Below are 56,519 nucleotides of genomic sequence, written 5' to 3' on the forward strand. Positions count from 1 at the left end.
GCCGAGTTCGGCGGCGACCTTGGCGAGCTCCAGCTGGTTCCCGGCGTCGACGTCGAAGCCGGTCGCCTCCCAGGAGTTGTAGAGCACCTTGTGGGGCCGGTCGATGCGCTCGCCGGTCAGGTGCCGCTCGTAGCGGTGCCAGACGCGGGCCAGACCGTCGAGCCCGTCCGGGCTGAACGCGCAGGCCAGCCGGGGCGTGACGAGGGTGGCGCCGGGGGCGAGGCGGACGGCTCCCTCGTGGGGCACCCGGCCGGCGCGCACCCGCACCGCGCCCCCGGGCTCGGCGTCGGCGGTGATCCGCCAGTTGCCGGACCACTCCAGGGCGATGCCGTAGGTGGGCGTGGCGCCCTCGGCGGGCGCGGCGGCGTCCTGCACGGCGAGCCAGGGGTGGTAGGCGTGGCCCGCCGAACCCTGGGTGCTCTCCATCTCGAACCGGCCGCGCTCCAGCGTGACGTCGTGGAGCTGGAACTCCTGCGACCACTGCCCCGCCAGGTACGTCAGCCGCGCGCCGCCCTGGACGGGGACGTTGACCGCGGCGGAGTCGAAGCGCTCCAGCCGGACCTCGGCGTCTCCGGTGCAGGTCAGCTCCGTCCAGCGCAGGACGACATCGGTGCCCGGAACCGTCTCGTAGCACAGCGTCGTGCGCAGGCCCAGGAGGTCGTCGGCGAAGGCCAGGCGCAGCGCGCGGTCGCCGTCCGGGGCCGCGCCCTCGAAGCGCCACCAGCTGCCGCGGTCGCCGCCGGGGCGGGAGGCGATCAGGTCCGCGCCGGTGAACGGCCGCAGCCCGTACGGGATGTACTCGGCCGGCGCCGCGTCCGCGGGGGTGATGAAGTGGGTGCGGCGCGACCAGTCCATGGCCGACGGGCCGTCCTCCGCGCCGTGCGGGCCCCAGGCGGCGAGCTCGGCCCAGCGGCCCTCGCCGCCGAGGGTGACGGCGTAGGTGGTGGTGTCGGTGCGCAACAGCCACCGGTCGTGCGCGGTCACTTGACGGCTCCGAGGTTGAGTCCGGCCACGAAGTGGCGCTGGAAGCGGAGGAAGACGGCCACCGTGGGGGCAGCGGCGATCACCGAGCCGGCGGCGATGACGTTCCACATCGACACGTACTGTCCCTGGAGTCCGATGAGGGACGCCGTGATGGGCATCTGCGTGTCGGTGCGCAGCACCGTGATGGCCCACAGCAGGTCGTTGAAGATCCAGGTGAACGACAGCGCGCAGAGCGCGGCGAGCGCCGGGCGGGCCAGCGGCAGGATGACCCGCCAGTAGATCTGCCAGGGGTTCGCGCCGTCGATGACGGCGGCCTGCTGGATCTCGCCCGGGATCGACCGCATGAAGCCGTGCAGCACGAAGACGTAGAAGCCGACGCCGAAGCCGACCTGCACACCGATCAGGGCGTACAACTGGTCGTAGATGCCGAGCACTTCGCTCAGCTTGGAGACCGGGATCAGCAGGATCTGCGGGGGCAGCAGGTTGCCGCCGAGCATCAGCAGCAGCAGGACGCGCCGGAAGGGCAGGTCGTAGCGGCTGAGCGCGAAGGCGGCCATGGAGGCGAGGCCGAGCGAGAGCGCCACGGTGGGAAGGGTGACCAGCATGCTGTTGATGAGGGCGCGCTGCTGGCCGCCGTCCACCCACGCCTGACGGAAGCTGTCGAAGGTGAACGAGTGCGGCCAGCTGCCGACGCCGTGCGCGGCGATGTCGTCGAACGTCCGCGTGCTGGTGACCAGGACGAGGGCGATCGGCAGCAGCCAGAGCGCGGACAGCAGTCCCGCGGAGAAGTGGAAGCCGGCGGTGCGCAGGGCGCGGCCGCGCCGCGGGGACCGGCGGGGCTTCGCGGCCGGCATCCCACCGGTCCGGTCCGCCGGGCCGTCGGGGTCCTCGACCCGTGCGGCGGCGTGGGTGGCGGTCATCAGTCGGCCTCCCTGAAGGCGCGCACGAGGTAGCTCGCGATGACTCCGAAGGCCAGCACGAAGATGACGACGGCGAGCGCGGAGCCGTATCCCAGCCGCAGCGACTGGAACGCGGTGGAGTACATGTAGGTGCTCAGCAGTTCGGAGGAGTGGTACGGGCCGCCGCGGGTGAGCGCCCATACGACGTCGAACGAGCGCAGCGAGTCGATGACGATGACCGATAGCACGACCGCGTTGACACTGCGCAACTGCGGCAGGGTGATGTGCCGGAACTGCTGCCAGCGGCCGGCGCCGTCGACCTTCGCGGCCTCGTACAGCGCCGGGTCGACGCCCTTGAGGCCGGCCAGGTACAGCACCATGACGTAGCCGACCTGGCGCCACAGCGCCGGCACGATCACCGCGTAGAAGGCGGTGTCCTGGTCGGCGAGCCAGGCGTGCTTCCAGCGGCCGAGGCCGACGGCCTCGAGGACGTTGTTGATCAGGCCGTCCGGCTGGTACATCGCCTGCCACACCAGGGCGGTGGCGACCAGCGAGAAGACCACCGGCAGGAAGAGGGCCGCCCGGTAGAACCCGATGCCGCGCCGCTCCTGCTGGAGCAGCAGCGCGGCACCGAGTCCGAGACCGGCCGACAGCCCGCCGAAGAGGAGCAGCCACAGCACCGTGTTGATCGCGGCGGTGCGGAAGACCTCGTCGTGCACCATCTCGCTGAAGTTGCCGAGGCCGACGAACGTCGGGGTGGACAGGCCGTCCCAGGAGGTCAGGGAGAGGTAGAACCCCTGGAGGGCCGGCCAGAAGACCCAGAACGCCTCGACGAGCAGCGGGACGAGGACGAAGGCCAGGACCACCGGGGGCACCCGAGTGGCCCTGGACCGTCGTGCGGAGCCGATCAGAGCCATGCTCACTGGCTCCAGATCTTCTGTGCCCCGCGCTGCCACGTCGTCAGGATGGAGCCGATCTCCTTGGGCTTGGCCAGGTAGTGCACCAGCGCCGTGTCGGCGGTCGGCTGGAGCGCGTCGCTGGAGTCCCGGTTGAAGAACTGGGTGATCTCCGCGGCGCTCTCGACGAGCTTGCGGCCCTTGGCCACCAGCGCGGTGCCGGCGTCCTTGGCGTCGGGGTGGGTGGGCAGCACGGTGCCCGAGGAGCTCTTGATGTACAGCTCCTGCGCCTCGGCGGTGGCGAGGTAGCGCAGCAGCTCCTTGACGCCGTCGGCGCGCTGGCTGCGGGCGCTGGCGAAGTAGCCGTCGGTGGGCGCCTCCTCGGCGACCGGCACCTTCGGGTCGATGATCGGGAACTGGAAGAAGTCCAGGTCCCCGATGGCGTCCTTGGGCGCGGCGTCGGCGAAGAAGGTGCCGATCAGCATCATGCCGGTGCGGCCCTGGAGGAGCGCGGTGGTGGCGTCCTGGAAGGGGATCGCCGTGCCGTTGGGGTCGAAGAACGGGCGCGCCTGGTCCCACGTGTCGAAGACCTTGCGGACCTCGGGGTCGTCGAAGCGGTGCTTGCCGGCGAGGAGTTCGCGGTGGTAGCCGGCACCGTTGACCCGGATGTTGAGGTAGTCGAACCAGGCGGAGGCGACCCACGGGGTGTCGCCGCCGGCGCCGAGGCCGATGGGGGCGACGCCCTTGCTCTTGAGCTTGTCGCACAGGTCCAGGAACTCGTCCCAGGTCTTGGGCTCCTGCACGCCCCACTTCTCGAAGTTGGACTTCCGGTAGAACATGCCCCACCAGTAGTAGCTGGTGGGCACGAAGACCTTCTTGCCGCTGGAGGACGACGTGCAGAGCTTCTTCAGGGCGTCGGAGTAGCCGGCGAGCTCGGGCTTCTCCCAGACGTCGCTGATGTCGAGGAGCAGGTCCTTCTTGGCGTACGACTCGGCGACGGAACCGGGGTACCAGGTGTAGGCGTCCGGCGGGTTGGCCGAGGTGAGGTAGGTCGGCAGCTGGGTACGGAAGGTCTCGGACGCGACCGTGTTGAGCTGCGCCTTCGTCTCCCCGCGCTTGTCGAACGCGGCGACGATCTCCTGCATCGCGGTCTTGGCCTGCGGGGAGGAGAGATTGGACTGCAGGGTCACCGGGCCGCCGGACTTTCCTCCGGATGCGGCCGGGCTCTGGGTGACGCAGCTGCTGAGCAGCGCGCCGGCGCCGACTGCGCCGGCTCCCACGAGGAACCGGCGGCGGCTGGCGTTGATGGCGGTCATCTGTGTACTCCTAATGTGCCCACGGAACGGAGCTGAGGCCCCCTGACGGCCCGGCTCTGGGTGCGGCAGGAGAAGCCTGTCGCAGGCGTCTGCGCCCCGTCAAGATTAATTACTAATTTATTTCTGGCAGGACGTGCCCGGGTCCGAACGGGCCCCGAGGGCACACCTGATGGAGCGAACGAGCTGGTGGAACGGGTCGAGCGGCTCGGGAGGAATGCGGAGCGCGGCGCTCGGGGAGCGGCACGACGAGAAGCCACCGAGCCTTCCCGGGAGTTGGACGGCACGCGGCACCCCGCCCCGGTCGTGCCCGGCGCCGGTGCCACGGCGGAAACTGTGGCCGGACGCCCGAAGCCTGTCAATATTAATTGCTAATTAACTTAAAAACGGGGGCGGTTGGACCGCGTCCGCACCCGGTCAGGACGTGCGAACGCCCCCGTCCGCGGCACGCGGACGGGGGCGTCGGAGAAGGAAGAGCGGGTGGTCAGGAGCCCGACTGGCCGGCCTTCACCTGCGCGCTGAGGTCGCCGGTGTCCGACGCCGGAGGTGCCTTCACCGTCTTGGCCCGACTGTAGAACTTCAGGAAGTCCGCGGTCACCTTGACCTTCCCCATCACCTGGATGAACCGGACCGGCAGGTCCTTGCCGTCGACCCAGATGTCCATGTCGATGCTGCCGCCGGAACCGACCATGGAGTCCAGGAGGTTCTTCTTGTCCTCCGCGGACACCCCGGCGCCCAGGTTGTCCTTGTCGATGCTGACCCGGTAGTGATGCGCCTTGACGCCGCGCACCGACTCCTCACCCAGGTCCTCGGCGTCCTTGGACATGCCGATGTAGCGCAGCCCCGCCGTCGGGTCACCGTTCTTCTCGACCGCCGCGGCGCCCTTCTCGCCCAGCACCGCCGACACGTCGACGCGCATCCAGTGCTTGCCCTTGAGCGGACCGGCCGACTGCGGGTCCACGTTGTAGTAGTAGGCGCCGTCCACCAGCAGGGTCCGCAGCGTCGGGGCGTCCTGAAGGGCCTGCATCTGGGCGGCCTTGGTGTCCATCATGACGTCGTAGGCGAGTCCCTTGCCCCACGAGTACGTGCCCGTCATCGTGATCGGGCTGCCCTGCCCGGCATCGGTGACGAACGTGACCTGCGCCGCCCCGACGTTCTCCGTGCGGTCGCTGACCCGGGCGAGGATCTTCGCGATCGTGTCCGACCCACCCACGGCCTTGGCCGTGTCCTGCGCCGCCCCGCAACCGGCCGTCGCGGTCAGTACGACGGCCGCGGCCCCCACCGTGGCGGCAAGGCGCATACGCCTCGACGTGCTCATCCGGTCCCACCCCTGTTGTCTGTCGATGTTGTGCGTTCGCTGTGCGGACTGTAGTGCGCACGACCGACAGGCCCGTAACCATTTCCCGCCCGCACCACCGCCCGCGGGTGACCTGCCGGGGGACGGGGGCGGCGGTAGCGTGGAAAATCGCCGCACATCGGACGACCGCAGGGCGCTGATGCCATGTCCCGACGCCGTACCGAACCGTCCGCCGGGGCCCGCGGGCCACGGCGCTGGGCCGTCCTCGTCCTGCGGATCGCCGTCGTCGCCGCGGTCTACTACGGCTCCGCGCGTCTGGGCCTGATGCAGCAGCTCGTCCGCGGGCAGGTCACCCCGCTGTGGCCGCCGACCGGGATCGCGGTGGTCGGCCTGCTGCTGTGGGGAGTGCGGATGTGGCCCGGGGTCGCCGTCGGCGCCTTCCTGGTGAACCTCGCCATCGGTCCCTCGATCCTCCCGGTCGTCGCCATCGCGGCGGGCAACACGATCGCCCCGGTGTGCGCCTGCCTGCTGCTGCGGCACGTCGGCTTCCGCCCCGAACTGGACCGGCTGCGGGACGCGCTGGCGCTGGTCTTCCTCGGCGCCCTGGGCGGGATGCTCGTCAGCGCGACAGTCGGCAGCGCGGTGCTCGTGGCCGCCGGGGCCGTGCCCGCCGGCGACTTCTGGCGGACGTGGTCGGTGTGGTGGACCGGGGACGCGATGGGCGTCCTGGTCATCGCACCCCTGCTGCTGGCCGCCCGCGCGTACCGGTGGCCGCGCGGGGTCCCGCCGCTGCGCCGGGCCGAGGCGGCGGCGCTGCTGGTGTGCACGCTGCTCGTCGCGGGAGTGGCCACCCGGAGCGGTCTCGGGCTGCTCTTCCTCGTCTTCCCCGTCCTGATCTGGGCCGCCTTCCGCTTCCGGCTCGCGGGCGCGGCGCCCTGCGCGGCGGTCGTCTCCCTGATCGCCGTCGTCGCGGGCGCCGACGCGGTGGGTCCGTTCGCCGGTCACACCCTCCTCGCCACGATGGTCACCCTCCAGGCGTTCAACGGGTCGGTGGCGCTGACCGCCCTCCTGCTGGCCGCGACCATCACCGAGCGGGACCGTTCACGCCAGGAGACCGAGCAGGTGTGCCGCCGCCTCAGCGCCGCGCTCGACCGGCTCGCCGCCGGCGGCATCGCCCCGTGGGCGCCGGCGCCGCCGCGCGGCCGGGACCCCTCGTAGGTCACGGGGGTGCCCACCGTGCCCGATTGCCCGGTACGCTCCGGGCATGGCCGAGGAGGAGAGCGCCGGAACGCCCCCGGTGCCGTACGGGGCCCGGGACCTCGCCACCGCGACAGCGCTGCACATGCTCATCCTTCTCGTCCCTCTGGGACTCCTCGAAGTCATCGCCTGGGCGCTGGGCCTGCTGCCGGGCGCCGCCCTCCCGAGCCTCGCGATCTGCGTCCTCGCCGGCGGCGTGCCGGTGGCCGAGCTCTACCGGACCCGGCCGCCGGGCCGGCGATCCGCCGCGGCCGCCGGACTGGCCACCCTGCTGGCTTTGGTCCTCCTGGGAGACGCCACCGAGGCGTGGATCTCCCCGGACACCCATGACGTCGGTTCCGCCCTGGGCGGGATCGTCGGCCTCCCCCTCGGCGCGGCGGTGTTCGCGTGGCGGATCAAGCGTGCGGGCAGGTCAGTGGGCGCGTGAGCCCGCCGGACCGGCGGGACCGGCAGAAAACTCCGTGTCCGATTTCCGCCGGTGTTCGCGGGCGCGATGCCGCACAGTGGAGGGGTGACCATGGACGACCGCAGGTACGAGGCGGTGCGCAGCCGGGACGCCCGGTTCGACGGGGAGTTCTTCTTCGCGGTGACGACGACGGGCATCTACTGCCGCCCCAGTTGCCCCGCCGTGACGCCCCGGCAGCGCAATGTGCGTTTCTTCCCGACCGCGGCCGCCGCGCAGGGCGCCGGTTTCCGGGCCTGCCGGCGGTGCCGCCCGGACGCCGTGCCCGGCTCCGCCGCGTGGAACGTGCGGGCGGACGTCGTCGGCCGGGCGATGCGGCTGATCGGCGACGGCATCGTGGACCGCGAGGGCGTGGCGGGCCTCGCCGCGCGGCTGGGTTACAGCGCCCGCCAGGTGCAGCGACAGCTCAACGCGGAACTCGGCGCGGGCCCGATCGCCCTGGCGCGGGCCCAGCGGGCGCACACCGCGCGCGTCCTGCTGCAGACCACCGGTATGCAGGCGGCCGGGATCGCGTTCGCCGCCGGTTTCGCGAGCGTCCGGCAGTTCAACGACACGGTCCGTGAGATCTACGCCATGACCCCCACCGAACTGCGGGCGGCCCGGCCCGGCGGCGCGCGTTCCGCGGCCGCCGTCGCCGAGGGCGCCGCGTCCCCCGCCTCCGGAATACCGCTGCGGCTCGCCTATCGGGGCGCCTACGACACCCGGCAGGTCTTCGACCGCCTGGAACGCCGCGCCCTCCACGGCATCGAGGAGGTCACCGGGCCCGCCGGCAGCCGTACGTACCGCCGTACCCTGCGCCTGCCGGGCGGCCACGCGGTCGCCGAGGTGTCCGAGGCCGTCGGCAAGGGCGGCGGCTGGCTGGAGTGCCGCCTGCACCTGAGCGAGCTGCGGGACCTGACGACCGCCACCCAGCGCGTCCGGCGCCTGTTCGACCTGGACGCGGACCCGTACGCGGTGGCCGAACGGCTCGGCGCCGACCCGGCGATGGGGGCGCTGGCCGCGCTCCGTCCCGGTCTGCGCGCCCCCGGCACGGTCGATCCGCACGAGACGGCGGTCCGCGCCGTGCTGGGCCAGCAGGTCACCCTCGCCGCGGGGCGGCGCCTGGGCGCCGCGCTCGTGGCGGCGTACGGGACGCCGCTGCCCGTGCCGAGCGGCGGCCTCACCCATCTGTTCCCCACGGTGGACACCCTCGCGGGGGCGTCGCTGTCGGAACTCGGCATGCCCGGTGCCCGCCGGGACACGGTGCGCGGGCTCGCCGCCGCGCTGGCCGACGGCACCGTCGCCCTCGACCCGGGAGTCGACCGGGACGCCACGGAGAAGGCGCTGCTCGCGCTGCGCGGCATCGGCCCCTGGACTGCCGGCTACCTGCGGATGCGCGCCCTGGGCGACCCCGACGTCCTGCTGGAGGACGACGTGGCGGCGCGCGCGGGCGCCGCCCGGGCGGGCGTCTCGCTCCAGGAGGCCGAGGCCTGGCGGCCCTGGCGCACCTACGCCGTGCACCACCTCTGGAGCGCCGAACAGACCGTGTCCTGAGGGGACCGCCCGGTCTTCCGGGCAGCGGGAATGCGACGTCCGAATCCCGCCAGCACCGTCCCCGCCCAGGGACCAGACTCGTAGTCGTACCGCACGAACGACGGAAGGACCGGACCGATGACGGTCTACACCACGACGCACAGCCCGCTCGGCGAACTCCTGCTCGTCGGCGAGGAGTCGGCGACCGCCAAGGGCGGCACGGCACTCACCTCGCTGTCCGTTCCCGGGCAGAAGGGCGGCGTCACGGCCCCCGGGGCCGGCTGGCGCGAGGACCGGGCGGCCTTCGCCGAGATCCTGGGCCAGCTCACGGCCTATTTCACGGGCGAACTGACCTGCTTCGACATCGAGTTCACCACGGCCGGGACCCCTTTCCAGCAGCAGGTGTGGAAGACCGTGGAGACCATCGACTACGGCACGACCCTCTCGTACGCCGACGTCGCCGAGCGGTGCGGCATCCCGCGCAGCTCGTCGCGCGCGGTGGGTGCCGCGATCGGCCGCAACCCCCTGCTGGTCGTCCGCCCCTGCCACCGCGTGGTCGCCTCCAGCGGCGCCCTGACCGGCTACGCCGGGGGGATGTCCCGCAAGGAACACCTGCTGGCGCTGGAGTCCGGCCGCCGCACCGCCTGACCGGGAGGACCCCCATGACCACGACCACCAGCACCCCGGCGGCGGCCCGCGAGCGGGTCGCCGCCGCCGACTGGCCCGCGCTCGCGGGCGAGCTCGACGCGTACGGCAGTGCCCTGACCGCGCATCGCGTCCTCACCCCCGCCGAGTGCCGCGCGATGGCCGGACTCTACGACGAGCCGGCGCGCTTCCGCTCGACCGTCGACATGGCCCGGCACCGCTTCGGCTCCGGCCAGTACCGCTACTTCGCCCATCCGCTGCCGGACCTCGTACGGGAGCTGCGCGAGGCGTTCTACCCCCGTCTGCTGCCCGTCGCGCGCGACTGGGCAGCCCGTCTCGGCCGCCCCGCGCCCTGGCCGGACACCCTGGAGCAGTGGCTGGGGATGTGCCACGCCGCGGGCCAACGGCGGCCGACCCCGATCCTGCTGCGCTACGGCGCGGGCGACTGGAACGCGCTGCACCAGGACCTGTACGGGGAACTGGTCTTCCCGCTCCAGGTCGTGATCGGCCTGGACGAGCCCGGCGGCGACTACACCGGCGGCGAGTTCCTGATGACCGAGCAGCGGGCGCGGGCCCAGTCCCGTGGTTCGGCCACCGCGCTCCCCCAGGGCCACGCGCTGGTGTTCACCACCCGCGACCGCCCCGTCCGCTCCACGCGCGGCTGGTCCGCCGCCCCCATGCGGCACGGCGTGAGCACCGTCCGCTCCGGCCGCCGGCACACGCTGGGACTGGTCCTCCACGACGCGACGTGACCGGCTCCCGCCCCGTCCGGACCTACACCCGGACCGGGCCGGACGGGGAGCCGTACCCGAGTACCGTGCCCGGCACCCTCGGCGGGCACCGGCGCGGCCGCCTGTACGGCAGGCTGGACTGCCCGAGCGCGCTGCGGGCGCTGGCCCGCGGCGGCTACGTCCGCGAGCGGGTGTTCTTCGCCGACGAGACGACGGCGGTGGCGGCCGGCCACCGCCCGTGCGCGCGGTGCCTGCCCCGCCAGTACGCACAATGGAAAGCGAGCCGAGCGAACCGGGACCCGGAGACCATGGAAATGCCGCACACACCCGCCGACGAGGCGCCCGCGCCCTCGCCCCTCCTCACGGCCGGCGATCTGGCCGCGCTGGAGGAACTGCCCGCACCCGCCGCGCACACCGCCGCGGAGCTCGCCGCTCTCCTCGGCCTGCTGGACGGCGCCCGGGTCGTGACGGTCGGGCACAGCCGCGACGCGGCCTCCCGTGACGCGGCGGCGGCCTTCGCGGCCGCCTGGCGCGCGGCGGGCCGCGAGATCGCCGCCGTCGTGGACTGGCCCGAGGAGGCGGCCTCCTGGCTGCGGCAGGCCCAGCGGCTGACCGCGGACGCGCCCGACGCCTGGGCGGTCGCGGCGGCGCCCCGGGGGTGGGCCCAGCTCGTCCGCCGGCTGCGGCACGGCACCGGCTGGGACCCCGCCCGTACGGTCGGCTTCGCCGCGCTCGGCGACCCCCGCATCGCGGCCGCGACCGGCCCGGCCGCGCTCCAGGGACTGCGCGGGGCGGCGCCCGACGGCGGCGTCTGGCGCTTCGACCGCGGCTGGGTGGTCCGTACCGCCGCGGGGGGCGGGCGATGAGCGGCCTGTTCCCCCGCCCCCGGCTGGAGGTCGCGCCCGGCGCGGTGCACGTGCCCGGCTGGCTGGGCCCGGACGAGCAGCGCCGGCTCGTGACCGCGTGCCGCGGCTGGGCCGCCGGGCCGGTTCCGATGCGTCGCACGAGGCTGCCGCGCGGCGGTGTGATGTCGGTGCGGACCGTCTGCCTCGGCTGGCACTGGCAGCCGTACCGCTACACCCGGACGGCGGGCGACGTGAACGGCGCCCGGGTGGCGGAATTCCCGGACTGGCTGGCCGAGTTGGGCCGCCGGGCACTGGTGGACGCGTATCAGGACCCGGCGGCGGGCGACGGCTGGGCACCGGACACCGCCCTGATCAACTTCTATGACGCCGGCGCCCGGATGGGCATGCACCAGGACAAGGACGAACGGTCCGGCGCCCCGGTGGTGTCGCTGACCGTCGGCGACGCTTGCGTCTTCCGCTTCGGCAACACCGAGAACCGCAACCGCCCCTACACCGATCTGGAACTGGCCTCCGGCGACCTGTTCGTGTTCGGCGGGCCGTCGCGCTTCGCGTACCACGGGGTCCCGAGGATCCTGCCCGGGACCGGTGACCCGGCCACCGGCCTCGCGTCCGGACGGCTGAACCTCACCCTGCGGGTCACCGGTCTGACGGACGTCCCGGTCAGTGACCGGGCAGGTCGCGGTTGAACAGCCGTACCTGCCCGCGGGCGATGGGCCTGCCGGACTCGTCGCCGATCTCCACGAGCCACAACTGCAGGCTGCGGCCCTGCTGGATGGGCGTGCCGACCACGTCGAGGCGCCCGGTGACGTGCGACCGCAGGAAGTCGGTCTGGTTGCCGACCCCGACCGCGAACTGTCCCCGGGACTCCACCGCGACCGACGCGCCCACGCTGGCCACGCTCTCGATGACGGTCGCGTAGACCCCGCCGTGGGTGATGCCCCACGGGGTGTGGTGCTCCGCGGTCACCTCGAGGTGGCCGCGGACCTCGGTCGGGGTGACGGAGTCGAAGTGCAGCCCGACGGCGCGGAGGAAGGCTCCCGCGCGCTCCAGGGCGAGGAACGCGTCGGGCGTGGAGTCGGGCTGGGCTGCTTCGGGCACGGCGGGGCTCCCTCAGTGCTGTTGCGGAGTGGGACGGTTGCGGATCAGTGTGACGGCCGCGACGGCCGCCGCGGCGATGGCCACGCCCGGGATGAGCACGGCGAGGTGCAGTGCCCCCGAGAACGCGTCGCCCACCGCGGCGTCGACGGTGGCGCGCAGCCCCGCGGGCAGGCCCGCACCTGACGCGCCGCTGCCGACGGCCTGGACCACCTGGCCGGTGACCGCGGGCGGGGTGCCGCGCTCGGCGAGCGCGTCCGGGAGCCGGGAGGCGAGGCCGCTGGTGAGGACGGTGCCGGTGACGGTCGCGCCGAGGGTTCCGCCGACCTGGCGGAAGAGGTTCACCGTGCCGCTGGCCATGCCGCCGTCGGTGTGCGGCACGCTGATCACCGCCACGGCCGTGCCCGGCGGCAGGATGAGCCCCGCGCCGGCCCCGAACAGACCCATCAGCACCGCGATGACGACCACGGACGTGGTGGGGGTCTGCGCGGTCATCGCCAGGGCGCCCACCGCGGCGAGCACCGTCCCGGCGCCCAGGGTCGTCTTGAAGCCGACGCGCCGGGCTATGGCGGCGGCCACGTAGCTGACCAGCACGTACGCGATCATCACGGGCAGGAGCAGCAGTCCCGCGCGGAGGATCGACTCGTGCCGGACGCGCTCGAAGTACAGCACCTGGGCGAAGGCGACGGCCACGAAGGAGTACTGGCCGATCATGGCGACGACGTTGGCCGTGGCGAAGGTGCGGTTGCGGAACAGCCGCAGGTTGAGCATCGGCGTGCGGGTGCGGGACTCGTGCACGATGAACGCGGCGAGCGCCACGGCGGCCAGGACGAAGGCGCCGGCCGCCTGCCATGTGCCGTATCCGCTGTGACCGCCCTCCACCAGGCCGTAGTTGAGCGCGCCGATCGCGATCACGGCCAGCACCAGGCCGGGCGGGTCGAGGTGGCGGCCCGGGTGGCGGCTCTCGGTGACGAAGCGCGGCGTGAGCAGCAGCACGACCACCGCGAGCACCACGTTGACCAGGAAGACCGCGTTCCAGGAGAAGCGCTCCAGGATCAGCCCGGCAGCGACGGGCCCGAAGGCGAGCCCGATGCCGGACACCGCGACCCAGATGCCCACCGCCCGGGTGCGCTCGTGCGGGTCCGGGAACATCTGGGTGACCAGGGAGAGGCTGTTGGGCAGGATCGCCGCGCCGCCGATGCCCATCAGCGCCTGGCCCACGATCACCGTCCCGGCGCCGGACGCCAGGAAGACGACGAGGCTTCCGGCGCCCAGGAGCACCATGCCGAGCGCGAAGACCCGGCGGCGTCCCAGGATGTCGCCGACGGTGCCGGCGGAGAGCACGAAGCTCGCGACCATCATCGAGTAGATGCCCGCGATCCACACGAGCGCGGAACCGGACACGTGCAGGTCCTGCTGGAGGGGCGCGAGGACCGCCGTGGTCTGGGTGATGTTCACGAACATCGCCATCTGACCGAGGCTGGCAACGACGAATCCGATCCATTGCCTCCGGCTCTGCCGGGCGGCACGGTCCTGGTTGCTCTGCGCGGGGGCCGGTGCGACGGGCGCGCCGGCGTGGGCGCCGGCGTGGGCGCCGGCGGCGGTCGGGGGTGTCATGAGTGGTGTCCCTCCTCGACTGGGTCCGACTCTCGAACTCAGCCGCTGTGGCGCACGTTACCATCCCTGAGTTCTCCTGGAGAACTCAGATAGGATCGGCCCCATGGAATACCTCGACCAGGACGTCTCGAACTGCTCAGTGGGGCGCGCCGTCGAACTCGTCGGCCAGCCGTGGGTGCTGCTAATCCTCCGCGAGGTCACCCGCGGGGTCCGGCGGTTCAGCGACATCCAGAACCACCTGGGCGTCTCCCGCTCGGTCCTCAGCGACCGGCTGAACGGCATGGTCGAGCGGGGCCTGCTGGAGCTGCGCGACTACCAGGAACCGGGCGCGCGCCGGCGCTCGGAGTACGTCCTCACCACGATGGGGCGGGACCTCTACCCGCTGATCAGCGCGCTGCGCGACTGGGGGGACAAGTACCTCGCGGATCCCGAGGGGCCGTCGCTGCTCGCGACGCATCACGGGTGCGGGGCGTCTGTACGGGTGGCTCTGCTGTGCGGGGACGGCCACCTCGTCGCCTCCGGCGACGAGGTCGACCGCCTCCCGGGCCCGGGGGCCCGCCCCCGCACCGGGTAAGGCTTTTTCCCCGCCCGCCCGCCCGTGTGCCCTGTGAAGTCAGGGCGCCCCGACGCGCGCTTCGTGGGGGCCGGGTTCGGGGCCTCCGGGGCCGGCCATTCTGGACAGCACATTTAGGTGCCTCAGGCACTGTCCCTTGATCACCCCGGGTCATGCACCCAAATATGCTCCACAGTCCAGAACACCCACCCTCCCCCAGCCTCCGGCCGGGGGTGCCCCCAACTCCCCCGCCCCCTCTGGTGAGCTCTCGCGCCTGATCCCCGGTGGGGGGTAGACGGCACCGTGCGCGGGCCGTCCGTTGGCGCAGCGCCGTCCAAGGGCCCAGCCGTCACCGCCAACAACACCCCCACCGGCCGTCATGTCGCCCCAACAGCCGGAAGGGGTGTGGCGGGGTCCGCCCGCTGGGGGCACCTCCCAGCGGTATCTGGGGGAGGGCTCCGGCGCGGCACCGACCCCATACGAACAGAGCGCAGGCGGTCACTTACCGCGCCGGGCTGGGGGCACCCCCGGCCGAAGGTTGGGGGAGGGAGGGCGGGCGGGGAAAAAACCGGTCAGGCCGCCGGAGGCGGGCCCGTGCTGGCGCGCACACGAAGCCGCGGCGTCGGCACCTGGACGCGCCGCGCGGACCCGCCTCCGAGCAGCGCGAGCAACTCCGTCGCCGCACAGCGCCCCACCGCGAGCGTGTCCCGCACGAGCGCGGTCAGCGGAGGGTGGGTGGTCCGGCACAGCGGCGAGTCGTCGAAGGCGACGAGGGACAGGTCGCCCGGTACGGACAGCCCGCGCCGGGCGGCGACGGCCGCGCCCGCCACCGCCATCACGTCGTTGTCGTAGACGATCGCCGTGGGCGGATCGGCTTCGGCCAGCACGCGGCTCGTGGCCTCCGCGCCCTGCTCGCCGGAGTAGTCCGTGGTGACCGAGCGGGCCGCGGCCACCCCGAGGCGGGCGGCCTCGGCGCGGAGCGAGGCGATGCGGCGCGCGGTGTGCGCCAGGTGCGGCGGCCCCGCCACGTGCACGACGCGGCGGTGGCCAAGGGCGTGCAGGTGGTGGGCGATCGCGGCCATGGCCGCGGTGTCGTCGGCCCACACGGTGGAGATCCCGGGGCGCGCGACGGCGCCGTCCGGTGTGGTGCCGATGACGACCGCGGGCAGGCCCAGGGAGTCCAGGAGTTCCGGCCGCGGGTCGCCCGCGTGCGGGTCGACCACGATCACCCCGTCGACCCGCTGCTCCGCCCACCACCTGCGGTAGACGTCGCACTCCGCCCCGCTGTCCTCCACCACACGGAAGAGCAGGCCCAGTTGGCGTGCCGACAGCACCTCCTGGAGGCCCGAGACGAGTTGCAGGAAGAACGACTCGAGGCCGAGGGTGTTGGCCGGCCGGGCCAGGACCAGGCCGACCGTGGCCGCGCCCTCGCCGGACAGCGCGCGGGCGGCGGTGCTGGCCTGCCAGCCCAGTTGCTCCGCGACCGCGCGGACCCGGCGGCGCGTGGCGTCGGACACGCCGGGCCGGTCGTTGAGGGCGAAGGAGACCGCGCTCTCGGACACCCCGGCCCGGCGGGCGATGTCCTTCATGGTCGGGCGGCGTGCCGGGGGGCGCCGGTCGGCGCGGCCCTCGGGCGCCGGTTCCGCCGGCCGCTCGTACGCCGTCATCGGGCCCCTCCCTCCGCTCGCCGCCCGGTGTCCCCGCTGTGGTGTGCCAGTATCCACCCGCCGAACACCGCCCGTTGCTATAGCGCTTGAGCGGGGTTCCTCTAAAGCGCATTAGCAGCCCCTCCCCATTTTCTTCACCAGGGCGGTGACCTGCGGATTCGTGGACACAAAAAGCCTTTGCCCGGAGCGAGTTGACTTTACCGGGGGCGCGATGCCAGTTTGGCGTGGGCGCCGGCGGCCGGCTCCCCCGGCCGAAGCCGGTCGCGGCACGGCCACTCCCCCGGCCGGCCCGACAGCCCCGGCGTGCCGCCCGCGCCCGCCCTTCGCCACCTGGACCTGCCATGACCCCGCGCCTAGGCGTCAACTACACCCCGAGCCAGGGCTGGTTCCACCACTGGCTGGACTTCGACCTCGACGCGGTCCGCGCCGATCTCGATTCCATCGCCGGCCTGGGTCTGGACCACATCCGGGTCTTCCCGCTCTGGCCGCTGTTCCAGCCCAACCGCGCGCTCATCCGGCCGCGGGCGGTCGAGCAGTTGGTCGCCCTCGTCGACGCCGCCGCCGAACGCGGCCTGGACGTCAACGTCGACGGCCTGCAGGGCCATCTGTCCAGCTTCGACTTCCTGCCCGCCTGGACCGGCACCTGGCACCGGCGGAACATCTTCACCGACGCCGACGTCGTCGCGGCGGAGGCCGAGTACCTGCGCACCCTGGCCGCGGCCCTCGCCGACCGGCCCAACTTCCTCGGCATGACGGTCGGCAACGAGATCAACCAGTTCTCCGGACCGCCGCACCCGGACCCGGACCGCATCGGTCCGGTACAGGCCGAGGCCTGGCTGCGCCTGATGCTGGACGCGTGCGAGCGCGGCGCCCCCGGCAAGCTGCACCTGCACGCGGAGTACGACGCGGCCTGGTACCAGGACGACCACGCCTTCACACCCGGTCAGGCCGCCCGCCTCGGCTTCGCCACCGCCGTCCACTCCTGGGTCTTCAACGGCACCGCGCAGCGCCACGGCCACGCGGGGGTCGCCACCGAGCACCATGCCGCGTACCTCATCGAGCTCTCCAAGGCGTGGGCCACCGATGCGCACCGGCCCGTCTGGCTCCAGGAGGTCGGCGCCCCCGCGCCCCTGATCCCGCCGGACCACGCGGCGGCCTTCGCGTCGGCCACCATCGCCAACGCGCTGGACTGCACGGACCTGTGGGGCATCACCTGGTGGTGCTCGCACGACGTCGCGCGCAGCCTGGCCGACTTCCCCGAGCTGGAGTACACGCTCGGTCTGCTCGGCAACGACCGCCGTGTGAAACCGGCGGGCGCCGCCGTCGCCCGGGTCGCCGAGGAGTTGCGTTCGGGGCCCGCGCCGGCTCCGCTCCCCCGTACCACCGCGCTCGTCGTGGACGTCGGCGAACCGGAGACGGCGCCGCGCCGCGCCACCTGCGCCCCCGGGGGCGAGGTGTTCGAGGCGTGGGCGGCCCTCACCGCGCGCGGGGTCCGTCCGGCCCTCGTGCTGGCCGACCGCGCGCAGGATCCGGCGCATCTGGCCGCGCGCGGCATCACCGAGGTCGTGACCGCCGCCGAGGCCCGCTGACCCCGACCCGGGACCGCCCTTTCCCCGGAGTGTCACCCCCTGTCAGACTCGGCCCGTGACCGAATTCGACCTGCTCGTCATCGGATCCGGCCCGGGCGGCCAGAAGGCCGCCATCGCCGCGGCCAAGCTCGGCCGCCGGGTCGCCATCGTCGACCGCCCCGACATGCTGGGCGGCGTCTCCATCCACACCGGCACCATTCCCTCGAAGACCCTGCGCGAGGCGGTGCTGTACCTGACCGGCCTGACCCAGCGCGACATGTACGGGCAGAGCTACCGCCTCAAGGAGGACATCACCGTCGCCGACCTCACCGCGCGCACCCAGCACGTGGTGAGCCGCGAGGTGGACGTGATCCGCAGCCAACTGGCCCGCAACCGGGTCACGATGCTGCCGGGCACCGGCCGCTTCGTGGACGATCACACCGTCGCCGTACGGGATGCCTCCGGCCAGGACTCGCTGGTGACGGCGGGGCACATCGTGATCGCGACGGGCACCCGGCCGGCCCGCCCGGCGAGTGTGGAGTTCGACGACCGAACGATCATGGACTCCGACAGCGTGCTGAACCTCGAGCGGGTCCCCCGCTCGATGGTGATCGTCGGCGCCGGGGTCATCGGCATCGAGTACGCCTCGATGTTCGCCGCGCTCGGCACCAAGGTGACGGTGGTCGAGCAGCGCGACGGCATGCTGGACTTCTGCGACGTCGAGGTCGTCGAGGCCCTCAAGTACCACCTGCGGGACCTGGCCGTGACCTTCCGCTTCGGCGAGACCGTGGCGGCCGTCGAGCGGCACGCGACCGGGGCGCTGACCCTGCTGGCGAGCGGCAAGAAGATCCCCGCGGACACCGTGATGTACTCGGCCGGCCGGCAGGGGCTCACCGAGGAACTCGACCTCGGGAAGGCGGGACTGGCCGCGGACAAGCGCGGGCGCATAACCGTCGACGAGCACTACCGGACCGCCGTGCCGCACATCTACGCCGTCGGCGACGTGATCGGCTTCCCCGCGCTGGCCGCGACGTCGATGGAGCAGGGCCGGGCCGCCGCGTACCACGCGTGCGAGGAGCCGGTGAACGCGATGCGCGGCCTGCAACCGATCGGCATCTACACCATTCCCGAGATCAGCTTCGTCGGCCGCACCGAGGACCAGCTGACCGACGACAACGTGCCGTTCGAGGTCGGCATCTCGCGCTATCGCGAGCTGGCCCGCGGCCAGATCATCGGCGACTCGCACGGCATGCTGAAGCTGCTGGTGTCGCCCGAGGACCGCACGCTGCTCGGCGTGCACTGCTTCGGCTCCGGGGCGACCGAGCTGCTGCACATCGGCCAGGCCGTGATGGGCTGCGGCGGCACGGTCGACTACCTGGTGGACGCCGTGTTCAACTACCCGACGCTCGCCGAGTCCTACAAGGTGGCCGCGCTCGACGCGACCAACAAGATCCGCCAGATCGACCGGCTCACCGGCTGAGCCGCACGGCGGCGGTCCCGGGTTCCTCCCCGGGCTCTCGCTGGGAGGTGCCCCCGGGACCCGCCGCCGCCGTGACCACGGGCGGCCCGTGCGGCCTGCGGTTAGCCTGGGACGACGCATGCGCCACTCCGCCTGACGGCGGCCAGGAGGTCGTCATGAGCGATCCCTCGCGGGTTCCGGGCGTTGAGGGGCCGGTCGTCCGCAGGGGCGACGCCGGCTACGAGGACGTCCGGACGGGCCTGCTGTGGAACGGGTACCAGCCGCAGCGTCGCCCCGACGTGATCGTCCGCGCCGCCTCGGTGCGCGACGTCCCGGCGGCGATCGCGACGGCCCGCGCCGAGGGCCTGCGGGTCGCGGTCCGCACGGGCGGCCACAGCTGGTGCGGCGCGCCCCTGCGCGACGGCGGGATGCTGCTGGACCTGTCGGCCCTGCGCCGTTGCGTCGTCGATCCCGCGCGGGCCACGGCGACCGTCGAGCCCGGGCTCTCGTCCGGGGAATTCACGCGGGTTCTCGCCCGTGCCGGCCTCGCCTTCCCCACCGGGCACGGCGCCGCGGTCGCCCTCGGCGGCTACCTGCTCGGCGGGGGCCTCGGCTGGAACTCCGGTGCGTGGGGCCCGGCGTGCGCGAGCGTGCGCGCGATCGAGGCCGTCACCGCGGACGGCGAGGTCGTGCGCTGCGACGAGCGCGAGAACGCCGACCTGTTCTGGGCGGCGCGCGGCGCGGGACCGGGCTTCTTCGCGGCCGTGACCGCCTTCCGGCTGGCCCTGTGGCCCGGTCCTGCGGCGGTCGCCACGACGTCGTACGTGTGCCACCTCGGCGAGGTCGAGTCGCTCGCCGACTGGGTCACCGAGGCGGCCGGGGATCTGCCCGCCAACGTGGAGGTCGCCTTCACCCTCTCGACCGATCCCGGTTCCGGGGAGGTGGTCCTCTCGCTGTCCGGCACCGCGTTCGCCGGCTCCCACGACGAGGCGGCCCGCGCGCTGGCACCGCTCGCCGCAGCGCCGTTCACCACTGCCCCGCTGCGCCGGGCCGTCGCGGAGCCCACGTCGATGAAGGCCCTGTACACGCGGATCGCCGCGCTGTGGCCGGACGGGCACCGCTATGCGGCCGACACCATCTGGTCCCACGCCGACCCGGGCACCCTGCTGACCCGGCTCGGCGACGCCCTCGGCCGGGCGCCCTCGGCGAAGTCCCTGGTCCTCGCCCCGCTCGCGCCGGCCTCACGGAACCCGGGACTGCTGGGCGACATGGCGTTCTCCGTCCTCGGCGACGCCAAGGTCTCCGCGTACGCGATCTGGGACGACCCGTCGCGGGACGAGGCCAACGTCCGGTGGCTGCGTGAGGCGATGGCGTCCGTCGCGCCGCTCGGGACCGGGCACTACATCGCCGAGGCGGACCTGTCCGCGGACGACTCGCACGCCCGCAGGTCGTACACCCCGTCGGACTGGGCGCGGCTCGGCGCGCTGCGCGAGAAGTACGACCCCGACGGGCTCTTCCACTCGTTCCCCTAGCCGCGGCTCGTGGGCACCGCGCCCGGCCCCGGCCCGCCCCACCGCACGCGGCAGGGCCGCCACCTCGTGCGAGGTGACGGCCCTGTCGTACTGTCACTGATCTGCTCAGATCGTCAGACCTCAGCGGAAGAAGCCGTAGTAGCCGCCGTAGCCCGGGCCCCAGCCGTAGCCGCCCCAGCCGCCGCCCCAGCCGTGGCCCCAGCCACCGCCCCAGCCGCCCCAGCCGCCGCCCCAGCCGCCGTGGCCCCAGCCGCCGCCGCCCCAGCCGCCGCCCCAGCCGCCGTGCGCGACGACTGCCTGCTGCGGTGCTGACTCGTGCGGGGTGGCCGCACTGGCAGCTGATGCTCCGGCGAACGCCAGCAGCGGAGCAACAAATGCCGCTGCGACAATCTTGCGAGTGGTGTTCTTGTTCGCGCGCATGTCGTTCCCTTTGAGGTGTGAACGTTTTGGGATGCGCGACCAGAAGGACTGGTCGCCGTCGCACCGGCTTCGTGCGCGTGACCCCGGTGCGACCGGGATGTGCCCGGGTCCTTGGGACGGGGCACACCATCACTGGTGCGGAACGCCATATCCGATGTGCCTAGTTGGCGGCGTCCCAACTGCACCGTAGGCACGTCAGTGGCCCAGAGTCAAAGGTTTCCGACAAATTACGCGAACTCGGACAAATAAACATGCTCCCCGAGGGCCGGGAACGGCCCCTCCTGACGCCCCGTCCGCAGCCCAAATCCCCTGCCTCGCAGGGGATTTGGGCACCGCGCCCATATCACCGGGCGCGGACGGTTCCCACCGGTTACGCAGCGTGCGCGACTACCGAGAGTGCGCGATCAGCCTGAGGAGAGTTGCTCGGAGAGCTTCTCCGACACGGTGTCGACAAGATCGCCCACCGTCCCCATCCGCTCGACCTCGTCGGCCAGCAGCATCACGCCCACCTTGCGCTCCACGGCGTCGGCCGCCCGCTGCTTGCCCCGGTCCCCCAGGCGGAGCCCGGAGAAGGTCACCTCGGGCCTCACCTCGTCCTCCGGCACGCCCGCGCACTCGGCGACGACCCTGCGGACGATCTGCGCGACGTCATGCGTCATGTCCTTGCGCCCTCTTCTCCCCATCGGCTGCTGCGGGATACGCGTACCCCGGCGGTCGCTCGGCCATTACCCCGGGAGCAGCGGGGAACGCACCCGCGGCGGTCACGAAACGGAGGCGGACAGGCGCGTCCCGTACGCCCGCCGGAACACGCGGGAGCACGGGACACAGAAGGGAGGAGAGAGAAGGGGAAGAAGAGCGCGACCAGGGACGGCGCGCACCGGCACACGGCCGCACGCCGGACACCGCCGGCCCGCCGGGGCGGCCCGGTGGGCCACCGGGCCGCGGACCGACGGGGCCGGCCGTCGCGGCGACGGCCGGGACGGGTCAGTGGGACTCGTCAGGATGCATGTTCTTGATCTTGATCCAGTCGCGGCTGCGCCGCCCCGGTAGATAGGGGCTGGTCAGCCGTTTCGCCACGATGCCGTCGTACCCCTCCTGACGGATGTGCTGCAGCGCTTCCGCCGCCATGGCCGGCCAGTAGGGCGGGACGGCGACGAAGGGGCCGGACATGCCCAGGTCATCCAGGAGGGCGCGGCGCGCGGTGTACGGGGAGTGCAGCACCGGCTCCCCCAGGTGGAGGATGTCGTAGACCATCAGCCGGGCGGGCATGTCCGCGGCCGCCTGTTCCACGGCCGACGGGTGCCGCAGGCTCATCCGCCGCTGCAGCCGTTCCATGGACGGACCGCCGTGCTTGCCCAGGGTGATGATCTCGCCGTCGAGGACGGCGACCATCCCGGGTGGCAGCACGTCGGGCAGTTGTCGTAGTTCGGGATACACGCTCGTGACGTCCTGGCCGATCCCGGAGATCAGCCGAACCCGGCCGTCCCCCGGTAGATGGACGAGAACTCGGGCACCGTTGAAGAGCGGCTCGAACCCGTACTGCGCCTCGTCCTCCGGCCCGGGCAGCGGACCGGCCACCGCCAGCATGGGCGACCAGGACGGCAGGGCAGCCTGCTCCACGGAACCCGCTGGTAGGCGGGTACTCATGGTTCAAGCCTCCCACCAACCGGCCGGGTCCGCGACGAGGGCGAGAAGCTTTGGCCAACGATAGCGGCCGGGGTGCCGTCGCCCCCGGGCCGACGGGACCGGCTCGCGCGAACCCCTCAGCGCTCGGCACGCACCGCACGGCCCCGCGTCGGCCGCCGGCCCGCCTCTACCTGACGCCATGTCATATCCCGTGGCCGGGGCGCGACTCAGAGCCATCCGCGGCGGGCGGCCTGCCAGGCGAGCTGCATCCGGGTGTCGGCACCGGCGAGCGTCATCATGTGCTGGATGTGGCGCTGCACAGTGCGCCTGCTCAACCCCATCTGACTGGCGATGGCCTTGTCGGCCACACCCGCCACGAGCAGCGAGAGCAGCCGGCGGTCGGTCTCGGAGAGCGGGTCGGAGTCGATGACACCGTCGCTTCCCTCGACCCCGCCGGAGGCACTGACGTTGAGCGGGACCGCGGTCTCCCAGTAGCGCTCGAAGAGCGAGATGAGCGCCTCCAGCAGGCTGCTGCCGCGCACGAGGGCGGCCGTCGCCTCGCCGGCACTTCCCTGGGGCCCGCCGGGGACCAGCGGGCAGATCGCGATGGCCCGGTCGGAGACGGCCAGACGCAGCGGCAGGTGCGGGACGGAACGGGCGATCTCGCCGGCCCGCACGCCCTCGACGACGTTGTCGATGGCGCCCTCGTCGTCGAAGAAGGCCTGCTCGTACAGCACGCGGTAACGCACCCCGCGGGCCAGTGCGTCGTACTCCGCGCGGTTGCTGCCCGAGGGCATCGCGACGTACTGGGCCTTGCAGAACCAGAGCATCTCGTGGCGGGCGTTGTCCTGCATCTGGCGCAGGTGCTGGCGCAGGGCCTCGGCGCCGGTGATGACCTCGATGAGCTGGCCGGGGTCATGCCTGCGGCGGGTGCTGCGGTAGCTGTCGAGCAGGTCGGTGACGGCGGTGCGGGCCTTGTCGAGCGCGTCGGCGTTGCGTTGCAGCCGCGGCAGCAGCGCCACGTCGGGCGGTACGGCGGCGTAGTGCAGCGGGTCGTGGTCGGTGGGGCTGGCGAGTCCCTTGCCGCGCAGCGCCGCGAGGACGGCCTCGACGGACTCACGCGGGAGTCCGGTCCGGTCGGCGACCTCCTGGGCCGACGCGGTCGCTGTCCCGACCAGGAGCCGGTACACCGTCTCCTCGATGCCCGTGAGGCCTGCCGCCTCCAGCATGCCGTGCCCCTCCCTCGCCCCGGCCGGCCCCGTGAAGCGGAACGGCCCGTTGAAGTTTGCACCGCATGCCCCCGCCGGGCAAGCAAACAGCGGGTGCCGGGACTCCCGCCCCGGCACCCGCCGTTCCTCAGCCGTTCGTCCGGACCGGCGTCACCGCCCCGACGTGGCGCCGTGCTGCAGGTAGGCGCGGTCGACGGTCTGCCGCACGCCGTTGCCCGCGCTGTCGGTCGCGGTGACCCGCAACGTCACGTACGCGTCCCGGTGCAGCCCGGACGGCCGTTCCACATCGGCGGTGAAGCCCGTGCCGCTGCCGAGCCGCTTGGTGCGGGCCGTGGTCCAGGTCCTGCCGTCGTCGTACGAGGCCTCGACCTTGAGCGTGACCCCGCGCGGGGCGGCCACGCCGTCCGGCATCCGCACGTTCAGACCCAGCGTGTGCGACCGCCGCGCGTCCACCGCGTTGAGGAGGTCCACCGGCGCGCTGTAGTCGACCTGGAGCAGCGGCAACGGCGTGGCCGTCGCCGCGGTGTCCGAGGTGAACGTCCAGGACGTCTTCGTGCCGGTGCCGAACTGCCAGTCGGCGGAGGTCCGGGCGGTGGTCAGGTCCAGCCGGTAGCCGGCCTTGCCCGCCGGCACCTCGAAGCCGCCCCACGCGCCGACGTCGGACTGCGCCACGCGCCGACCGTCGCGGTACACCTCCGCGTGGGCCACGTCGCTCGGGTCGCCCACCGCGGACGCGGCGGCGCCGGTGCCGACACCGCCACCCAGCGAGCTGACCTCCGCGAACGACCAGTGGCCGGCCTGGGAGTCGGTGAACTCCGGAATGTACAGCGACAGGGTGTCGCCGGTGCGCACCGAGCCGGGCCAGCCCGTCACACCGTGCGGGATCGACGGACGCACCGGCCCCGCGAACCATTTCTCCGTGGTGCGCTGTCCGGGCTTGTAGGTGTGGGCGGCGTCCTGCATGCCGACGCCCAGCGCGATGTCGCGGTCCATGACCGTGTCGTGGTGCACGATGTGGCTCCACAACGTGTCACCGGCGCTCACGTACTCCACACGCTCCTTGCCCATCGGCACGTCGCGCGCGGTCTCGCTCCAGGCGGTGCCCTGGTAGGGCCGCCATCCGAAGCGCTGCTCACTGCCCCAGGCCGACGCCCCGGTACGGGCGTAGGAGGCCTTCACGACCGCGCTGTTGCGGTCGCTGACCGTGTACACGACCTTCTCGGGGATGCGCTGCTGGGACACCTGCAGCACGTCGTACAGGTAGGGGCTCTGCACGGTGCCGGAGAAGTCCACCGTGGTGGTGCGCCTCCCGGCGCGCCCGAGCAGGTCGTTGCCCTCCGTCGCGCCGGCGCGCATCACCGGCAGGGCGAGGCGGTCGCCCTCCGGCTGCCAGCGCGTCCAGGGGTAGAAGTCCTGCGGCATGACGAGCATGAGCGCCTTGGCCCCCGCGTCCGCGGCAGCTTTCGCCAGGTCGGCGTCATTGCCGAAGTCGTAGCGGATGACGGCGAGTTTCCCGCGCACGTGGGCGGCCTCGAGGTCGGCGGCGGTACCCGCGCCGGCGTCCACCGCGGTCAGCCTGACGCCCTTGGCGTCGAGGACCCTGGAGGTCGGCAGGTAGTACGGGGTGAAGGCCGAGGAGGTGCCGGACACCTTCGCCCGCAGCTGCGGTGCCGTCATCTGCCAACGCGAGGCGAACTCGAAGGTGCCGTCGGTGACCTGGGCGGTCGGGCTGACGTAGATGCGCTTGGCGACGTCGAAGAACATCACGCCCTGGATCAGGCCGTGTCCCTCGATCCTCCGGTACGTCTGGTAGCTGATGACGCCGCGCTGCTCGGCGGGCTTGGGTGTACGGATCTGCACCGGCGTGACCTTGGAGGCGTCCAGCGTCACCGTGGTGTCCTTGGTGACCTTCACCTGCGGGTTGATCACCTCGACCAGTTCCTGGCCGTCCGCGGCGTTGTCCAGGCTGCTGAAGTCGACCTGGTAGGTGCCCTCCTCGACGACGGCGACCGCGGGGTCGGCGCTGGTGTAGGGGACGAAGCCGTCCTGACCCCAGATCGTCGGCAGCCAGCCCGGCAGTACCTTGCCCGCGCGGTCGCGGGAGATCACGGTGAGCCGGTGCAGCGGCGCGTGCACGACCAGGGAGAGCGTGGTGTGGGCGAGGACGGTCCCGTCCGCGCCGGTCGCGGTGGCGTAGCCGTAGTAGGCGCCGCGCCGGGCGTTCTTCGCGTCGGTGCTCAGCGGCACGTCCGCGGAGGCGCCGGGGGCGAGGTGCACGGTGCCCGCACCGGGTATGACGACACCGGCCGTCAGGGGCACGCCGTCGGCATTGGCCAGGGCCACGGTGAGCCTCAGGTCGACGGCCTTGTCACCGGTGTTGGTGTAGTGCAGCGTTCCCGACTGCCGGCTGCCGCCGCCCACCTGGACGGCGGGCAGGGACACACTGCCGGTGGCCGTGACCGCGCCCATCGCCGCGGCGACGTCGATCCGGCCGCCGCCCTGCTCGGTCACCTTGGTGCCGGACACGGTGTGCGCGGTGCTGATCAGCGCGTCCTTCAACTGCTGACCGGTCCAGCCGGGGTGCTGCTGCGCGATCAGCGCGACGGCACCCGCGACGTGCGGGGTCGCCATCGACGTGCCCGACGCCGCCGTGTAGTCGGCGTCGACCGGGTCGCCCATCGTGGTGCCCGCGGCACGTGCGGCCACGATGCCCACGCCCGGCGCCGTCACATCCGGCTTGACCGCCTTGTCGCCCAGTCGCGGGCCGCGGCTGGAGAAGGGGGCGAGGGAGTCGTCGCGGTCCACGGCGCCCACCGTCAGCGCGGCGTCGGCCGCGCCCGGCGAGCCGATCGTGGACTCGCCGTTCTCGCCCGCGTTGCCCGCCGCGACGACGAAGAGGGTGTCGCCCGAGGCGGAGAGCGTGTTGAGCGCCTGGCTCATCGGGTCGGTGCCGTCGGTCGGGTCGTCCGAGCCGAGGCTCATGTTGACGACCTTGGCGTGCTCGGCGGCCGCCCACTCCATGCCGTCGATGACCTGCGACTCCGAGCCGAAGCCGTCGTCACCGAGCACCTTCCCGACCAGCAACTCCGCCTTCGGCGCCACACCCTTGCGGGAACCGGAGGACGCCGCGCCCGTGCCTCCGACGATCGACGCCACATGCGTGCCGTGCCCGAAGTGGTCCACGGTGTTCCCGCTGCCCGAGAAGTCCTTCGACTCCGCGATCCGGCCCGCCAGATCGGGGTGGGTGGCGTCCACGCCGGTGTCCAGGACGGCCACCTTCACGCCCTGGCCCTCGTACCCGGCCTTCCACGCCGCCGGCGCGTTGATCTGCGCCGTACTGCGGTCCAGCACCGGCGCGACCCGGCCGTCCAGCCACACCCGCGGGGTCGCGGCGGCGCGGGCGGCGCCCTCGGCGGCGCCCGGGTTCAGCGCCTTCCAGAAGGCGCCGAGGTCGTCGTCCGCGACGCGCAGCGACCGCGCGTCGATGCTGGCCAGGGTGCGGGCGGGGGCCGACGCCTCGTTGAACGCGGCGACCCGGTCCGCGACGGCGGCCGCGGCCCTCTCGCTCTTCGCCGTCGTCCGGGCCACGCCGCCCTGCGGGCCGGCGGAGACGATCAGCGGCAGCGCGGAGCTGCCGGCCTCGTCGTAACCCTGGGCGATCAGGGTGGTGACGTCGAACAGCCGCCGGTCCAACGTCCCGGCGGAGACCAGGTCCGCGGCGTCCGACGGCAGCACCGTCAGGTCTCCGCCGTCCTCCTGGTAGGTGCGGAAGACGATCCCCTCGCGGCCCGATCCGGGCTCCACCGAGGCGGTGGTGCGGCCGTCGGCCCGCGGCGTCACACTCACGCGGTCGCCGGTCACCAGGCGTACGGTCACGGACGACGCGCCCGGGGCGCCGGCGGCGGGTCGCGCCGCGGTGTCCCGGGGTGTTCGGGCGGAGGCGGACGGTACGCCTCCGGCGGCCAGCAACAGTCCTGTCGATATTGCCGCCGTCAGGCGGATCCATGCCATCGGCCAAGCACCTTTCGTACAGCTGGAGGTCATGCGCTGTCCGACAGAATCTGCTGTGGCGGTGAGCATGTCACTGGCCTCAGGTGTCACAGCTGCGACATGTCCCAAGGGCGCCACGGGATGTCGCCGAGGTGCCGGCGCGGCGGTCCGTGCCGAGGCCGGCCGGGTGCTCAGGCGGCCGCGCCGCGGATGCCGCGGCGGGCGAGTTCCGCGCGCAGGGCGCGGACGCCGTGGTGGGTGCGGGACTTGACCGTCCCGCGCGGGACGCCCAGTTGAGCGGCGACGTCCTCGCCGGCCTGGCCCATGACGTGGACGCGGAAGAGCGCTTCGCGGTGCGCGGGAGCGAGCGCGCGCAGGGCGCCGACCAGGAGGGAGCGGTCCTCGACGGCGCCGGCGTGGTCGTGGACGGGCGCGAGCGCGGTGCCCGCGAAGTCCGCGGCGGTGACCCCGACGGGTACGGAGCGGTCGCGGCGGCGGTGGTCGACGGCGAGGTTGCGGGCGACACGGAAGAGCCACATACGGATCGGCCGCTCGTCGAGGTCGAGCCGTCCGGCGCTCTGCCAGGCCCGCAGCAGGGTCTCCTGCAGGACGTCCTCGGCGGCGTGCACGTCGCCGCCCATCAGGCTGCCGACGTAGCGTCGCAGGCCTTCGGATTCGGCAAGGAGGCGGGCCGCGAGATCCGGCCGCCCCCCTTGCGCGTCGTGTGCTGTGCGGGTCACGGCGCCGGCTCCCGGAGGATCTAATCGGCCCTGGCGACCGGACTCGTTCGTGCGCATGGGGTGAACGATATTGCCCGCCAGGGCGTGCTGTACTTACGAGGTTGGCGAACAGTCGATCATTTGGCGAGGCTCTTAAGACGACGTTCGTCCAATGTGCACGTTCCCGCAGAAGTCGCGCGGAACGACCCCTTCATGCTTCCCGGCAGCCCCACCGATACGACAGGAGACGATGTGCCGTCCCCATCCGAGCCACGGCACCCCGAGGTGCTCGAAGGAGCACCCGAGCGCTTCAGCGAGCACTTCGCACGGCGCCCCGCACTGCCCCGCCGGGGGCTGCTGCCGGGCAAGCGGGTGTGGGTCGCGACAGCCGCCGCGGCAGCCGTCGTCGGCTGCGCGGTGCTGGTGGTGCCCGTGCTCGCGCAGGTCGACGTGTTCCCCGGGCACGACGCCGACGGCGGCCCGGTGGCCGTCGCCGCCCCGGCCGCCTCCGTGTCCGCCGGCACACCCGGGACGACGGGATCGGACCCCTCGGCGTCCACCGGGTCGCCCACCGTCGGCACCCACACCGACTCCCAGAACTCCGGCCCGCGGGGCCTGTTGAGCGGCACGGGCGGTGGCAGCGGCGGTACGACGGGCGGTGGCACCGGGACGGTCGTCACCGGCGGTGATTCCACCGGCACGATCCACAGCGGCGGCAGCGCGGCCGCGGGCGGCAGCACCACCACCGGCGGCGGCAGCAGCACGACGACGGGCACGGGCGGCACGGGCTCGTCCGGCACCGGCTCCGGCACCGGCACCGGCAAGTCCGGCTCCGGGACGAGCGGTTCGGTCACCCAGCCCACCGTCAAGCCCACGAAGACGCAGCAGAGCGTCACGGTTCCCGGTGTGCGCATCCGCAGCTCGGCCTCCGGGCGGTGCGTCGACATCACCAACGCGGCGGACGGCATCGGCCGCGACGGCAGCCGCCTGCGGATCTGGGACTGCGGCGGTGCCGCCTCGCAGAAGTGGGACTTCCGTTCCGACGGTTCGGTCCACTCCCTCGGCCTGTGCATGGACCTGGCCTGGGCCTCCACCGCCAACGGCACGGCCGTGCAGCTCGCCAAGTGCAACGGCGGCTGGGCGCAGCGGTTCGTCCTCAACAGCGCCGGCGACCTGGTGAACCCGCACGCCGACAAGTGCGTCGACGTCGTGGACAAGGCCACCGGGAACGGCACACAGCTGCAGCTGTGGACCTGCTACGGCACCTCCAACCAGAAGTGGTACCGGAACTGACGGCTCGTCCTGTACGCCGGTGCCCGCCGGATGACACCCCCGCCGCCGAGGAGGCAGCGGGGGCGTCGCCGTTTCGGGCGGCCGCCACACTGAGGGCGTGAACTCCAGGGCGGCGTACGGGCCGTACCGTCCGGCCCGCGAAGCCCGCCCCGCGGCAGGGCATCCTCCGCCGCTTCCGGGGTATCCGGTCGGAGGCGGGGGCCAGGACCGGAGGAGGGGCTTCAGTGGGTCGGTCAGTGTGGCGTCGGAGATCGCCGGAGGTAACGGAGCCGAGGCGCCGTTCGGTGCTGGCGACGGTGGGCCGGTGGGCGGCGATGGCCTTGGCGTTCGTCGCCATGGTGGCCTTCGGGGCGGTGCTCGCCCGCGCGACGCTCTCGCCCTCGTACGCCTCCGCGGGACTGGCGCACGCCAATCTCCACCCGGGGGCCTCGCTCCGCCAGTACTACGAGCGCTACACGGTGGCGGGAGCCGTCCGCCAGGTCGGCGGGAACGTGCTGCTGGGCATGCCCTTCGGCATCCTGCTGCCGGTGCTGGCGCCCAAGGCGCGCGGCGCGCTGCGGGTCGTGGTGACCACCGGGCTGGTGATGGTCCTCGTCGAGCTCGCCCAGGGCGCCGTCGTGCAGGGCCGGGCCTTCGACGTCGACGACGTGATCATGAACACCACCGGCGCCCTGCTCGGCTACCTGCTCCTCGGCCGCCGGCTCGGCCGGGTCGTGCACGCCGTGCCCAAGCCCTCCGCACCCGCACCCGCGCCCGAGGCGGCCCCGGCGACCAAGAGCACGCCGCGCAAGGCCGCTCCCGCCAAGAACGGCCGCCCCAAGGGCACACCCGGCACGAGCACCGCGCGCAAGCCCTTCCGGCCCTTGGCGAGCGTCCGCCGCGGCCTTGCGAAACGCCCCTGACCAGCATGGAGTGCGTCACATTCGGGGTTCGAACACTTCCCAGCAAGTCCGGCATTTTGATACACACGTCTGATTGACCCCCGAGTGCCGCGGGAGCGGGCGAGTGACCATGAACCACAACGATTCCCCGGACCAGCTCCACACCTTCGAGCTCGACTTCACCGAGCACGAGACGGCCCGTCGCGCCGAGGTCGTCGCCGCCCTCGGCGACGACTGGGACCCCGTCGAGGTCCTGCGCGGCGAGGACGAGGCGCACCGGCTGCTCTACTCAGGACTGGACGAGGAGCAGGAGGCGGTGCACCGCATGCTCGTCGCCGCCGGCGTCCTGCCCGCCCGTGAGGAGACCGGGAAGGACGACGGTGCTGCTTCCGATTGATCCCTCGGCGGACCCCGCCCGCCGGGCCTGGATCCCCTGCCCCCGCTGTGCGGACCACGTCGAGTGCGCCACCTGCGCCGCGGGCCGCAACTGCCCCGACCACTGGCGCTACTTGCTCTCCAACCAGGGTCCCGTGGTGCATCTGCAGTGCCCCTCCTGCACCCACATGTGGTCCTGGGACAGCGGCTTCGGCGCCCGGCACCGCACCTCCGGCTGACCCGCCCGGCGGGACCCGTTCCCCGGCAGGCGGCCCGGCGCGGGGTGTGAAACGCTCGGGAGGTGGGCTGCCCCCGTCCGCGGGGAGCAACCGTGGACCTCAGGGAGGCAACCATGGAAACCGACGCCCTCACGGCCGGAACGCTGCGGGAGCTCCGCGCGACCAGGCCGTACCCAGCGGTGTCGCTGACCATGCCTACGCACCAGCGTCCGGACAACGCCCAGGACGCGGTGCGGCTGCGCAATCTGATCGCCGAGGCCGAACGCCGGGTCGAGAACGATCCGGACGCGTCCCGCCGGGCCCGGATGAACATCAAGGGCCAGCTCCAGCGGGCCGCATCCGAGGTGGACCTGCGTCATTCCCTCGACGGGCTGGTCATGTACGCCACAGAGGAGGACCACCAGTTGTGGGTCCTGCCGCGTCCGGTGCCCGAGCGTGTGGTGATCAGCGACAGCTTCCTCACCCGGAACCTGGTCGCCGCCAAGGCCCGTGCCCGCCCGTACTGGGTGCTCGGCGTCGCCGCCGACCGCGCGACGCTGTGGAGCGGCACGGGTCAGGCGCTCCACCCCCACGAGGCCGACGGTTTCCCCGCCGAGCCGGAGCAGCTGGAGTGGGACCCCGAGCGGCTGGAGCAGATCGGCGACCACCCGAGCACCTTCAGCAACGAGGAGACCCGGCGCTTCCTGCGCTCCGTCGACTCCGCGCTCGCCGCGCTGCTGGGCACGGACGCGCGACCGCTGTACCTGGTCGGGCTCCCCGACGCCGTCGGGCTGCTCAAGGAGGTCGGCACGGCTTCCGACGCCGCCGTGGCCACCGTGCTCAAGGGCGGTCTGATCGACGCCCCCGAGACGACGCTCCTGGAGGAACTCGCTCCCGCGAAGGAGGAGTTCGCGCGCCAGGAGACCCAGCGGGTCGGCGCGCGGCTCGAGGAGGCCCGCAGCCGCCGCACCTTCGCGGCCGGACTGGACGAGGTCTGGGAGTCGGTGTGCGAGGGCCGGGCCGAACTGGTCGCGGTCGAGGAGGACTACCAGCGCATCGTCAAGGTGTCGGAAGGCCACCTGGTCCCGATCGACGGCGACGGCGAGCAGGCCGGCGGCTTCGAGGGCGGCGTGCGCGAGGACATCGTGGACGAGGTCGTGGAGACCGCGCTCGACAAGGGCGCCGAGGTCGTCTTCCTGCCCCCGGACACCCTCGCCGAGCACGAGCGCATCGCGGCGGTACTGCGCTACTGACGCACGCCCGGCCGCGCCCCCCGGATGACGCGGGGGGCGCGGCCGGAGGCATCCGCGGCGCGAGGCGGCGTCGTCCGGCGCGTGTCAGGAGGCCTCGACGGCCGCCTTGATGCGCTGCCCGAAGGCCGGGGCGTCCTTGCGGGCCGCGCTCAGGGCCAGCCCGACGAGCAGCTTGCCGACGCCGTGCCCCTCCAGCTCGTTGAAGATGCGCAGCCGCGTCACCCGCTCGCCGACCGGCTCCAGGTCATAGCCGCCCTGCGTCGCGGTGACCAGGTTCTTGGACTGCTCCGCCCAGCGGATCCGGTTGGGAGCGTCCAGCGCGGTGATCCGGAACTCGCGCCGGGTCTTCATACCGGCGTCCTTGACCACGCTGGTGAAGATCGTGCCCACAGTGGTCGGACCGGCCGGGCTCTTCCTGATCTCCTGCACCCGGGGGCTGAACTCGGGGTCGTGCGTGCCTTCGGCGAGGTAGGCGAAGACCTCGCCCACGGACCGGCCGATCTCGACCACTGCCTCGAACTGTCCGCCCATCACGGCTCCTTGACGGCTCACCGCGGCGGCACGGACGCGCCGTCGCGGTCGGCGCCCGCATGGCGCCTCTCCGTCACCATAGGTCCTCGCCCCGCCCCGGGCACCCGGGGCGCCCGGCCCCGCCCCGCCTGACCCCCACCCCAGCCGGCCCGCGCCGGCCCGGCGGACACCGGTCGCCGCGGCGGTGAGCACGCGGCGCGTACCGCACGTATGGAGGGTGGGCCCGGGTCCGCGGGTTCGCGTACGGATGCGGAAGTAGGGGTCTGGGTGAGGCGCACACGGCGTCACGTGCAGCGCGCGATACGGCTCGTGGCCGTCGCGGGAGTCGTCTGCGGCGGGGTGATGGTGTCCCAGTCCGGGGCGAACGCGTCACAGGACGGCGGCGGCCACCGGGTCCTGGACGCCCCGGCCGACGGCGCGCAGAGCGTGGGGAGCGCGGCGACCCTCGCCAGACAGCTGGAGAGCCGGCTCGGCGACTCCCGTACCGCCGGCAGCTGGGTGGACGCCCAGGGCCGCCCGGTGGTCGCCGTCACCGATGACGCGTCCGCGGCCGAGGTGACCCGGGCGGGCGCGCGGGCGAAGGTCGTGCGCTACAGCATGCGCGAGCTGAGCTCGGCCGGTGACACACTCCGCGAGGCACCGCGGGTGGCGGGCACGGCGTGGTCGGTCGATCCGAGGACGAACACCGTGGTGGTCCTCGCGGACCCCACCGTCTCGGCCGAGGACTGGGCCCGGTTGAAGGACGTCGCCGACGGCATCGGCGACGCGGTCCGCATGGAGCGGACCACGGACACGTTCACCACCCGTACCGCGGGCGCCGCGCCCATCTTCACCCGGGGCAGCCGCTGTTCGGCCGGCTTCAACGTCACCGACGGCCAGGAGACCTTTCTGCTGACCGCGGGTCACTGCGGCCCGGTCGGCACCACCTGGTTCGGTGACAACCGGGGTGCCACCGGCGTCGGCACGACGGTCGCGAGCTCCTTTCCGGGCGCGGACTTCTCCCTGATCCGCTACGGCGACCCCGGCGGCACCGACAACGACCGCGCGAGCGTGGTGAACCTCGGCGACGGCCGGGCGGTACGGATCAACGGGGCGGCCGAGGCGCTGGTGGGACAGCAGGTCTTCCGCAGCGGCAGCACCTCGGGCCTGCACTCGGGCCAGGTCACCGGTCTGAACGCGACGGTCAACTACCCAGAGGGCCAGGTCGGCGGTCTGATCCAGACCACGGTGTGCGCCGAGCCCGGCGACAGCGGCGGCCCGCTGTTCGCCCAGAGCCTCGCTCTCGGCGTCACCTCGGGCGGCAGCGGTGACTGCACCTCCGGTGGCATCACCTTCTTCCAGCCGGTGACGACCGCGCTGGCCGCGCTGGGTGTCGGCATCCCCCGTGCCACGGACAGCGACGGCGCGACGCCGGGCGACCAGGACGCCGGCGCGGCCCCTGCCTCCTCGGCGCCCGCCGGTGCCCCCGGCACCGGCACGGGCACCGGCGGCGCCACTCCGGGCGGCGGGAACGCGCAGGGCGGCTCCAGCGGTCGGACGGCGCCCGCGGCCCCGGCCGCGCCGGCCGCTCCCGGGGCGCAGGGCGGGCAGAACGCCCCGGCGGCCCCCGGCGGCGTCGGCTACCCCGGCACCGCGGCCGACACCTCGGCCTTCGCGGCCATCAGCAGCGGCCGCGGCATCGGCCCGGGTGTGCTCGTCATCGCCATCAGTTTCCTGGGGCTGCTGGCCACGCTGTGGATCAGGCCCGCGGGCGGCGGAGGGGGGCACGCCCACCGCCGCCAGTGGAATTGACCACGGAAGGGCAAAGCTTTCGCCCGGCCGGCGCGCGGCGACGCAGGATGGAGGCATGACGATCATTTCCCGTGCCCGTTCGTTCGACAAGGCGGCCGCCGAGTACGCGGCGAACCGCCCCTCCTACCCGGTGGCGTTGCTGGACGCCCTGGAGGAGGTCGCGGACCGGTCGCTGACCGGCGCGCGTGTGGCGGACGTCGGGGCGGGGACCGGTATCGCGACGGCGCTGCTGCACGCCCGCGGCGCCCGCGTGGTGGCCGTCGAGCCGGGGGACGGCATGTCCGCCCAGTTCCGCCGCTCGCTGCCGGACGTGCCCGTCGTGCGCGGTGAGGGCGACCGGCTGCCGCTGGCGACCGGCGTCATGGACTTCGTGACGTACGCGCAGGCCTGGCACTGGACGGACCCCGCGGCGTCGGTGCCGGAGGCGCTGCGGGTGCTGCGCCCCGGTGGCGCCTTCGCGGTGTGGCGCAACGACTTCGACCGCTCGGCGCCGTGGCTGGCGGACCAGGAGGCCCGGCTGCGGGCGTACTTCGGGCACGGCGGCGGGGCCCTGGGCGGCGGGGCCCGGGACCGCGTGCCGGAGGGGCCGGGGTTCACGGTGCGCCGGGTGGCCTGGACGCGCCGGGTGCCGCTGGACGTCCACCTGGGGAGCCTCGGCAGCCACTCCGCGTTCCTCGTGCTCGGCGAGGAGCGGGCCCAGGACTTCCTCGCGGCGGAACGGGAGCGGCTGACCGCGCTCTTCCCCGACGGCACGGTCGAGGAGCCCTACGTCGTCACCTTGGTGGTCGCGCTCCGCTGAGCCCGCGTCCCCGGGGCGGCCCGGGCCGGGGACCGCCGCCGGTTGATGAGCACCACCCCGGCGATACCGAGTGCCCCACCGGCCAGTTCGACCCAGTGCGGGGTCTCACCGAGCCAGACGAAGGCCACGGCGATGGCGACCGGCGGGACGAGGTAGAGCGCCGCGGTGGAGACGGCCAGCGTCGTACGGGCGACCGCGTAACCCCAGATCACGAAGCCCAGCGCGGAGGGCAGCAGGCCGAGGTAGACGGCGGACCCGATGGCGGCGGCGGGCGCGTGGGCCAGCGCCGCCACCGTCCCCGGCGCGAGCGGCAGCAGCAGCGCCGTCCCGGCCCACATGGCGTAGCAGGCGACCTCCAGGCCCGTGTAGCGGCCCAGCAGCGGCTTCGTGGACGCGTGGTAGGTCCCCTGGACGACGGCCGCGGCGAGGACGACCAGAGCCCCCGCGGAGACCTGCGCGCCGCCGTGGGCGAAGGCGATGACCGCGGCGCCCGCGAGGGCCACGAGGCTGCCGAGGACGATGCGCACCGTCAGCGCCTCGCCGAGGAAGGCGGTGGCCAGCAGCACGCTGAACACCGGCGCGAGCGCGACGAGCAGACTCGCGGTCCCGGCGGGGACGTGCACCTCGCCCCAGTTCAGCAGCACCTGGTAGGCGCTCATCCCGGTCAGCCCGCACAGCAGGATCAGCGGCAGGTCACGCCCCCGCGGCCGGCGCACCCCCATCAGCGGCGCCACGACCGCCAGCGCCACCGAGGCCACGGCCAGGCGCAGGAACGACAGGCCCGCGACGCCGAGACCGTCGAGCCCGACGCGGATCGCGGGGAAGGCGGACGCCCACAGCACCACGGTGCCGGCGAGGGCCAGGAAGCGGGGGGAGCTCTTCACGCCCTCCACTGTCCCCGCTAGGATTCAGAAGATCCAGTTACTCTTTCTATGCGGAACAAGAAGGTGAGCTTCTTGTTGGACGTCCGCCGGCTGACCCTGCTGCGCGAGTTCTCCGTGCACCGCACCATCGCCGCCACCGCCGAGGCCCTGCACCTGACCGGCCCCGCCGTCTCGCAGCAACTGGCCGCACTGGAGCGCGAGGCGGGCGTCGCCGTCCTGGAGAAGCACGGGCGCACGCTGCGGCTGACCGCCGCGGGCCGGCTGCTGGTGGAGCACGCCGAGGTCATCCTCGGCGACCTGGCGTCCGCCGAGGCCGCCCTGGAAGGTCTGCGCGGCGGGGGCCGGGCACCGGTGCGTGTCGCCGCGTTCCCCTCCGCCGCCCGCGTCCTGCTGCCCGCTGCCTGGGCGCGGCTCGCCGCCGGGGCCGCCGCGGACGGCACAGGACCGGCGGAACTGCGCATCGCCGAGCACGAGCCGGACGCCGCCGTCCGCGCGCTGCGCCGCCGCGAGACGGACCTCGCGGTGGTCCACGCGTACAGCCTGCTGCCCCGCGACGTCCCCGCGGGGTGCGAGCAGCACCATCTGCTCGACGAGCCCGTGCTGCTGGCCCTCCCCACGGGCCTCGCGGACCGGTTGCGGCTCACCGCCGGGGAGCCTGCCGACCTCACGGGCCTCGCCGGGGAGAACTGGCTGATGCCCGGGCCCGAGACCTCCTGCCACGAGCTGACCCGGCGGGCCTGCGGGGCCGCCGGCTTCGTCCCCCAGCCGGTGGCGCTGGCCTCCGACTTCGCCGTGCTCACGGCCCTCGTCGGGGCCGGGGCGGGCGTCGCCCTCGTGCCGCGCATGGCCCTCCCCGCCGCCCTGGACGGCGTCAGCCTGCACCCGCCGGCCCGCCCGGTGACCCGCACCGTCTCCGCCCTGCTCGCCGCCGGCACCGCGGAGCAGCCGGCGCTGCGCCGGGTCCTGGAGTGTCTCGTGGCCGCCGCGGGAGAGGCCGCTTAGCGTGGAGCGCAGCCCCGGCCCCCACCGATCGCAGGGAGTACCCGTGAAGAGCGCCCAACTGCTGGTAGACGCCTTCGGCCGGATCCAGGAGGTCGTCCACGAGGCCGTCGACGGCCTCTCCCCTGACGAGCTGCACGCCCGCCTGGAGGACCGCTCCAACTCCATCGCCTGGCTGGTCTGGCACCTCACCCGGATCCAGGACGACCACGTGGCCGACGCCGCCGGCACCGAGCAGTTGTGGACCGCCGACGGCTGGGCCGGCCGCTTCGACCTGGCCCTGCCCGCGTACGACACCGGGTACGGGCACGTCCGCAAGGAGGTCGACGCGGTGCGGGTGCCCTCGGGCGAGCTGCTGACCGGCTACCACGACGCCGTCCACGACCACACCGTGGGCTATCTCCGCACGCTGCACGAGGCCGACTTCGAACGTGTCGTCGACGAGAGCTGGGACCCACCGGTGACCCTCGCCGTCCGGCTGGTCAGCGTCGTCTCCGACGACCTCCAGCACGCCGGCCAGGCCGCCTTCCTGCGCGGCCTGGTCGCCCGTCGCCCGCACTGAACCGCATGACCGCGGGGGTCTCTCACCCCTTCGCGGCGGCGGTCCGCCCGGACTCGTCCACGGCGCTGAGCGGCGAGGCCAGCGACTCCAGGCTGCGGCGCTCCGCGCGCACCCCGATGGCCGCCTCCACGCACCCGGCGAGGATCATCAGCACGGCCCCGATGCAGAAGGCGAGCGTGGTGTCGGACGGCTTGCCGCTGCTGACCAGGCCGTTGAAGAGCAGTGGGCCGGTGATGCCGCCGAGCGCCGTACCGACCGCGTAGAAGAACGCGATGCACAGCGCCCGGGTCTCCAGCGGGAAGATCTCGCTGACCGTGAGGTACGCGGCACTGGCACCCGCCGAGGCCAGGAAGAGCACCGCGGTCCAGCAGGCGGTCATCGTGAACGCGCTGAGGCTGCCCTGCTGGAACAGCCAGGCGGTGCCCAGCAGCAGTACGCCGGAGCCGATGTAGGTGCCGGAGATCATCGGTTTGCGGCCCACCGAGTCGAAGAGGTGGCCGAGCAGCAGAGGCCCCATGAAGTTGCCGACCGCGATCACGGCGAAGTAGTAGCCGGTGTCGCCGTTGGGGATGTCGAAGAACGTGGTCAGGATGACGGCGTAGCCGAAGGTGACGGAGTTGTAGAGGAAGGCCTGACCCGCGAAGAGCGCGAGGCCGAGGATCGTACGCCGCGGGTAGGTGCGGGTCACCGTGCGGGCGATGGTGAGGAAGCCGATGTCGCCGCGCGGGGTGATGAGGATGCTGCCCTCGGGCTCCGGAAGGCGTTGCCCGGTCTGCTCGTGGACCTCGCGCTCGACGTCCGCGACGATGCGTTCGGCCTCCTCGGCCCTGCCGTGGACGAACAGCCAGCGCGGGCTCTCCGGCACATGGCGGCGGACGAGGAGGATCACCAGGCCCAGGACGACACCGATGGCGAAGGCGAGCCGCCAGCCGACGTCGGTGGCGAACAGGGCGGTGTTCAGCAGGGCGATGGAGGCGAAGGCGCCCACCGCCGCGCCGACCCAGAAGCTGCCGTTGATGATGAGGTCCACCCGGCCGCGGACCCGGGCCGGGATCAGCTCGTCGATCGCGGAGTTGATGGCCGCGTACTCGCCGCCGATGCCGAAGCCCGTGAAGAAGCGGCACAGGATGAAGAACCAGGCGGTCCACGAGAACGCCGTGACCGCGGTCGCCACGAGGTAGACGGCCAGGGTGACCATGAACAGCTTCTTGCGGCCGAGCCGGTCGGTCAGCCGGCCGAAGTACAGCGCTCCCAGGCACGCGCCCGCCACGTACACCGCCGCGGCGAGGGTGGTGACCTGGGCGGTGCTGATGTCGATCCCGCTGCCGGACTCCGCGAGGCGGCCGGCGATGTTGCCGACGATCGTCACCTCGAGGCCGTCGAGGATCCAGACCGTGCCGAGCCCGATCACGATGCGCCAGTGCCAGCGGGTCCAGGGCAGCCGGTCCAGCCGTGCGGGCACGTCCGTGCGGATCGATCCCGGTGGATCGGCGTGCGCGGTCGACCCTGCCATGGGGCCACCTCCTGGCGTTCTGCGTACAGGGCGGGTTCCGCAGGCGCGCCTTCCCGCCGGCGGGTCCGTTCATGCCGGGGGACGGGCTGGTCGGGGCGGGTGGCGGCGCGGTCGCGGCGGCCGGATCCGGCCGGGTTCGAACGTCAACCCGCCAGGAGAGCAGGGAAGTTGGATCCTTTAGCAACAGGGGCATCAGTGGATAACAGTTTTCACCGAAGCCCCGCAGAAACCACCCGGTCTCGCTAATCTCGCCGCTCACGGAAGGCCGCGGACCAGCCGAGCTGCCGGGCAGCCGGATCCCGCCGTCCGCCCCCCGGCCCGACAGCGACGGAGCACCCACGTGACAGCCCCAGAGCCCGACGGCCCCGACGGCCCCGACGGCCCCGACGACGAGGAACTGGACGTCTTCCAGCCGCGACGCGCCGCCCCCGCTGCGCACCGCCCGTTCCCGGGCTTCGACGAGGACGCGTGGACCCGGTCGGCGTCACGCGCCCCGTTACGCGTCGCCCTCACCGCACCGGGCCGGGCGGATCCGGCCCCCCGGCGCCAGACGCGGGCGCTGCGCCTGGTCGTGGGCACCGCGGTGGTGGCGGTGTGCGCCCTGCTCGCGCCGGTCGTCTTCCACGACGCGGCACCGCCGCCCGGCGAGGCCACCGCCGAGCAGGCCGCCCTCGCCCAGCTGCCGGACGGCCCGGCGGCCGCCTCCCGGACGCCCACGACGGGCGCGGAGAAGGCGACGTCCTCGCCCCCTCCCTCCGCCCCGCGCATCCAGCCGGCCACCACCCGGATCCCGGCGGTGACCACGGCCCCCGCGAACGGCGCCTCCGGGTCGTCCCGCAGCGCTCCCGGCACGCCCCGACCCACCGCCACCCACCACCGGCCGGGCGCCGACGACCCGGGCGCTCCCCGGGGACACCGCCTGTCGCTCCAGTCCGTGAACTTCCCCGACCGTTTCTGGAGCGCCGCCGAGGACACCGGCCGCCTCGAACCCGTCGCCGCGTCCTCCACCCGTGCGGCACGCAGGGCCGCCACCTTCGTCCTCGTCACCGGACTGGCCGACGCGCGCTGCGTCTCCTTCGCCACGCCTGACGGCCGCTACCTGCGGCACCAGGACTTCCGCATCCGCCTCGACCGGCCGGACGGCTCCGCGCTCTTCCGCGAGGACGCGACCTTCTGCGCCCGGCCCGGTGCCTGGCGGGGCACGGTCTCCTTCGCGTCGTACAACCACCCGGAGCGCCTGCTGCGGCACCGCGACTTCCGGCTGCGCCTCGATCCGTACCGGCACGGCTCCGCGTACCGCGCGGACAGTTCGTTCCGGATCGCCGCGCCCTGGGCGGGCTGAGGGCCCGGTCGACATAGCGCAGTGCGGCACCGGGCGGGGCGGGTTCGCCGATTCCCGTCGGGGGTACGGCAGTTCGGTCCTAACGTGGGCGAACCAGCAGGGCCGAGGGGGGAGACAAGGGGTACCGCAGTGCCGAACCCGTCCGCCGGAGGGCCGTCACGGCGCCGCATGATCGAGCCGACCCGGGTCATCCCCGCACGCGAGTCCGCCGCCGCGGGCAGTTCCTGGGAGGAGTCCCTCGACCTCTTCCGCCCCGCCGACGGCGCCGCCCCTCCCCCGCGCGCGGGCGGCCCCGGCCCCGACACCCAGCCCCTGCCGCCCCCCGTCCGGCGCCCCGCCCCGGCCCCGCCCCCGACTCCTCCCGCCCCACGGCACCGCGCGTCCCGCGCCGCCCGCCTGACCGGCCTCGGCGCCCTCGTCGCGGGCGCCGGCGCGGCCGGCTTCGGCCTCGCCTTCGCGCTGTTCTCCCCCGCCGCCACCCCCGCCGCGCCGGTCACCTCGGCGCCGCCCGCCGCGCGAACCGCCTCCGGCGTGCTCCGGGAAGGCGACAGCGGCCCCGCCGTCAGCGACCTCCAGGCCCGCCTGCTGCGCATCCCCGACGTCTACACCGGCGGCGCGGTCGACGGCCGCTTCGACCGCCGCCTCACGGCAGCCGTCGCCCGCTTCCAGGTCTGGTACGGCATCCGCGGCGACGAGAGCGGCCAATACGGCGACGCCACCCGCCACGACCTCGAATCCCGCACGCGCGGCTGACGGCCCGGCACCCCTGATCGTGCAGCGCCGGGCCGTCCGGCGCCCCCCGACGCGGCCGGAATCGGTTCCGCGGCAACGGACCCTGCCTGCCCTGCGCGCGGCATGCGCGTCGCGGTGGCCCGGTGTGATCGGGCGGCCTACCGTTTGACGATGGGACGGGCGCGTCGGAGCGGACTGGAGTGGCTGCGGGCCCGCGATCCGGGGCTGGCGGCGGTGCGGCGTTCGGCGCGGGTGACCGTGGTGGCCTGCACGGGCTTCTATGCGGCGCGGTACGGGCTGGGCGACCGGACGGTGGCCATCTACGCCCTGTTCGCCGGCGTCGCGGCGGGCGGGCTGTCCTCGGTTCCCGGCACGCCGCGCGAGCGGGCGCGCACCCTGCTGGCGGCGCTGCCGGTCGGCATGGCCCTGGTGACCCTGGGCACGGTGCTGGCGGCGCACGCCTGGACCGCGGCCCTGGGGATGCTGGCGGTGGGCTTCCTCGTCTCGTTCAGCGGGGTCGGCGGCCCGAAGCTGGTGGGTCTCGCCAACGGGCTGCAGTTGTTCTACATCCTTCCGTGCTTCCCGCCGTACGCGCCGTCGACGCTCGGGCACCGGCTGGCCGGCCTGGTGGCCGGGATCCTGCTGACCTGCGTCGCGGAGATCTTCCTGTGGCCGGCCCCGTGCCCGGGCCGGTACGAGCACCGGCTCGCGCGGGCGGCGCGGACGGCGGCCGACGCGCTGTACGGGCTGGCGGCGGACCCGCCCCGCCGGCGGGACCCGGACACGCTGCTGAAGGCCTCGCAGCAACTGCGGATGAGCCACGTGCCGACGGACGAGCGCCCCGCGTCGGCGTCCGCACGGGACCGGGCGCTGTCCGAGGCCGCCTCGCAGATGCGCCATCTGCTCGCGCAGACACGGCGGCTGACGGAGTCGGCCGACGAGGGGGCGCCGCCGCCCGAACCGGCCGCCATGGGGCTGCTGCTGACCTCGGCGGCGGCCTGCGAGGACGTGGACCGGGCGCTGACCGGCCGGGCCCCGCCGCCCATGCAGGCCGTCTGCGGTGCCGCCGCGAGCGCCTTCGAGTCGCACCGCGTGGGGCCGCGCGGGACCGGCACGGACTCCGCCACGATGGTGCGCAACGGCGCGCTCGCCCTGGACATCACGCACACGGCGGACTTCGTCGTCACGGCCGTGCGGATCGTGCTCGGCGCCCGCATCCCGGCGGACAGCACACCGCCGGGGGCCCGGCCCGGGGCCTTCTGGTACGCCGGGCGCCCCACGGCGGAGCTGTACTACCACCGGCTGCGTGCCCATCTCACGCCGCGCTCGGTGTACTTCCAGAACGCGGTGCGTATCGCCCTGGCCCTCGCGGCGGTCCGGCTGGTCGTCGGCGCGCTCGGCCTGGAGCACGGCTTCTGGGCGCTGCTGACCACGCTCACCGTGATGCGCACCAGCGCCGTCGACACCCGTACCGCGCTGTGGCCCGCGCTGCGCGGAACGCTCGCCGGGGCCGTGGTCGCCGCGCTGATCCTGTACGCCGCGGCCGGGACGCCGCTGGTATACGCCGCGCTGCTGCCGCCGTGCATGCTGCTGGCCTTCGCGGCGGGCCCGGTGCTCGGGCCCGGCTGGGGCCAGGCGTTCTTCACCCTGACCGTGGCCGCCGCGTTCACCCAGATCGCCCGCAGCGGGCCCGAACTGGCCGCCGCCCGCGTGCTGGACGTGCTCACCGGGGCCGTCACGGGCGCCGTCGTCGGCCTGCTCGCCTGGCCGCACGGCGGAACCGGCGAACTGCGGCGCGCCTGTGCCCGCGTCCTCGATCAGGGCTCCCGCGCGGTCGCCGACATCACCGAGACCATCACCGAGGGGGCGCGGGCCACCGACGCCCTGCCGCGGGCCCGGCTCGCCCAGCTGATCGCCGAGGCGACCTACGCCCAGTACGCCACCGAACGGCACGACCCCCGGCAGGCGGCGTCAGGGGACACCGACTTCCAGGTGATCATGCTGGCCGGGAACCGCGTCATCACGATGGGGCAGATCCTGCTGGACAACTGCCCACCGGGCGCGCTGTCCGCCTGGCCGCTGAGCGCCGCGCACCTGCGCGACGCCGCCCACCACCTGCGGGGTATGGCACTGCCGTTCAGCTACGACCTGCGCCTGGGCCGCGAGCGTCCCTTGCGCGCGTACCCGCACCCCGCCGACGCGCCGACGGACCGCACGGTCATCCACGACGTCTGCACGGCCTCGGCGGGCCGGGCCCCCGACCCGCTGCTCTACTACGCCGTCGACGCCGCGATCTGGCTGGCCAGTCTCCAGGCCGCGATCACCGCGTCCCGTCCGCCGCCGGCCGCTCCCGACTGAGCGCGGCCGGCAGTTCGGCGAGCAGGTCCGGGTTGACGACGGCGAGGATCGCCGCGACGTCCTCGCGGGGGGCGGCCGGCCACAGCACCGCGCGGGCGGCCCGGTACTTGGCGGCGAGGCGTTCGCGCGCGGCGGGATCAAGGCGGGCGGCGCGGTCGGCCCGGCTGTTGTGGGCGTTGTCGGCGATCTTGACCAGGGTCGCGTCCCGGCTGCGCGTGATCGTGCGCAGCTTGTCCTCGTAGGCGACACCCGGCTGGTTGGTGACCTGCTCGACGACGGCGACGACGCGGTCGGGAACGCCCGCGGCGCGCAGCCGCTCCGCGGTCCACGGCGTGTCCTCGATGACGTCGTGCAGCAGACCGGCCATCCGCAGCTCGGGGCCGAAGGGTGCGAGCCCCGCGGCGACGGCACGGACGTGCTCGACGTACGCCACGCCGATGCGGTCGGTCTGGCCCTCGTGCGCGCCGCTCGCCAGCGCGTCGGCGTCCTCGACGCTGTTCACCTTCACGGCACCCCATCCTCCGGGGCCCCGCCCGGCCCGTCCAGGGCCTGCCGCGAACGGCCGTCCCGCGCGGGTTCGCGGCAGGCGCTCAGGCCTCGGGGTCCCGGTCGGCCGGCGCCCCGGTGCCGAGCGTGCCTGGTGTGCCTGCTGTGCCGGACGTGCCGAAGGGCGGGACGAGTTGGTGCGCGATGTCGCGGGCGACGCCGGCGATCCGCTCGTCGGAGGCCTCCAGGCCCTGTGCGGCCAGCAGCACGATGTTGACGCTGAGCAGCGCGGCCCGCAGCCGCAGCTGCTCCTCCACCGAGGCCTCGGGCCCGGCGACGATCTCGAAGAGTTCCGTGAGCCGCTCGAAGGCGTTCTCCCGCCCGGGGTGGAGGTCGCGCACGACACGCTGGTTGGCGAGTGCGAAGCGCATGGCCGACATGCCGTTCCCGGTGACCAGGTCGACCATGCGGTCCACGGCGCGGGTGCGCAGGTCCGGGCCCGGGGGCTGTTCGCGTGCCCAGGCGACCAGGGAGTCCAGGGCGTCCAGGTGGTCGGTGAAGAGCGACCGGACGATGTCCTCCTTGCTCGTGAAGTGGTAGTAGAGGGCGGCCTTGGTGATGCCGAGGCGTTCGGCGATCTCCCGCATGGAGGTCGCCTCGTAGCCCTGTTCCGTGAACAGTTCGATGGCCACCTGGCGGATCTCGGCTTTCGTGTCGCTGCCCCGCCGCTGCCCTGCCGCTGCCATCGCCATCTGCTTCCTTCGCACGGAGCGCCTTCGCAGTCGAGCGCCTGGGTCGATCGTGACCGAGCGGTCCCGCCTTGCCAACTTACCGGACGGCAAGTAATCTACTAACCGGCCGGTAAGCAGCGACTCGTCCTCCGTGCCCAGCGCGACGCCGGCGCCGTACCGGCGCCCCCTCCCGGTCACTCGCGCACCTGAACACCCCGATACTCCGCTGAAAGGCATGTGCCGTGACGCAGACAGCACCGGTTTCGGTCGACACCGCAAAGGCCCCTCCGGGACGCTTCACCCACCGCGAGATCATGGTGACGATGAGCGGCCTGGTCATCGCCATGCTGCTGGCCATGCTGGACAACATGATCGTGGCGCCCGCGCTGCCCACGATCGTGGGCGACCTCGGCGGCCTGAACCACCTCGCCTGGGTGACCACCGGGTACATCCTCGCCTCCACCGCCGCCACCCCGATCTGGGGGAAGCTCGGCGACCTCATCGGCCGCCGGATCACCTTCCTCTCCTCCATCGCGATCTTCCTGATCGGCTCCGCGCTCTGCGGCATGTCGCAGAACATGGCCGAGCTGATCGGCTTTCGCGCGCTGCAGGGCCTGGGCGCGGGCGGACTGATGGTCGGCGTCATGGCGGTGCTGGCCGACATCGTGCCGCCCCGGGACCGCAGCAAGTACCAGGGCGTGATGATGGCGGTCATGCCGGTCGCGATGATCGGCGGCCCGCTGGCCGGCGGCTTCATCACCGACAACCTCTCCTGGCGCTGGGCCTTCTACGTCAACCTGCCGCTCGGCGTCGTCGCCCTGGCGGTCTGCTGGTTCGTGCTCGCCAAGCTGCCGACGCGCGGCGCGGGCCAGGTGCGCATCGACTGGACCGGTGCGGCGCTGCTGACCGTCTGGATCACCACCCTGGTCCTGATCACCAGTTGGGGCGGCACCGAGTACGACTGGGGCTCGGCCATGATCATCACTCTTGCCGTGGTCACCGTCGTGGCCTTCGCCGCATTCGTCATGGTCGAACGCCGCGCCGCCGAGCCGATCATGCCGCTGTCCGTCTTCACCAACCGCAACTTCACCCTGGCCGGCGCCCTCAGCCTCGTCGTCGGCTTCGCCATGTTCGGCGGGGTGACGCTGCTTCCGCAGTTCCAGCAGTACGTCCAGGGCTCCTCCGCCACCAACAGCGGCCTGCTGCTGATGCCCATGATGATCGCCGCGATGGCGCTCTCCCTCGCCGGCGGCGCCGTGATCAGCCGTACGGGCCGCTACCGCGCACTGCCGCTCGCCGGCAGCGTGCTGATGACGGGAGGGCTCGCGCTCTTCGCCACCATGGGCCCCGACACCTCGCGCGTCCTCACCTCGCTCTACATGGTGGTGCTCGGCGCCGGCATGGGCTGCCTGATGCAGACCACCATGCTCATCGCCCAGAACAGCGCGCCCCTGCGCGACATGGGCGCCGCGACCGGGGCCGCCACCTTCCTGCGGAACATGGGCGGCTCCCTCGGTGTGTCCGTGCTCGGCGCGCTCTACACCCATACCCTCAGCGATTCCTTCGCCTCTGCCGCGGGTGCCTCCGCCGACGCGGGGAAGACCGGCGGAGCGGTGGCGCAGATGACGCCCGAGGTCCTGCGCGGACTGCCCGAGGCCGTCCGGCACGCCTTCGCCCGGGCGGTCAGCGACGGCGTCGACACCGCGTTCACCTGGGGCGCGAGCGCGGCCGTCCTCGGCATCGTGATCGCCCTGTTCATCCGTCACGTGCCGCTGCGCGGCTTCACCGGCGGACCGGGCGCGGACACCGCCCCGGCGCCCGCGCCGGCCGCCGACCCCGTGAGCGGCTGACCGGTCCACGCCCCGGCCCCGCACGGCACCGCCGTGCGGGGCCCTCGTACACCGCCCCGCAGAGCCGGCCCGCGACGCCCGGGGCCGGGTGCGTACCCGCTTCACAGATCGGCGGCCCACGATGACCAGAGGCGCCACCCGCGAGCGCATCGAACAGACCGCTCTCGAACTCTTCTCGGCACGGGGATACGACAGGACCTCCCTCCGGGAGATCGCCGAGCAGCTCGGCGTCACGAAAGCGGCGGTGTACTACCACTTCAGGTCGAAGGAGGACATCGTCGCGGCCCTCTTCGAGGAGCGGCTCCGTGCGGTCGAGGACGTCATCGCGTGGGCGCAGGCCCAACCCCCCGATCTGCGCTCCCGGCGCGAGGCGCTTCTCCGGTACGAGGCCGTGCTCACGCGAACGGCACCGCTTTCAGGGCTCTTCCAGGAGAACCGGGCCGCACTGCGCGACCTCGCGGTGGGAGCGGCGTACCACGACATGATGATGCGTGCGCTGGAACTCCTCCGGATCCCGGGAGCCGGGCTCGCCTGCCAACTGCGCACCATCACCGCCCTGCTCGTGGTGCACGGAGCCCCCAAAGCACTGGAGTCCGTCGCGGGGGGCACGGAGGAGAAACGAGCCGCCGCTCTGACCGTGGCGCTGGAACTGCTCGCTTCCGCCCACGCGGACGGGGACCGGCCGTGCGAGGCGCGCCACGACACCGGCTCCCCGGACCGGTCACACGCGTCCTGACGGGCCTGCGGTCAGGGCGAAGCCGGGCGGGCGGTCCTGGAACCGGAACCGCCCGCCCGGCTCGCACCCAGGCACTGCCGCGCGACTACAACAGCCCCTCCGCGACCGGCCCGAGGGAGAGGGCCGGCAGGAAGTTGAGCAGCGCCAGGACGAGTGCGGCGCCGGTGGCGAGGACGACGAAGTTGACGCCGTACGGCCGCAGGGTGCCGACCGTGACCACGCCGGGGCGCTGGCGGGCCAATCGCCCGGCGAGGGCGAGCACGAACACGATCGGCAGGTAGCGTCCGATCAGCATGGCGGCCACCATGAGCAGGTTGTGGAAGTCGGTGGCCCCGTTGAACCCGGCCATCGCGCTGCCGTTGCTCGCCGTGTTGCTCGTGTAGGCGTAGATCAGTTCCGTGAGCCCGTGCGGGCCCGCGTTGCCCATGGACGAGCGTCCGTCGGGCAGGGCGACCGCGATCGCGGAGCAGACGAGGATCGCGGTGGGGGCGACGAGGGCGTAGAGCACGACGTACCGCATCTCGCCGAAGCCGATCCGCTTGCGCAGGTACTCGGGCGTGCGGCCGACCATCAGCCCGCCGACGAAGACCGCGACAAGGACCGCCATGAGCAGGCCGTACAGCCCGCTGCCGGTGCCGCCGGGCGCGATCTCGCCGAGCATCATGCCCGCCAGGAGCACACCTCCGCCGAGGCTGGAGAAGCTGTCGTACGAGGCGTTGGCCGCGCCGTCGGCGGACGCGGTGGCCGAGACGCCGAACAGGGTGCTCGCCGGGACGCCGAGGCGGGTCTCGGTGCCCTCGGTCTGGCCGCCGACGGCCGCCGTCACCGTGCCGGTGTGCAGGCTCTGGGCCAGGTTGCCGGCGACCAGCAGCAGGCAGAACAGGATGCCCACGACCGTGAGCAGGGTCCAGCTCTGCCGGAGGCTGCCGACCATGCGGCCGTAGGTGCGGATCAGCGCGGTCGGGACCAGCAGCATGAGCACGATCTCGACGGTGTTGGTCCAGGCGGAGGGGTTCTCCAGCGGGTGGGCGCTGCTGGCGTTGAAGAAGCCGCCCCCGTCGCCCGACATGAGCTTGATGGGCTCCCAGGAGCCGACCGGGCCCGCGAGCTGGTCGACGCCGGACAGGTGCTGCGGCACGCCGAGCGCCATGAGCAGCAGCCCGGAGACGACGGCCAGCGGGAGGAACACGCGGAAGGTCGAACGGATCAGGTCGACCCAGAAGTTGCCGAGTTCGTCGGTGCCGCGCCGGGCCAGGCCGCGGACCAGGGCGAGGGCGGCGCAGATGCCGACGGCTCCGGAGGCGAAGGCCTGGGTGCCCAGTCCCGCCATCACGGCGAGGTGACCGGTGGTGGACTCGCCGGCGTAGTTCTGCCAGCTGGTGTTGGTGGTGAAGCTGACCGCGGTGTGCAGCGCGAGCGGCCAGGGCATGCCGTCACGGCCGAGCGACCACGGCAGCCGGTCCTGGAAGGTGAAGAGCGCGAAGAGGGCGGCGATGCTCGCGGCGGAGAAGGCGAGCAGCGCGAACAGGTAGTGCCGCCAGTTCTGTTCGCGGTCGGGGTCGACACCGCAGACGCGGTAGAGCAGCCGTTCGGGGGCGAGGTGCCGCCCCCCGTCGAGGGCGCGGGCGAAGTAGTCGCCGAGCGGCACGTGCAGTCCCACGACGACGGCGATGACGAGGGTGGCCTGAAGCCAGCCGTGGACGGTCATGCTCAGGCTCCCTGGAGCGGACGGGCGCGGTCGAGCGCGCTGTTGAGTGCGACGACGTCGACGGCGGGCTCACCGAGCACACCGAGCGCGCGGCCGGTGGTGAACCGGGCGACGAGAGCGCTGACAGTGCTCTCGGGCAGGCCGCGTTCGCGGGCGACCCGGGGGGCCTGGAGGCGCGCGTAGGCGGGGCTGATGTCCGGGTCGAGGCCGCTGCCACTGGCCGTGACGGCGTCCGCGGGCACCACGGGGTGGGCGGGGGCGTCACCGCGCACGGGGACGACGACGGCCTTCGCCCAGTCCGCGCCCGGGGCGGCGCACGCCACGGTCACGCCCTCGTACGTGGCGGTGAACGGCCTTGCGGGGCACGGCTGGTTGAGGCTGATCACGCGTTCCACGGCGCCGGTGGTGCCGCCCGCGCGGAAGACGCCGAGCACGGCGCCGACGCCGTCGGCGGTGCAGTAGGGGCGCGAGCCGTCGATGTGCTCGAGCGCGCCGACGGCCTTGCTGCGCGTGCAGACCTGGGTGAGCAGGCTCGGCTTGTCCGGGGCGTCGACGACGCTCTCGGGGCCGAGGTTGCCGGCCGCCGAGGCGGCCGGGTCGTAGCCGGCGCCGGCGTTGGAGGGCCGGGACTGGAAGTAGCCGGGCAGCGGGCGGCCCTTGGTGTCGGTGTACGACCTGCCGAGGGCGGTGCCGTGGGCGGTGTGGCGGAGCCCGGGGAGCTGTCCGAGCGCGGTCATGCCGAGCGGGAAGGCCAGGCCGACGAGCACGGTGAGCGCCACGACGACCCGCACGGCGGCCAGGTGGTGGGCCGCCCAGTGCGGGAGGCGGGTGAGGGGAGGCATGGTCAGATCCCGGGGACGAACTGGACGAGGGCGAGGTCGATCGACTTGATCGCGAGGAAGGGGACGATGATGCCGCCGAGGCCGTACACCCACAGGTTGCGGGTGAGCAGGGCGGACGCCGAGGACGGCCGGTAGCGCACGCCGCGCAGGGCGAGCGGGATCAGCGCGACGATGACGACGGCGTTGAAGACGACGGCGGACAGGATCGCGGACGCCGGCGAGTGCAGCCGCATGATGTTGACGGCGTCGAGCGCGGGGTAGACGCCGCCGAACATGGCCGGGAGGATCGCGAAGTACTTGGCGATGTCGTTGGCGATCGAGAAGGCCGTCAGCGCCCCTCGGGTGATGAGGAGTTGCTTGCCGATCTCGACGATCTCCACGATCTTCGTGGGGTCGGAGTCGAGGTCGACCATGTTGCCGGCCTCCTTGGCGGCCGACGTGCCGGTGTTCATGGCCACGCCGACGTCCGCCTGCGCCAGCGCCGGGGCGTCGTTGGTGCCGTCACCGGTCATCGCGACCAGGTTGCCGCCCTCCTGCTCCCGCTTGATCAGCGCGAGCTTGTCCTCGGGGGTGGCCTCGGCGAGGAAGTCGTCGACTCCCGCCTCCTCGGCGATGGCACGGGCCGTCACCGGGTTGTCGCCGGTGATCATGACGGTGCGGATGCCCATCCGGCGCATCTCGTCGAAGCGCTCGCGCAGGCCGGGCTTGACGACGTCCTTGAGGTGGATGACACCGAGCACCCGGGCCGGCCCGTCGGCCCGGCGTTCGGCCACCGCCAGCGGGGTGCCGCCGGAGGCCGACACCTGCTCGACGTACACGTCCAGGCCGGCCGGCACCGTGCCGCCGCTCTCGCGCACCCAGCCGGCGACGGCGGACGCGGCGCCCTTGCGCAACTGCCGCCCGCCCCGGGGCAGGTCGACGCCGGACATGCGGGTGACGGCGCTGAAGGGCACCCACTCCGCGTCGGGCAGGTCGAGTTCGTCGGCCCGGTGGTGGTTCAGCGTGAAGTGCTCGCGGGCGTGGGTGACGATCGAGCGGCCCTCGGGCGTCTCGTCGGCGAGGCTGGACAGCAGGGCGGCCTGGGCGAGTTGTTCCGGCTCGACGCCGCCGATCGGCAGGAATCCGCTCGCCTGCCGGTTGCCGTAGGTGATGGTGCCGGTCTTGTCGAGCAGCAGGGTGTTCACGTCGCCCGCGGCCTCCACGGCGCGTCCCGACGCGGCGAGCACGTTGCGCTGCACGAGCCGGTCCATGCCCGCGATGCCGATCGCGGAGAGCAGGGCGCCGATGGTGGTCGGGATGAGGCAGACCAGCAGGGAGACCAGGACTATCCCGGTGACGCCGTCGGCGGTCAGCGCGGTGCTGTCGGGAGCGGCGCCGGTGATGCCCTTGGAGAAGATCGCCATGGGCTGGAGGGTGACGACGGCGACCAGGAAGACGAAGGTCAGCATGACCAGGAGCAGGTTGAGTGCCAGCTCGTTGGGGGTCTTCTTCCGGTTGGCGCCCTCGACCAGGGCGATCATCCGGTCCAGGAAGCTCTCGCCGGGTTCCTGGGTGATGCGGACGACGATGCGGTCCGACAGCACCTTGGTGCCGCCGGTCACGGCGGACCGGTCGCCGCCGGACTCACGGATGACGGGTGCGGACTCGCCCGTGATCGCGGACTCGTCGACGCTGGCGACGCCCTCGACGACGTCGCCGTCGCCGGGGACCAGCTCGCCGGCCGCCACGACCACGCGGTCGCCGCGGCGCAGTGCCATCGCGGGGACGGTGCTCTCCCCCGTCGCCGACAGACGGCGGGCGGTGGTCTGCCGGCGGGTGCGGCGCAGCGAGTCGGCCTGCGCCTTGCCGCGGCTCTCGGCCACGGCCTCGGCGAGGTTGCCGAAGACGACGGTGAGCCAGAGCCACGCGGTGATCAGCCACGCGAAGAGCGAGGAGTGGGCGACCGCGAGCCCGGTGGTGAGGGCGGCGCCGATCTCGGTGACGAACATGACCGGGTTGCGGAACAGCGTGACCGGGTTGAGCTTGCGCAGCGCCTCCGGCAGGGCGAGCCACAGCTGCCGGGGATCGAGCAGGCCCCCGCCGACACGGCGGGCGCGGTCGGGACCGGGTGGTTCGGCCGGGCTCTCCGGGGCCGGTCTGACGGGGGCTGGGGCGGTGGTCATCTGAGCTGCTCCGAGGGGAATCAGGCGGTGGCGCCAAGGTGGTCCGGCACCTCCGGGCAGGGCAACGCGGGGACGGCACCTGCCCGGAGGGCGATTGAGGGGGGCCCCTGGGGGGCCGGGCTGCTGCGGACGCGTCAGCGGATCCACAGGCAGAGGGCGTCGACGAGGGCGAACGCGCCGGTCACCCGCAGGACGCCCATGATCTGGGAGCCGAACCGGTCGGGCGACGCGTCGGGGTCGTCCTTGACGGCGGGGGCGGCGAACTGGGGGTCCACGGTGAGCGCGGTGACACCGAGCGGCCGGGCCAGCGAGCGCAGCGCGGACTCCGACAGGTCGACCCACTCCTGTTCCGCGCCGAGGGTCGCGGTGAGGCGTTCCGGTGTGGTGAAGGCGACCGCGGTGCGGTCGCCCAGCGGCGTGCGGAACATGCGCGTGACCGGGCCGGCGGGTCCCGGCCGGACCGGGACGCAGAGCGTTCCACCGGCTCCGGCCGGGACGGGTTCGCAAGGCTCGGGGTCGTCCTCGGACGCGGACTCGGTCATGGGTTCCTCCAGGAGGGACGGCAGGGCCCCGGTCCGGGCACGTCGGACCGGGGCGCACCAGGACGCTATTCCCGGGGTGCGGGGGGTGACGGCCCTCCCTGACGGGACGTTGACGGCGCCCGGGGAAATGTTGACGCCCGGGCCGCGGGCGGGTCAGGGGTGCGTCAGGCCCCGGGGCCGCGACGTCAGGATCGCGACAAGGGCCGTGGCCGGCCGGCGGCACGGCGTTTGCATGGAGTCATGCGTGAGTCCCGCGAAGACCGTGTCGTGGTCGGTGTCAGCGGATCCCTGGGCAGCCTGGTGGCACTCCACCGGGCCGTCGAGGAGGCCCGCCGCCGGTCCACTGCCTTGACGGTGGTGATCGCCTGGGAGACCGTCGGCGTCGACTTCGGCTCCAGCAGGCCGCCGTCACCGCCGCTGCTCGACCGCTGGCACTCCCTGGCCCGGCGGCAGTTGTTCGCCGCCCTGGACACGGCCTTCGGCGGCAGCATCCCACTGGACCCGCCGCTGCGCCCCGTCATCGCCCTGGGCCTGCCCGGCCCCACCCTGGTACGGGTGGCCGATCAGGAGTCCGACCTGCTCGTGGTGGGCACCGGATCGCACGGCCCGCTGCGCCGCCTGCTCTCGCCGTCGGTGGCCCGGCACTGCCTGGCCCACGCCCGCTGCCCGGTCCTCGCCGTGCCTCCGCCGCCCCTGATGTCCGAGCTCGTGGAACCGCGACGCCGCGGGTCACGGGCGCGACTCGGCCTCGGACACCGTCCGAACGGCTCGTTCACCCTGTGAGCCCGGCCTCCTCCAGGTCCAGCGCCCGCTGCACGGCGCGCAGGGTGGCGTCGCTCACCTGGCCGGCCTCGTACAGCCGCCGCAGTTCGCCGTTCTGCACGCCGATCAGCGCCCGCCGCAGATCCCGGTGCGCGGCGACGGCCTCGGCGGAGACCGCGGCGCGGTCCGCCCCGGGGCTCTCGTCCGCTTCGTCGAGTCCGGCCTCCAAGTGGCGGCGCAGCTGGACGACGACCGACGCCGGTGCGGCCTCGAGGTCGTCGAGCTGGTCGAGGTAGCGCAGCCCCGCGCGGGACAGCGCGTCCCTGGCGCGGGCCTCCTCGCGGGCGGTGTGCTCCGGCTCCAGGGCGATGCCCGAACGCCGTACCACCGAGGCGAGGGTGAACCCCTGGACGACGACGGTCAGCACCACCACGCCGGTCGTCAGGGTGAGCACGAGCGAGCGGTGCGGCAGCGGCGCCCCGAGGGACGTCAGTTCGGGCACCGACAGCGCCGCGGCCAGCGGCATGACCCCGCGCGTGCCGGCCCACGAGGTGACCAGCGGCACCCGCCAGGAGACCGGGCCATCCTTGCGGCGGTGCTGCATGACGGCCGAGAGCGGGAAGACCCACACGAGCCGCAGGACGACGACCGTGGCGGCCACCGCGGCCACGCCGATCAGCAGCGGCAGACCCCGCTCCGACGGGTCGAGTTCGCGCACGAGCGTCGGCAGCTGGAGGCCGATGAGCGCGAAGACGACGTTCTCCAGGAGGAAGACGACGGTCGCGTAGACGGCGTGGATCTGCAGCCGTATCGGCGCGTTCGTGAGCCGGTGCCCGGTGCTGCCCAGCACCACGCCGGCCAGCACGACGGCCGTGACCCCGGAGGTGTGCAGGTCCTCGGCGAGCACGTAGACGCCGTACGGCGTGACCAGCGAGACCACCGTCTCCAGCACCGGGTCCTGGGTGCGCCGGCGGATGAGCGTGACGAGTCCGGCGACGGCGGCGCCGACCAGCGCGCCGCCACCGCCGAGTTCGAGGAAGCGGCCCGCCGCGGCCGGGGTCAGCAGCGAGCCCGAGGCGACGGCCGCGCCGACGGCGACCTTGAACAGCACCAGGCTCGTGGCGTCGTTGAAGAGGCTCTCGGACTGCACCAGCACCTTCACGCGCGGCGGCAGCGACAGCCGGCGCCCGAGGGCGGTCACGGCGACCGGGTCGGTGCTGGCCAGGACCGCCCCGAGCACCAGCGCCATCGGCCCGCCGAGCGGGGTCACGGCGGACGCCACGGCCGCGACGGCCGCGGCCGAGGCCACGACGAGCCCGAAGGCGAGGACCGTGACCGGGCGCCACACGCGGCGCAGTTCCCGCCAGGAGAGCTCCTCGGCGGAGGCGTACAGCAGCGGGGGCAGCACGACGACGCTGATCACCTCGGGAGCGACGTGCACCGCCGGCACCCACGGCAGCAGTCCCACCAGGAGTCCCGCCACGACGAGGAGTGACGGCGCGGGGACCCGCCAGTGCCGGGCGCCGGTGGCGACGGCGGTCGCCAGGGCCACGAGCAGGAGGACGGCGGTCAGGACGGTCATGTGAGGGTCCCCACGGGAAAGAGCGGTTGCGGCTGCTGCGCACTGTTCCGCCGACCAGACTTCCCGGCACACCAGAGGCGAATCTACCCGGCCCGGGCGCCCGTCCGGGCCCCCGGGGGAGGCAGGGCGTTAAGAAAGCGTCAGGATTGCGCGTCAGCCGTATGGAGCCCGTCAAGGCCGGGCCCCGACGGCCCGCGGGCCCCACCGCCCGGCGGGGGCCGTCACCCGGCCCGCCGCGACCGCTCACCCGCACGCCCCCGAATCCCGCTCCCACCTGCGGAGTTGATCACCGGAGGTGCGGCGGCGCCCTCCCGCGCCACGGGGCCCGGACCTCCGCGGCCCCGCGGGCAAGGGCAGCGGCCGGGGGCGGCGCGCTGCCGACGCACCGCCGTGGCGTGCGCCGACGGCCCCGGCCGGGCTGCGTACGCTGACGTGGCCGTCCGCCGACGGCGGAATCTTGACTGTTGTCGACGGGAGTGCAACGTGGCCATGTCCGCTCATCCGAGTCGGCTGCGCGCGTGGATGCTGGAGGGCCTGTCCGACATGGCCCGGCACCAGCAGGGCGGGCAGCCGGCGCCCGAGAGCGCCCACCGCGGACAGCGGTGGTGGCGGGTCATGTGCCTGACGGGTGTCGACTACTTCTCCACCCTGGGCTACCAGCCGGGCATCGCGGCGCTCGCCGCCGGCCTGCTGTCGCCGGTCGCCACCATCGTCCTGGTGATCGTCACCCTGGCGGGCGCACTGCCGGTGTACCGGCGGGTGGCGGAGGAGAGCCCGCACGGCGAGGGTTCGATCGCGATGCTGGAGCGGCTGCTGTCGTTCTGGCAGGGCAAGCTCTTCGTGCTGACGCTGCTGGGCTTCGCGGCCACGGACTTCCTGATCACCATCACGCTGTCGGCGGCGGACGCCTCCACCCACCTGGTGGAGAACCCGCACCTCACCAGCGTGCTGCACGGCCACGAGATGATCATCACGCTGTTCCTGGTGGCGCTGCTCGGCGCGGTGTTCCTCAAGGGCTTCCTGGAGGCGATCGGCGTCGCCGTGGCCCTGGTCGGGCTCTACCTCGCGCTGAACGTGGTGGTGGTCGTCGTCGGTCTGTGGCACGTGGCGACCGCCTCGCACGTCGTCACCGACTGGTCCACCGCGCTGACCGCCCAACACGGCAACGTCCTGGCGATGGTGGGCGTGGCCCTGCTGGTCTTCCCCAAACTGGCCCTAGGCCTGTCCGGCTTCGAGACCGGCGTCGCCG

Annotated in this window: 51 protein-coding genes (2 of these 51 running past the window's edge); 27 read left to right on the top strand and 24 right to left on the bottom strand. The window is 73.5% G+C overall.

The window, feature by feature from the left end; genetic code table 11:
• From ACFYXS_RS12945 to ACFYXS_RS12965, 5 genes are all read right to left on the bottom strand, one after another.
• A protein-coding gene (locus tag ACFYXS_RS12945) for an alpha-galactosidase (protein WP_389247082.1) crosses the window boundary here: on the bottom strand, positions 1-984 show its beginning. The gene continues 1,128 nt to the left of window position 1, outside the view; the window shows 984 of its 2,112 coding nt (coding positions 1-984); the start codon lies at positions 982-984; the stop codon falls past the left edge of the window.
• Positions 981-1,838, bottom strand: a complete 858-nt coding sequence (locus tag ACFYXS_RS12950; protein ID WP_389247958.1) for a carbohydrate ABC transporter permease — start codon at positions 1,836-1,838, stop codon at positions 981-983. The genes ACFYXS_RS12945 and ACFYXS_RS12950 overlap by 4 nt, the downstream gene beginning before the upstream one ends.
• Before the next feature lie 65 nt (positions 1,839-1,903).
• A complete protein-coding gene (locus ACFYXS_RS12955) occupies positions 1,904-2,800 on the bottom strand; it encodes a carbohydrate ABC transporter permease (RefSeq protein ID WP_389247084.1) in 897 nt (298 codons plus the stop codon).
• Positions 2,801-2,802: 2 nt separating this feature from the next.
• A complete protein-coding gene (locus tag ACFYXS_RS12960) occupies positions 2,803-4,095 on the bottom strand; it encodes an ABC transporter substrate-binding protein (protein ID WP_389247086.1) in 1,293 nt (430 codons plus the stop codon).
• A gap of 481 nt (positions 4,096-4,576) precedes the next feature.
• Positions 4,577-5,410, bottom strand: coding sequence for a hypothetical protein (locus tag ACFYXS_RS12965; RefSeq protein WP_389247088.1), 834 nt, complete (start codon positions 5,408-5,410; stop codon positions 4,577-4,579).
• 183 nt (positions 5,411-5,593) lie between these two features.
• Between ACFYXS_RS12965 and ACFYXS_RS12970 the strand changes: the two genes are divergently transcribed.
• From ACFYXS_RS12970 to ACFYXS_RS13000, 7 genes are all read left to right on the top strand, one after another.
• A complete protein-coding gene (locus tag ACFYXS_RS12970; RefSeq protein WP_389247090.1) occupies positions 5,594-6,607 on the top strand; it encodes an MASE1 domain-containing protein in 1,014 nt (337 codons plus the stop codon).
• Positions 6,608-6,653: 46 nt separating this feature from the next.
• Complete coding sequence (locus ACFYXS_RS12975) at positions 6,654-7,073, top strand: hypothetical protein (RefSeq protein ID WP_389247092.1); 420 nt, start codon at positions 6,654-6,656, stop codon at positions 7,071-7,073.
• Positions 7,074-7,163: 90 nt separating this feature from the next.
• A complete protein-coding gene (locus ACFYXS_RS12980) occupies positions 7,164-8,642 on the top strand; it encodes an AlkA N-terminal domain-containing protein (RefSeq protein WP_389247094.1) in 1,479 nt (492 codons plus the stop codon).
• A 117-nt stretch (positions 8,643-8,759) separates the two neighbouring features.
• Positions 8,760-9,269, top strand: coding sequence for a methylated-DNA--[protein]-cysteine S-methyltransferase (locus tag ACFYXS_RS12985; RefSeq protein WP_389247096.1), 510 nt, complete (start codon positions 8,760-8,762; stop codon positions 9,267-9,269).
• A gap of 14 nt (positions 9,270-9,283) precedes the next feature.
• Positions 9,284-10,018, top strand: a complete 735-nt coding sequence (locus ACFYXS_RS12990; protein ID WP_389247098.1) for a 2OG-Fe(II) oxygenase — start codon at positions 9,284-9,286, stop codon at positions 10,016-10,018.
• Between the two features lie 65 nt (positions 10,019-10,083).
• On the top strand, positions 10,084-10,863 hold the full coding sequence (locus tag ACFYXS_RS12995; protein ID WP_389247100.1) for an ABC transporter substrate-binding protein: 780 nt from the start codon (positions 10,084-10,086) through the stop codon (positions 10,861-10,863).
• Positions 10,860-11,549, top strand: coding sequence for an alpha-ketoglutarate-dependent dioxygenase AlkB family protein (locus ACFYXS_RS13000; RefSeq protein WP_389247102.1), 690 nt, complete (start codon positions 10,860-10,862; stop codon positions 11,547-11,549). Before ACFYXS_RS12995 ends, ACFYXS_RS13000 begins: the two co-directional genes overlap by 4 nt.
• Here the strand turns inward: ACFYXS_RS13000 and ACFYXS_RS13005 are convergent.
• The gene (locus ACFYXS_RS13005; RefSeq protein WP_389247104.1) at positions 11,524-11,961 is read right to left on the bottom strand and encodes a PaaI family thioesterase; all 438 of its coding nucleotides are present in this window, start codon (positions 11,959-11,961) and stop codon (positions 11,524-11,526) included. The genes ACFYXS_RS13000 and ACFYXS_RS13005 overlap by 26 nt on opposite strands.
• A 12-nt stretch (positions 11,962-11,973) precedes the next feature.
• Entirely contained in the window at positions 11,974-13,575 is a 1,602-nt protein-coding gene (locus tag ACFYXS_RS13010) for an MFS transporter (protein WP_389247106.1), read from the bottom strand.
• 103 nt (positions 13,576-13,678) lie between these two features.
• Here ACFYXS_RS13010 and ACFYXS_RS13015 point away from each other — a divergent pair, with 103 nt between their 5' ends.
• Positions 13,679-14,149, top strand: coding sequence for a winged helix-turn-helix transcriptional regulator (locus ACFYXS_RS13015; protein WP_389247108.1), 471 nt, complete (start codon positions 13,679-13,681; stop codon positions 14,147-14,149).
• Positions 14,150-14,700: 551 nt separating this feature from the next.
• On the opposite strand, the gene ACFYXS_RS13020 is transcribed toward ACFYXS_RS13015, so the two are convergent.
• Complete coding sequence (locus ACFYXS_RS13020; RefSeq protein WP_389247110.1) at positions 14,701-15,795, bottom strand: LacI family DNA-binding transcriptional regulator; 1,095 nt, start codon at positions 15,793-15,795, stop codon at positions 14,701-14,703.
• 341 nt (positions 15,796-16,136) lie between these two features.
• On the opposite strand from ACFYXS_RS13020, the gene ACFYXS_RS13025 reads away from it, so the two are divergent.
• The 3 genes from ACFYXS_RS13025 to ACFYXS_RS13035 all read left to right on the top strand — a co-directional run bounded on the left by ACFYXS_RS13025 (position 16,137) and on the right by ACFYXS_RS13035 (position 20,354).
• Positions 16,137-17,384 (top strand): glycosyl hydrolase, encoded by a 1,248-nt coding sequence (locus ACFYXS_RS13025; RefSeq protein ID WP_389247112.1) that lies wholly within the window; start codon positions 16,137-16,139, stop codon positions 17,382-17,384.
• A gap of 55 nt (positions 17,385-17,439) precedes the next feature.
• Positions 17,440-18,843, top strand: coding sequence for a Si-specific NAD(P)(+) transhydrogenase (gene sthA / locus ACFYXS_RS13030; protein ID WP_389247114.1), 1,404 nt, complete (start codon positions 17,440-17,442; stop codon positions 18,841-18,843).
• A gap of 155 nt (positions 18,844-18,998) precedes the next feature.
• Entirely contained in the window at positions 18,999-20,354 is a 1,356-nt protein-coding gene (locus ACFYXS_RS13035; RefSeq protein WP_389247116.1) for an FAD-binding oxidoreductase, read from the top strand.
• 120 nt (positions 20,355-20,474) lie between these two features.
• Here the strand turns inward: ACFYXS_RS13035 and ACFYXS_RS13040 are convergent, their stop codons facing one another.
• The 6 genes from ACFYXS_RS13040 to ACFYXS_RS13065 form a co-directional block, all read right to left on the bottom strand.
• On the bottom strand, positions 20,475-20,774 hold the full coding sequence (locus tag ACFYXS_RS13040; protein WP_389247118.1) for a hypothetical protein: 300 nt from the start codon (positions 20,772-20,774) through the stop codon (positions 20,475-20,477).
• Between the two features lie 404 nt (positions 20,775-21,178).
• Positions 21,179-21,433 (bottom strand): acyl carrier protein, encoded by a 255-nt coding sequence (locus tag ACFYXS_RS13045; protein WP_389247120.1) that lies wholly within the window; start codon positions 21,431-21,433, stop codon positions 21,179-21,181.
• Between the two features lie 325 nt (positions 21,434-21,758).
• Positions 21,759-22,394 carry a hypothetical protein gene (locus ACFYXS_RS13050; protein WP_389247122.1) on the bottom strand — a complete coding sequence of 212 codons (636 nt, stop codon included), beginning with the start codon at positions 22,392-22,394 and terminating at the stop codon, positions 21,759-21,761.
• Between the two features lie 233 nt (positions 22,395-22,627).
• Complete coding sequence (locus ACFYXS_RS13055) at positions 22,628-23,629, bottom strand: helix-turn-helix domain-containing protein (protein ID WP_389247124.1); 1,002 nt, start codon at positions 23,627-23,629, stop codon at positions 22,628-22,630.
• A gap of 150 nt (positions 23,630-23,779) precedes the next feature.
• Positions 23,780-27,640 carry a S8 family serine peptidase gene (locus tag ACFYXS_RS13060; RefSeq protein ID WP_389247126.1) on the bottom strand — a complete coding sequence of 1,287 codons (3,861 nt, stop codon included), beginning with the start codon at positions 27,638-27,640 and terminating at the stop codon, positions 23,780-23,782.
• A 170-nt stretch (positions 27,641-27,810) separates the two neighbouring features.
• A complete protein-coding gene (locus ACFYXS_RS13065) occupies positions 27,811-28,359 on the bottom strand; it encodes a sigma-70 family RNA polymerase sigma factor (protein ID WP_389247128.1) in 549 nt (182 codons plus the stop codon).
• A gap of 231 nt (positions 28,360-28,590) precedes the next feature.
• Here ACFYXS_RS13065 and ACFYXS_RS13070 point away from each other — a divergent pair, with 231 nt between their 5' ends.
• From ACFYXS_RS13070 to ACFYXS_RS13090, 5 genes are all read left to right on the top strand, one after another.
• Entirely contained in the window at positions 28,591-29,631 is a 1,041-nt protein-coding gene (locus tag ACFYXS_RS13070; protein WP_389247130.1) for a ricin-type beta-trefoil lectin domain protein, read from the top strand.
• Positions 29,632-29,915: 284 nt separating this feature from the next.
• The gene (locus ACFYXS_RS13075; RefSeq protein ID WP_389247132.1) at positions 29,916-30,533 is read left to right on the top strand and encodes a VanZ family protein; all 618 of its coding nucleotides are present in this window, start codon (positions 29,916-29,918) and stop codon (positions 30,531-30,533) included.
• Positions 30,534-30,642: 109 nt separating this feature from the next.
• A complete protein-coding gene (locus ACFYXS_RS13080; protein ID WP_360909340.1) occupies positions 30,643-30,909 on the top strand; it encodes a DUF6400 family protein in 267 nt (88 codons plus the stop codon).
• Positions 30,896-31,126 carry a hypothetical protein gene (locus ACFYXS_RS13085; protein ID WP_389247960.1) on the top strand — a complete coding sequence of 77 codons (231 nt, stop codon included), beginning with the start codon at positions 30,896-30,898 and terminating at the stop codon, positions 31,124-31,126. The genes ACFYXS_RS13080 and ACFYXS_RS13085 overlap by 14 nt, the downstream gene beginning before the upstream one ends.
• A gap of 113 nt (positions 31,127-31,239) precedes the next feature.
• Positions 31,240-32,358, top strand: a complete 1,119-nt coding sequence (locus tag ACFYXS_RS13090) for a chemotaxis protein (protein WP_389247135.1) — start codon at positions 31,240-31,242, stop codon at positions 32,356-32,358.
• 84 nt (positions 32,359-32,442) lie between these two features.
• Here ACFYXS_RS13090 and ACFYXS_RS13095 read toward each other — a convergent pair whose 3' ends face one another.
• Complete coding sequence (locus ACFYXS_RS13095; protein WP_389247137.1) at positions 32,443-32,889, bottom strand: SRPBCC family protein; 447 nt, start codon at positions 32,887-32,889, stop codon at positions 32,443-32,445.
• A gap of 267 nt (positions 32,890-33,156) precedes the next feature.
• Between ACFYXS_RS13095 and ACFYXS_RS13100 the strand changes: the two genes are divergently transcribed.
• Together ACFYXS_RS13100 and ACFYXS_RS13105 are read left to right on the top strand one after the other, a co-directional pair.
• Complete coding sequence (locus ACFYXS_RS13100; protein WP_389247138.1) at positions 33,157-34,680, top strand: S1 family peptidase; 1,524 nt, start codon at positions 33,157-33,159, stop codon at positions 34,678-34,680.
• A gap of 55 nt (positions 34,681-34,735) precedes the next feature.
• Positions 34,736-35,479, top strand: coding sequence for a class I SAM-dependent methyltransferase (locus tag ACFYXS_RS13105; protein WP_389247139.1), 744 nt, complete (start codon positions 34,736-34,738; stop codon positions 35,477-35,479).
• Here the strand turns inward: ACFYXS_RS13105 and ACFYXS_RS13110 are convergent.
• The gene (locus ACFYXS_RS13110; RefSeq protein ID WP_389247141.1) at positions 35,446-36,363 is read right to left on the bottom strand and encodes a DMT family transporter; all 918 of its coding nucleotides are present in this window, start codon (positions 36,361-36,363) and stop codon (positions 35,446-35,448) included. The two genes, ACFYXS_RS13105 and ACFYXS_RS13110, sit on opposite strands and share 34 nt — an antisense overlap.
• 63 nt (positions 36,364-36,426) lie before the next feature.
• Between ACFYXS_RS13110 and ACFYXS_RS13115 the strand changes: the two genes are divergently transcribed.
• Positions 36,427-37,365 (top strand): LysR family transcriptional regulator, encoded by a 939-nt coding sequence (locus ACFYXS_RS13115; RefSeq protein ID WP_389247143.1) that lies wholly within the window; start codon positions 36,427-36,429, stop codon positions 37,363-37,365.
• Between the two features lie 43 nt (positions 37,366-37,408).
• Complete coding sequence (locus ACFYXS_RS13120; RefSeq protein ID WP_389247145.1) at positions 37,409-37,924, top strand: DinB family protein; 516 nt, start codon at positions 37,409-37,411, stop codon at positions 37,922-37,924.
• Positions 37,925-37,946: 22 nt separating this feature from the next.
• On the opposite strand, the gene ACFYXS_RS13125 is transcribed toward ACFYXS_RS13120, so the two are convergent.
• Positions 37,947-39,437 (bottom strand): MFS transporter, encoded by a 1,491-nt coding sequence (locus ACFYXS_RS13125; RefSeq protein WP_389247147.1) that lies wholly within the window; start codon positions 39,435-39,437, stop codon positions 37,947-37,949.
• A gap of 340 nt (positions 39,438-39,777) precedes the next feature.
• Between ACFYXS_RS13125 and ACFYXS_RS13130 the strand changes: the two genes are divergently transcribed.
• From ACFYXS_RS13130 to ACFYXS_RS13140, 3 genes are all read left to right on the top strand, one after another.
• Entirely contained in the window at positions 39,778-40,779 is a 1,002-nt protein-coding gene (locus ACFYXS_RS13130; protein WP_389247149.1) for an AbfB domain-containing protein, read from the top strand.
• Between the two features lie 168 nt (positions 40,780-40,947).
• The gene (locus tag ACFYXS_RS13135) at positions 40,948-41,532 is read left to right on the top strand and encodes a peptidoglycan-binding protein (RefSeq protein WP_389247151.1); all 585 of its coding nucleotides are present in this window, start codon (positions 40,948-40,950) and stop codon (positions 41,530-41,532) included.
• Between the two features lie 150 nt (positions 41,533-41,682).
• Positions 41,683-43,869, top strand: a complete 2,187-nt coding sequence (locus ACFYXS_RS13140; RefSeq protein WP_389247153.1) for an FUSC family protein — start codon at positions 41,683-41,685, stop codon at positions 43,867-43,869.
• On the opposite strand, the gene ACFYXS_RS13145 is transcribed toward ACFYXS_RS13140, so the two are convergent.
• The gene (locus ACFYXS_RS13145; protein WP_389247155.1) at positions 43,832-44,377 is read right to left on the bottom strand and encodes an HD domain-containing protein; all 546 of its coding nucleotides are present in this window, start codon (positions 44,375-44,377) and stop codon (positions 43,832-43,834) included. The two genes, ACFYXS_RS13140 and ACFYXS_RS13145, sit on opposite strands and share 38 nt — an antisense overlap.
• A gap of 82 nt (positions 44,378-44,459) precedes the next feature.
• A complete protein-coding gene (locus tag ACFYXS_RS13150; protein WP_389247157.1) occupies positions 44,460-45,101 on the bottom strand; it encodes a TetR/AcrR family transcriptional regulator in 642 nt (213 codons plus the stop codon).
• Between the two features lie 227 nt (positions 45,102-45,328).
• On the opposite strand from ACFYXS_RS13150, the gene ACFYXS_RS13155 reads away from it, so the two are divergent.
• Positions 45,329-46,936, top strand: coding sequence for an MDR family MFS transporter (locus tag ACFYXS_RS13155; RefSeq protein WP_389247159.1), 1,608 nt, complete (start codon positions 45,329-45,331; stop codon positions 46,934-46,936).
• A gap of 121 nt (positions 46,937-47,057) precedes the next feature.
• On the top strand, positions 47,058-47,672 hold the full coding sequence (locus tag ACFYXS_RS13160) for a TetR/AcrR family transcriptional regulator (protein WP_389247161.1): 615 nt from the start codon (positions 47,058-47,060) through the stop codon (positions 47,670-47,672).
• A gap of 85 nt (positions 47,673-47,757) precedes the next feature.
• On the opposite strand, the gene kdpA is transcribed toward ACFYXS_RS13160, so the two are convergent.
• The 4 genes from kdpA to ACFYXS_RS13180 form a co-directional block, all read right to left on the bottom strand.
• On the bottom strand, positions 47,758-49,380 hold the full coding sequence (gene kdpA / locus ACFYXS_RS13165; protein ID WP_389247164.1) for a potassium-transporting ATPase subunit KdpA: 1,623 nt from the start codon (positions 49,378-49,380) through the stop codon (positions 47,758-47,760).
• Positions 49,381-49,382: 2 nt separating this feature from the next.
• Positions 49,383-50,222: a potassium-transporting ATPase subunit C gene (locus tag ACFYXS_RS13170; protein WP_389247166.1), complete on the bottom strand. Its 840-nt coding sequence runs from the start codon at positions 50,220-50,222 to the stop codon at positions 49,383-49,385.
• A 2-nt stretch (positions 50,223-50,224) separates the two neighbouring features.
• Positions 50,225-52,384, bottom strand: a complete 2,160-nt coding sequence (gene kdpB / locus ACFYXS_RS13175; protein ID WP_389247169.1) for a potassium-transporting ATPase subunit KdpB — start codon at positions 52,382-52,384, stop codon at positions 50,225-50,227.
• Positions 52,385-52,518: 134 nt separating this feature from the next.
• Entirely contained in the window at positions 52,519-52,926 is a 408-nt protein-coding gene (locus ACFYXS_RS13180; protein ID WP_389247172.1) for an SAV_915 family protein, read from the bottom strand.
• Between the two features lie 240 nt (positions 52,927-53,166).
• Here ACFYXS_RS13180 and ACFYXS_RS13185 point away from each other — a divergent pair, with 240 nt between their 5' ends.
• Positions 53,167-53,709, top strand: coding sequence for a universal stress protein (locus ACFYXS_RS13185; RefSeq protein WP_389247174.1), 543 nt, complete (start codon positions 53,167-53,169; stop codon positions 53,707-53,709).
• On the opposite strand, the gene ACFYXS_RS13190 is transcribed toward ACFYXS_RS13185, so the two are convergent.
• Complete coding sequence (locus ACFYXS_RS13190; protein ID WP_389247176.1) at positions 53,699-55,270, bottom strand: Na+/H+ antiporter; 1,572 nt, start codon at positions 55,268-55,270, stop codon at positions 53,699-53,701. The two genes, ACFYXS_RS13185 and ACFYXS_RS13190, sit on opposite strands and share 11 nt — an antisense overlap.
• 489 nt (positions 55,271-55,759) lie before the next feature.
• Between ACFYXS_RS13190 and ACFYXS_RS13195 the strand changes: the two genes are divergently transcribed.
• A protein-coding gene (locus ACFYXS_RS13195; protein WP_389247178.1) for an amino acid transporter crosses the window boundary here: on the top strand, positions 55,760-56,519 show its start. Its footprint extends 1,178 nt past the window's final position; only the first 760 of its 1,938 coding nucleotides appear in the window; the start codon lies at positions 55,760-55,762; the stop codon falls past the right edge of the window.

The organism is Streptomyces sp. NPDC002574, from assembly GCF_042889545.1.
GTDB lineage: Bacteria > Actinomycetota > Actinomycetes > Streptomycetales > Streptomycetaceae > Actinacidiphila.

What these genes read in the sequence shown, in the direction of transcription:
- ACFYXS_RS13025 (WP_389247112.1), top strand. Translation starts at nt 16,137, where the DNA reads ATGACCCCGCGCCTAGGCGTCAACTACACCCCGAGCCAGGGCTGGTTC.
- ACFYXS_RS12965 (WP_389247088.1), bottom strand. Translation starts at nt 5,410, where the DNA reads ATGAGCACGTCGAGGCGTATGCGCCTTGCCGCCACGGTGGGGGCCGCG.
- ACFYXS_RS13035 (WP_389247116.1), top strand. Translation starts at nt 18,999, where the DNA reads ATGAGCGATCCCTCGCGGGTTCCGGGCGTTGAGGGGCCGGTCGTCCGC.
- ACFYXS_RS13185 (WP_389247174.1), top strand. Translation starts at nt 53,167, where the DNA reads ATGCGTGAGTCCCGCGAAGACCGTGTCGTGGTCGGTGTCAGCGGATCC.
- ACFYXS_RS13000 (WP_389247102.1), top strand. Translation starts at nt 10,860, where the DNA reads ATGAGCGGCCTGTTCCCCCGCCCCCGGCTGGAGGTCGCGCCCGGCGCG.
- ACFYXS_RS12955 (WP_389247084.1), bottom strand. Translation starts at nt 2,800, where the DNA reads ATGGCTCTGATCGGCTCCGCACGACGGTCCAGGGCCACTCGGGTGCCC.
- ACFYXS_RS12990 (WP_389247098.1), top strand. Translation starts at nt 9,284, where the DNA reads ATGACCACGACCACCAGCACCCCGGCGGCGGCCCGCGAGCGGGTCGCC.
- ACFYXS_RS13060 (WP_389247126.1), bottom strand. Translation starts at nt 27,640, where the DNA reads ATGGCATGGATCCGCCTGACGGCGGCAATATCGACAGGACTGTTGCTG.
- ACFYXS_RS12980 (WP_389247094.1), top strand. Translation starts at nt 7,164, where the DNA reads ATGGACGACCGCAGGTACGAGGCGGTGCGCAGCCGGGACGCCCGGTTC.
- ACFYXS_RS12960 (WP_389247086.1), bottom strand. Translation starts at nt 4,095, where the DNA reads ATGACCGCCATCAACGCCAGCCGCCGCCGGTTCCTCGTGGGAGCCGGC.
- ACFYXS_RS12985 (WP_389247096.1), top strand. Translation starts at nt 8,760, where the DNA reads ATGACGGTCTACACCACGACGCACAGCCCGCTCGGCGAACTCCTGCTC.
- ACFYXS_RS13135 (WP_389247151.1), top strand. Translation starts at nt 40,948, where the DNA reads ATGATCGAGCCGACCCGGGTCATCCCCGCACGCGAGTCCGCCGCCGCG.
- ACFYXS_RS13015 (WP_389247108.1), top strand. Translation starts at nt 13,679, where the DNA reads ATGGAATACCTCGACCAGGACGTCTCGAACTGCTCAGTGGGGCGCGCC.
- ACFYXS_RS13080 (WP_360909340.1), top strand. Translation starts at nt 30,643, where the DNA reads ATGAACCACAACGATTCCCCGGACCAGCTCCACACCTTCGAGCTCGAC.
- ACFYXS_RS12975 (WP_389247092.1), top strand. Translation starts at nt 6,654, where the DNA reads ATGGCCGAGGAGGAGAGCGCCGGAACGCCCCCGGTGCCGTACGGGGCC.
- kdpA (WP_389247164.1), bottom strand. Translation starts at nt 49,380, where the DNA reads ATGACCGTCCACGGCTGGCTTCAGGCCACCCTCGTCATCGCCGTCGTC.
- ACFYXS_RS13125 (WP_389247147.1), bottom strand. Translation starts at nt 39,437, where the DNA reads ATGGCAGGGTCGACCGCGCACGCCGATCCACCGGGATCGATCCGCACG.
- kdpB (WP_389247169.1), bottom strand. Translation starts at nt 52,384, where the DNA reads ATGACCACCGCCCCAGCCCCCGTCAGACCGGCCCCGGAGAGCCCGGCC.
- ACFYXS_RS13040 (WP_389247118.1), bottom strand. Translation starts at nt 20,774, where the DNA reads ATGCGCGCGAACAAGAACACCACTCGCAAGATTGTCGCAGCGGCATTT.
- ACFYXS_RS13020 (WP_389247110.1), bottom strand. Translation starts at nt 15,795, where the DNA reads ATGACGGCGTACGAGCGGCCGGCGGAACCGGCGCCCGAGGGCCGCGCC.
- ACFYXS_RS13095 (WP_389247137.1), bottom strand. Translation starts at nt 32,889, where the DNA reads ATGGGCGGACAGTTCGAGGCAGTGGTCGAGATCGGCCGGTCCGTGGGC.
- ACFYXS_RS13180 (WP_389247172.1), bottom strand. Translation starts at nt 52,926, where the DNA reads ATGACCGAGTCCGCGTCCGAGGACGACCCCGAGCCTTGCGAACCCGTC.
- ACFYXS_RS12970 (WP_389247090.1), top strand. Translation starts at nt 5,594, where the DNA reads ATGTCCCGACGCCGTACCGAACCGTCCGCCGGGGCCCGCGGGCCACGG.
- ACFYXS_RS12950 (WP_389247958.1), bottom strand. Translation starts at nt 1,838, where the DNA reads ATGCCGGCCGCGAAGCCCCGCCGGTCCCCGCGGCGCGGCCGCGCCCTG.
- ACFYXS_RS13045 (WP_389247120.1), bottom strand. Translation starts at nt 21,433, where the DNA reads ATGACGCATGACGTCGCGCAGATCGTCCGCAGGGTCGTCGCCGAGTGC.
- ACFYXS_RS13190 (WP_389247176.1), bottom strand. Translation starts at nt 55,270, where the DNA reads ATGACCGTCCTGACCGCCGTCCTCCTGCTCGTGGCCCTGGCGACCGCC.
- ACFYXS_RS13105 (WP_389247139.1), top strand. Translation starts at nt 34,736, where the DNA reads ATGACGATCATTTCCCGTGCCCGTTCGTTCGACAAGGCGGCCGCCGAG.
- ACFYXS_RS13140 (WP_389247153.1), top strand. Translation starts at nt 41,683, where the DNA reads ATGGGACGGGCGCGTCGGAGCGGACTGGAGTGGCTGCGGGCCCGCGAT.
- ACFYXS_RS13055 (WP_389247124.1), bottom strand. Translation starts at nt 23,629, where the DNA reads ATGCTGGAGGCGGCAGGCCTCACGGGCATCGAGGAGACGGTGTACCGG.
- ACFYXS_RS13010 (WP_389247106.1), bottom strand. Translation starts at nt 13,575, where the DNA reads ATGACACCCCCGACCGCCGCCGGCGCCCACGCCGGCGCCCACGCCGGC.
- ACFYXS_RS13160 (WP_389247161.1), top strand. Translation starts at nt 47,058, where the DNA reads ATGACCAGAGGCGCCACCCGCGAGCGCATCGAACAGACCGCTCTCGAA.
- ACFYXS_RS13170 (WP_389247166.1), bottom strand. Translation starts at nt 50,222, where the DNA reads ATGCCTCCCCTCACCCGCCTCCCGCACTGGGCGGCCCACCACCTGGCC.
- ACFYXS_RS13150 (WP_389247157.1), bottom strand. Translation starts at nt 45,101, where the DNA reads ATGGCAGCGGCAGGGCAGCGGCGGGGCAGCGACACGAAAGCCGAGATC.
- ACFYXS_RS13090 (WP_389247135.1), top strand. Translation starts at nt 31,240, where the DNA reads ATGGAAACCGACGCCCTCACGGCCGGAACGCTGCGGGAGCTCCGCGCG.